We start from the raw sequence: 57,671 nt of genomic DNA on the forward strand, positions 1-57,671 counted from the left end.
CCGCAGACAATTTGCAAGGTTTCACTTCCGATATCAACTTGACAAATGCTTAATTTATCTGAATTTTCATGTTTAATTTTTTCCTTAACATAGCCTACAACAACTTTATCTGGAGCCTTTAAAGCGCCAACCCTATCAACTTCTATACCTATAGAGTTTAAAGTTTTAGCTATTTTATCTGAACTTATTTCTTCAAGTTCTAACCAATCATTCAACCAACTTTTAGTAATTATCATCTAAACTGCTCCAATAATCTCAAATCACCTTCAAATAAAGATCTTAAATCTGGAATTTGATGCAAAAGCATTGCAAAACGTTCTACTCCCAATCCAAAAGCATAACCACTTACATTTTCATAACCAACAAAATTATAAACATTAGGATCAACTATTCCACATCCTAAAACTTCAAGCCAACCTGTATGTTTGCAAACTCTACAACCCTTTCCTTTGCAAAATACACAAGAAATATCAACTTCAGCAGAAGGTTCTGTAAATGGGAAAAAACTTGGACGAAAACGAACTTTCACATCTCCAAACATATAACGCAAAAAATCTTCCAATACACTTTTTAAATTTGCAAAGCTAACCTTTTGCCCTTCTTCCACCACAAGGCCTTCAACTTGATGAAACATAGGAGTATGCGTAATATCAAAATCTCTTCTAAATACAGCACCAGGGGCTATCATCCTAATAGGAGGTTTTTGTGCAAGCATTGTCCGTATTTGCACTGGCGAAGTTTGTGTTCTTAAAAGCCTTTTATCATCAAAATAAAAGGTATCTTGCATATCTCTTGCGGGGTGAGATTTAGGTAAATTTAACGCTTCAAAATTATGAAAGTCATCTTCTATTAAAGGCCCTTTTTCTATGCTAAAATTCAAAGCTATAAAATATTCTATGATTTTATCCATGGTGCTCATAACAGGATGCAAGGCACCTGTTGTAATACTTTCATCAAAATAGTTAAAATTTAAAGCATCTTGTTTCATTCTTTCTTCTAAAGCAAGATTTTCCAAATCTTTAAATTTGGCTAAATAAGCCTCATTAAATATTTCTTTTTGTGCATTTAATTTAGCAGCAAATTCTTTTTTCGCCTCATCTTCTAACTCTTTAAGCTTTGTAAAGCCTTCTGTTAAAATACCTTTTTTTCCAAGAACGGAAATCCTAATGGCTTCCAAATCATTTAAATTCTCACATTTTTGAATCTGTTCTATAAAATTTTGCAATTTTCTTACCTTAAATAAAATATTTCAAGTTCTAATTCTATTAAAAACTATTTTAAATTCAGCATAAAAACCAAACTTTAAAGATATAATTGTATCAAACCAACAATAAAAAAGGATAAATAATGCAAGAAAAAACAATTTTTGAACTCATAGTTGAAGGTAAACTTCCATGCAATAAAGTGCTTGAAAGTGACGATTTTCTAGCATTTCATGATATTGCACCCAAAGCACCCATACATATACTTATAATCCCTAAAAAATATTTTAAAGACTTTCAAGAATTTGATCCTGAACTTATGGCCAAAATGACAAGTTTCATACAAGAATTAGCTGTTCTTTTAGGTGTAGATAAAAGTGGATATCGCTTGGTAACAAACTGTGGAAAAAATAGTGGACAAGAAGTTTTTCATTTGCATTTTCATATGCTTGGAGGTTTTGAACTGCCTAAGGAAAAAACAAAAAAAGAAAATCCTCAAGCTTTATTTTAGTTTAAATGGTAGAAAAACTACCATTTAAACTATTTTGTCAAAGGTAGCAACATTCTCTCATATAATTTTTGATAAATTTCATCACCGCATAACTTTTTAGCTAGTTCTAAACCAAAAAGAATTGCCGTAGCTGGACCTGCTGAAGTTATAACATTTTTATTTACAACTACAGCCTTGTTAACACGATTTCCATTAAGTCCAACTTCACAACTAGGATAACAAGCAAACTCGCCCTCTAAAACACCTGCTTCATTTAAAACTATAGGAGAAGCACAGATTGCGGCAACAATTTTATTTTTGCTATGAAGTTGTTTAATGATATTTAAAATAACATTTGAATTCTTAAGATTCATCATACCTTCAAAGCCACCCGCCAAAGCAATAGCATCTAAATTTTCTATATCAACATCCTCTATAGAACAATCTGCTTTTATACTAATGCTATTAGCACCTTTTACCAATAACTCACTGTTTAACGAAGCTATAACAACTTCCAAATCTGGATTTAATTCTTTTGCTCGTTTTAAAACATCCGCAATTCCTATAAATTCAGCTTCTTCAAAACCTTGAGCCAATGGAATTAATACTTTTTTACTCATTTTGTTCTCCTTTTTTATATTTTTTAAATCTTTCTTCTCTTTCTTTGTTTTTTTGCATCATTTGATGATTGAAACCTATAACCAAAACAATCATTAAAAACACAAAAATAACTATTAGAATGAAATCTAAAATTTCCATAAATACAACCTTATTTTTGGGAAATTCTAACACATTTTTTTAAATCTTTAGAGAAAATTCAAAGATATTTCTATAAAATCTTTTTTTAAATAATTTCTCTGAAAAGGTTTACAAATTGAATCAGAAAAATATAAGAATTTTTGTTTTTTTTGTTATTATTATTTTATGGGGCTATTTTTCTTTCCCAATAGAAATATTAAAAATTCAAGATCCTAGTGGAGTTGTAAGCTATGGCTATACAGAAAATGCAAAAGCTTATTTAAAAAGTTATCTTATTACACTTTTATTAACTGCTTGCGCTGTTATTATCGGAGTGATTATTGGTTTTAGTTTAACTATTTTACACTTCTCTAAATTTAAAACGCTTAATTTTATTATAGATGAATATATAGACATTATACGAGGAACACCAGTAATTTTACAATTGATGATTTTTGCTTTTGTAATTTTTACTTTTATAGATAACCTTTATGCAGCCATTCTTGCACTAGGACTTAATAGCTCAGCTTATATAGCAGAAATTGTAAGAAGTGGCATTAATAGTGTAGATAAGGGACAAATGGAAGCTGCAAGAGCAATGGGACTTGATTACAAAACTTCAATGAAAGAAATTATTCTTCCACAGGCTACTAAAAACATTCTACCTGCATTAGCTAATGAATTTATTTCTTTATTTAAGGAAACTTCTGTTGTAGGATTTATTAGTGTTATTGATATTACCATGCAAAGTCAAAGCTTGCAAGCCGTACTTTACAATCCAAAACCTATTATTTTCACTGGACTTGTTTATTATGTAAGTGTAAAAATTTTTAGCTATTTTGCAAAAAAACTTGAACTTAGGATGAATAAAAATGATTGAAGTTAAAAATTTACAAAAAAAATATGGAGAATTAGAAGTTTTAAAAAATATTAACACTACAATCTCAAAAGGCGATGTAATAGCTATCATAGGTCCAAGTGGAGGCGGAAAAAGTACATTTTTACGCTGCATCAATCGCTTAGAACTAGCTGATAGTGGGGAAATTTTAATCAATAAGCAAAACATACTTGATAAAGAAATTGATATTAATAAGATCAGGCAAAAAGTTAGCATGGTATTTCAGCATTTTAATCTTTTTGCTAATAAAAATGTTATGGAAAATTTATGTTTAACGCCCATTAAAACAGGAATTTTAAGTCAAGAAGAAGCCATAAAAAAAGCAAAATTACTTCTTGCTAAGGTGGGTTTAGCAGACAAAGAAAATATAATGCCCCATAAGCTTTCTGGCGGACAAAAACAACGCATAGCTATTGCTAGAAGCTTGATGATGAATCCTGATGTTATTTTATTTGATGAACCTACTTCAGCTCTAGATCCTGAAATGATAGGCGAGGTTCTAAGCATTATGAAAGATGTTGCAAAAGAAGGTTTAACTATGCTTGTAGTAACTCATGAAATGGGCTTTGCTAGAAATGTTGCCAATCGTATATTTTTTATGGATAAAGGAAAAATTGCTGTTGATGCAAGCCCTAAAGAAGTATTTGAAAATCCTAGCAATGAAAGATTGAGAGAATTTTTAAACAAGGTTTTAAATCATTAATTCATAAGCCACTAAGGCTTATGAATTTTAATCCCAACATTCAGCGTTTTTAATTCCAAGTTTGCTAGCATTAAATTTAGGATCTATACCAGATTTTTGTTGCGTATTAAAATCTTTTAAAACTTTATTTACTATACCACCTAAAAGCAATAAAGATATAATATTTGTCGTTGCCATGAAAGCCATAGTCAAATCAGCCAAATTCCAAGCAAGTTTTAAATTCATTTGCGAGCCTATAAAAATCATAGCCACAGCTGTAATTCTAAACAAATTCATTACAAATTTGGAATTTGTTAAATATTTAACATTAGCTTGAGCATAATAATAATTTCCTATTAAAGAAGTTATTGCAAAAAGAACAATAGCTATAGTAATAAAATGGATTCCAAAGCTACCGTAATACTCACGCATAGCTTCTTGAACTAAAGGCATTCCACCATCAATTTTACTTTCTCCAAGTCCTAAATATGCCATAGAAAAAAGAACTAAAAATCCAGAACTTGTACAAACAACAACATCAATTAAAACTGAAAAGGCTTGTATAACACCTTGTTTAGCTGGATGACTTGTCAAAGCTGCTGCAGCTGCATTAGGTGCCGAGCCCATACCCGCTTCATTTGAAAAAAGTCCTCTTTTAATCCCTATAACCAAAGCAGAACCAGCAAAACCACCAAAAATCGCTTTAAAATCAAAAGCACTTTGTAAAATCATATGAATCACAGAAGGAATTTTATCAAAATTCATTAAAACAGCAATCACGGCAAGTAAAACATAAGCTAAAGCCATAAAAGGAACAATTAAAGAACTAATTTTACCTATTTTAGTATGGTGAGAAAAAAACATCCATGCACCAAAAATAGTTAAAACAATACCAATAATCATTGGCCAAGAACTTGATGCAAAATCTACAGCAGCATTTGGATTAAACATATCATAATAAACTTTAAAAGACGAAGTCATTGTTTGACTTTGAAGTCCATTAAATCCATAAGCATAAGTAATAATAAGAATAAAAGCAAAAAAAGCTCCAAAAAAATGTGAGCCTAAGGCTTTTTTTATATAATAAGCTGGACCACCTTTAAACCCGCCTGTATCATCTTTTGATTTGTAAACTTGAGCTAAGGTACTTTCAGCAAATGCTGAGGCACCACCAAAAAATGCCATAACCCACATCCAAAATAAAGCACCAGCTCCACCTGTAGCCAATGCCAAAGAAATTCCAGCAATATTTCCTATACCAACTCTAGAAGCAGTTGAGATCATTAATGCTTGAAAAGGTGAAATATGTTCTTTAGCGTGTCCTTCGTTTTTTTCTGTAAGAATTTTAAATACAGAACTCAACATACGAAACTGAACAAAGCGAGTTAAAAAACTATAATAAAGCCCACAAACAATAAGTAAAACTACCATAATAATGTCTGTATTTGGGACAATCTTATTAGCTATAATATCAGACGCTTTATTGGCAAAATCTAGCATAATATCTAAATTCATCTAAACTCCTCAAAAAATAATCTAAATTTTACTTTAACATAATTTTTATAAAAAGGACTTTATGATTTTATTTGTTTTAAGCTATTGTGTAAATTTGAAACTTTTAAGAAGCAAAATTTCTAAAATTTTGTCTTAAAGCTTCATAAGAGATTATACCAACGCTTGTGGCTAAATTTAAACTTCTTCCATAAGATTTCATAGGTATAGTTATAGCATTTTCCCAATTTAATTGCATTAATTCCATAGGCAAACCATAACTCTCACTTCCAAAGAATAAGAAATCATTTTTTTGAAATTCTGCATCAAAATAAGCTTTTTGACTCTTAGTTGTTGCGAAAAAAAAGCGATTTTTATAAATCATATTTTCATTCAAAAATTCTTCAAGATTCTCCCAAATAATAGGCTCTAATTTATCCCAGTAATCAAGTCCTGCCCTTCTAACAGCCTTTTGTGAAATATCAAAAACAATTGGTTTAACAATATGAAGTTTAAAACCAGCATTAAAGCACATTCTACCTATACTACCTGTATTTTGCGGTATTCTAGGGTGAACTAAAACTATATTAAACATATTTATACTAGAACTCTTTGAATATTAGGATTTAATTTTACTAAAATTTCATAGTTAATAGTATGAAAAAAATCAGCCCAAATATCAGCATCTTTAAACACGCAAATTTCCTCACCAGAATTTTCACAAGAAAAACTATCCATTGACATCTTTCCAAGCATTGTTTTTCCATTTCCAAGCACCAACTCCCCTTTTCCATTGTAGCGGAAAAGACCATCAGCATAACCCAAATCATAAGTTGCTACTTCCATATCCTTTGCAGCAGTAAAAATGCCTCCATATCCTATGCTCTGTCCTTTTTGCAAAATCCTTTGACTTAATCTATGAGCATACAAACTTAAAACTCTTTTTAAATTTGAATCCCCATATCCAAATTGAACAAGCCCAACTCTACAATATTCATCTTCAGGAATTTTCCCTCTAAATAATGCTGCAGAATTATACGAATGAAATAATAAATTTGAAAAATATTTTTTTACTATCTTTTTGGCTTTTTGAAAATTTTCTTTTTGAACAAAAAAACTTCCATCCATTTCATCTGCACTAGCAAAATGTGTAAACATTCCAGTAAGTTTTAAATCACTACCTTGAATAAGATTTATAGCATACTCTAAATTTTCTACACAAATTCCATTGCGATGCATGCCTGTATCTATTTTTAGATGTATTTTTATATCTTGCTTGTAATTTTTTACTTGAGAAATGTCATTTAAAGCATAAATAAATCGAGAATTTTCATTACCATGAGGACGATGTGATAGTATTAATATATTCTCAAAAAATTCTTCGATTTCTCGAGCTTCTTCTTCACTCTTAACAGCAACAAAAGAAACTCCTAAATTTTTAGCTAATGGAGCTAAAAGCTTAGCTCCATGTCCATATGCATTATCTTTAAAAACACAAATTAATCTTTGAAAACTCCCTATTTTTTTAGCAATATGTCTTAAATTGTATTCATAAGCTTTTTGATCAATTTTTATTAAAGACATTTATTGCTCTGCTAAAATTTTCATTTTACCTTTACTATCTATCTTAACGTATAAAATTTTATCGCCTCTAAACTGATAGTTTTTAGTGTAATAATCCTCATAAAATGAAATTCTATATATAGTTTCATTTTCTAAATTCGGATAAGGGCTGATATTAATATCTGAAAATTTAATCTTTTTATCTTCTTTACGAGAAAAAATAGATTTTTTCATGGAAGCAAACTGTTCAAATTTCATTTTATCAAAACGTTTAAATTCTTGCTCATCATAAAAACTTAAATAGGCATTAGTGTCACTATTTGTCCAAGCTAGTTTCCATGTAAAAAGATCAGCCAATAAACTAGCGATTTGATCCTTTTTAGCTCTAATTTTTTCTTTTTCTTCTGTCATAACAAAAACTTTTTTATCTTGCACAACTTTTGCAAATTTCTCCAAATTATTATTAAATAAAGCAATACACCCTCTTGTTTTAAATTCATCAAGTCTAGAACCATCTAAAGGATAGCCATGGATCCAAATACCACCACCTGTTTTTCCTTGTACTTTATCAAGTAAATTTGGATAAGTTGTGGCAAAAGCAAAGGGACCATAATAAGGATCACCTGGATTAAACTTACGGCCTAACTCATAAAAACCTACTGGCGTTTTCAAATCTCCTTCTATTTTTTTATCACCCATTAATCCAGTTATTATTTCTTTTTGTTCAAAATCTTTTCTTATTTTTCCGTCCTCGTAAGAATAAACACGGAGAATTTTATCTGTTTTATTTGTAAGCACGATAGCAACATTATCATCATAGTATCCAAGTGAAATATTTTTATCTCCTATTTCACTTAACCAAAAATCCTTTTGAGTTAATTCTTTTTCAATCGCTACACCAACAGCATCTAATCCTTGATTAAGATAAATTTTAACAAGATCTGAGGCATGCAACATCAATGAAGAAAGTGCAATTAATAAAGCAAGTCGTTTTAACAATGTTTTTCCTTAGGTATTTCAAATTTTTTAAGTCAAAAATGTTTGTGATTATAATATTTTTTTTCTTAAAAAATATTAATTATATTAACAATGCAGCCTTATTTATGATATAATTTTTACAAATCATAAAGGCTTGTTTTAAAAGGTTGTCTATAATGATAAGAAATTTTTTTATAGGAATGTCTTTTTTAGGCATTTTGTTTTTAGCTTTTTATACATTATATGATAAAAAGAAAGAAAGTATATTTAGCTTAAATACATGCCAACCTCTAACTTGTGACTTAAATTTACAAGATTGTGTTTTTTCTTTTAATAAAAAAAATATTGAAGTTTCAGCCTACCCAAAACCTATAAAAATTTTCAATAAAACTACTATAAAAATTAAGAATTTTCCTCATTATTCTAATTTAAAGATTAAAATTTATAGTTTAAATTCCTATATAGGCGATATCATTCCTAAATTTAATATAGTTAATGGTGATATTCTTATAAATTTTATAGGTAGAAGCATTACCGATGATTCTAGATTTAGGGTTGAATTTTTAAACAATAATACTCCAACTGGTTTTTTCTTTGATTTTGATGTTACTATGCAAAAAATTTTCAAACAGGTAACACACATTGAAAAATTTTCAAAATTTTATATTCAAATAAAAATATTTTTTGATATAATGAACAAATATTTAATATTATAAAAATAAGGATACAATATGAAAAAAATTCTTCTCTTAGGTGCTCTTTTTGCTGTAAATCTTTGGGCTGTTAATGATATAGAGGTAAAAAATGCCTTTGTAAAACAAACTCCACCTCATGCGCAAAATAGTGCTATTTTTCTTACTATTTTTAATAATACTAATAAGGATATTGCTCTAATAAGTGCCAAAAGTGATATCAGTGAAGTCAGTGAACTGCATACACATATACATAAAGATGGAAAAATAATGATGCAAAAAATTCCTGAAATTATTATAAAAGCTCATTCAAGCACAGAGCTTAAATCTGGAGGTTACCATATAATGCTTTTAAAACTAAAAAAACCTATTATTAAAGACACGAAGGTAAATTTAGATTTAAAATTTAATAATCACAAAACCATAGAGTTAAAAAATATTGATTCTAAAGAATTTTAATTAATGAGAAAAATTATTTTTATCCTAGCTTTTGCTTTTGTTATTGCTATTTTATATATTATTTTTGATTTTTATGCAATAAAAGATTCTCAAAAAATAACAAAAACTGATTTTTCTACCCCATTGACTTGCGATCTTAATGTTAAAGACTGCACATATAGTTTTAACAATAAAAAAGTCTTAATTTCCCTAAATCCCAAACCCTTACAATCTTTAGATGTTACAAATCTAAAGATTGTAAATCTAGGAAATTATAACAACTTAGGAATTAAAATTTATGGATTAAATATGTATATGGGCGAAATTAAACCTAAAATACATCGATTAAATTCAACAGACTATGAAAGTAAAATAGTTCTTGCTGCTTGCGTTTTAGATACTATGCGTTTCAGGGTAGAATTTATGGATAATAATAAACCCATAGGGTTTTATTTTGATTTTGAGCTAAAAAAATGAAAAAAAATATTATTTTGTTTATAGTTATAGTTGCCATTATTTTAGGTGTAATATTTTTTATTAAAAATCATCAAAATTCTTATGATTTTATCTTGAAATCAGACTTAAAAGAGGAAACCACCCTAAAAGATTTTAAAGGAGATAAGCTTATTATCTATTTTGGATATACTTATTGCCCTGATGTTTGTCCGGCAACTCTTAGTTTAGTAGGCAAAGTCTTAAAGCAAATCAATAATCCTAAGGCTCACATTCTTTTTATTTCTTTAGATCCAAATAGAGATAATAACTTAAGCAATACAAACGAATGGTTACGATACTTTTACCCAAAAGCAGATGCCTTAATTGCAAAAGATGAAAAAACTCTTCAAAAAATAACAAAACAATATAATGTTCAATATCAAAAAATAGATCTAAATGATTCTTTTATGGGTTATTCTATAGCACATAGCAATATGCTTTATCTTATTGATGAAAAAGGTCATTTTTATAAAGAAATTAGCGATTTAAATCCACAAGAAATTTTAAGAGAACTTAGAATTTTTCTAAATTCTCAATAATTATACTTAAGCAAAAAGATCAGTTGAGAGGTATCTTTCAGCCGTATCGTTTAGCATAGTTAAAATTCTTTTATCTGGAAATTTCTTTGCTAGCATATTTGCAGCAAATACATTTGCTCCACTTGATATACCTACCATTAAGCCACTTTTGGCAAGTTCTTTGGCTGTATTTATAGCATCTTCATTACTTACTGTGATCACTTCATCTATAACTTCTTTATTTAAAATAGCAGGTATAAAATTCGCCCCTATTCCTTGTATTTTATGGCTTCCCGCTTCACCTTTGCTAAGCAATGGAGAATTTAGAGGCTCGACTCCAGCAATATACACTTTTTCTAATGTTTCTTTTAGTATTTCCCCAACTCCACTAATAGTACCGCCAGTTCCAAAACCAGCTACAAAAATATCAAGTTCATTATCCAAATCTCTTAAAATTTCTAAAGCCGTATTCTTACGATGCGCATTTTTATTTGAAATATTTTCAAATTGAGAAACCATAAAAGAATTTGGAGTATTTAATAATATTTCATTTGCTTTATCAACCGCTCCTTTCATTCCTAAATTTGCAGGAGTTAATTCTAACCTAGCGCCAAAGAGTGTTATCATTTTTCTTCTTTCTAAACTCATAGATTCGGGCATTACAGCAATAAATTTAAGTCCCAAATCTGCACAAATCATAGCCAAAGAAATTCCAGTATTTCCACTAGTTGCTTCAACTATTGTAGTATCTTGATTAATTTTTTTACTATCTAAAGCATCTTTAATCATTTCAAAAGCTGCTCTATCTTTTATAGAATGACTAGGATTTAAAAATTCACATTTAGCAAAAACATTGATACCAAATTTTTTCAAATGTATAATAGGAGTATTTCCTATAAGCTCACTTACTTTTTCATGTACTTTCATAATTTTAATATCCTTTTTTGTTTAATAATGATAGTTTTATAAAAGTTTAAAAAAATAAAGTAAATAAAAGATACAAAATATCTGAATTAATTAAGAAAGAAGGCTAGAATTTATCTAGCCGAAGTCTTATTTTTTCTTTTTGCTGCTTGCTTTTGCAACAGCTTCTTTAAGGTTTTTACCTACCTTAAATTTTGCAACTCTTGTAGCAGGAACTTTGATTGTTTTTCCTGTGCTTGGTACTCTAGCTTCTCTAGCAGCTCTTTCTTGAGTTGAAAAAGTACCAAAACCAATAAAACTGATGCTATCACCTTTAGCTAAAACATCAGTAATAGTAGAAATAACTGCATCAGTAGCAGTAGTAGCGTCTTTTTTTGTTAGCCCAGCTGTTTGAGCAACTAATGAAATGAAATCTGCTTTAGTCATAAAAGCTCCTTTGTTTTAATTGAAACGCCTAATTTTAGCATATTTAAAAAACAATATCAAGTAAAAAACAGCTTTTTTTAAGTTTTTTTCAAAAAACTTTATTATTTTTTCTTATATCTTTCAAATTCTCCACTATTATCAATTTCATTACCAATTTTCTCGTATAAATCATAATAAAATTTAACAAATTCTTTACACTTAGGCATAATAGGAAGAAAAATATTATCTTCAATTTCACAAAATCTACTTAAAAACTCTTTTGCATCAAGTCTTAAAGCATAGTGTTTTGCCAATTCATGATAATTTTTTAAAGTTAGCTCTTTAAATTTTTCATAATGCCCTAAATCAAAATTTATCTTCAAATTATTATTTTCAAAAATCAATACTTCGCTTTCAAAAAGCAAGCTAAGATGAATAAGTCCTTCTGTATAATAAGGTCTAACTTCATCAACCCTTTGCCAAGAAATAAGTCCAATAGCTCTTTTTATAAGTTCATGAAAAACAGGCATTATCAAGTCATCTTGTTCATGATAAAAGAAATTTATAAGTCCACCTGTAGTAGCTTTATATTCTTCTATATTTTTAAAAAAACCACTCTGATTCATTGTTTTTTCGGTATCATTAGCAATAAAAAATATATGACCAAATTCATGGCCTATAGTTGATACTTCATAAACCCTTTTCCAAATTTTTTCCTGATAAAATAAAATATTTCTTCCAAAATCCAAAAATTCTTTATCAAAAACCTCGCTAGAAATTTTCATAAAAGGCTTTGTTTTAGCATTTTCATATACAAAATTTATAAAGGCAAATATTTTTTTGCCCGCCTTAGAACTTACAAACTCATCATTTGGAACGACTTGAGCTGAGAATAAACCTTTAAGTTCAGCACCATAAAATATCATCGGAGTGCAAATATAAAGTTGAGTTTTTTCTATATTAGATAAAACTTCTTTTTCTAATTCACAATCTTCAAGTCCTATATTTTTATAAACATGTTCAAAACTTTCCTTAATTTCATTACCAAATTTCAAAACATCAAAATCATTTTCATCTTCTATTCTTATATCCCATTCTAATGCCACCGCATGAGTATAATTATCTTCATAATATTCTAAAGGATGTCCCACTTGTAAAGGTGATTTTACTTTCATCCAAGCAAATTCAGCTTCTTGCCAAGCTTTTATAACCCTATCTTCATCTTTTTCACAAAACGCTAATTTTAATTTTTCAAAATATTCTATATAAGCTTTTTCCTCTTCGCTGCTAGCAAATATTTTAAGCTGATCAATCATATTTTCAAAAGCAAATTCTAATTTTAAAATTTCATTCTCGAAAAATCTCGCATAAGGAACAAATTTCCATAAATTTCCTATTCTAACTAAAACACCATAGCTTCGCTCACAAATTTCTCCTTCTGGAGTTTTTTGATATAAATGATTTTTACGTAAAAATTCCATTGCATCATCTAAATTTGGAAATTGAGTAGATAAAATTTTATTATTTTTTTCTATAATTTCTTTAGTCCAAGAAATTTCAAAAATATTCATAATTAAACCTATATTATGCACTCCTTGTATTAAGGACTGATAAAAATTATTTAAAAGTTTTTTCTCTTTTATTTCATTAATTAAATTTTGATGTTCTTTTTCATAAAACTTTCTAACCTCTTCATAGAACTTATGTTTTAACTCTATAATCTTATCTTCCTTAAAGTTGTTTTTTTTCCACTCTTGAACTAAATTTTCTTCTTTTAAATCAATCAAACGCCTAAGTATGGCTAGCATAGTTGTTTTATCTTGTTTTAACTCACTTAAAGAAATCAAAGATCTAAAATACTCGCCCACATCTTCTTTGTCTAAAAACTCATATAACGCATTATTTCTTTCTTTGTATTTTCTAACCAATTTAGCTATTTCTTTAAAATTATTCATACTTTTATTCTCCTTTTTAACTTTTTTAATTATAATTCATTTTTTAAAATAAGGAGTAAAAATGAGAGATATGGGAGAACCAAAATTAAAAATTGTAGCTATGCCAAGTGACACAAATCCAGCGGGAAATATTTTTGGCGGATGGATACTTTCACAAATCGATTTAGCAGGAGCTATCGCAGCAAGAGAACTTTCTCCTGAACGCGTTGTAACCATCTCTATGGATAAAGTAGTTTTTAAAGAACCTGTTTTTATAGGCGATATAATTTCTTGTTACTCTAAAGTTGTAAATGTGGGCAACACTTCAATCAGCGTTGAAGTAGAAGTCACAGCTCAAAGAGTGGATTCTCAAGGTTGTACTTCTTGCATTAATGTAACTTCGGCTTTAGTAACTTATGTAAGTGTTACAAGAGATGGAAAGAAAAAGCCTATTAGTGAAGAACTTAAAAGAATTCATGGCTTTTTAAATGCTTAAAGCTTATTTTGTATGATAAAACTTTATCCTTTAAGCTTATCAGCATTTATTTAAACCGCCACTATTATATTTTTTATCTAGACATTCTTTGAAAAATTCCCCTCTGGTTTTTGGAATTTTTCCTGGATGTTTTTGTTTCATGTGTTCTAAATACTTATCATAACTAGAAAGTCCCACCAAGGGATGAAAAAACCTTTCGGCTTTTTCATAATAATACTTAAATTTTTTGAATTTCATCAATCTTAATATACTTAGTTTCTTTAAGAGGAAATTTAATTTTACCTAAGCAAATTCCTATACAAGAAATTATAACAAGCAAGGTAGCTATCATAAAGAACACACAAAGAATTGCATTAAGTAAATTTCCAACTTTATTTTGAGTGGCTATTGAAATTTCTTTTTTAATTGTAGAAATTTCTTTTTCATCTTTAGTATTATTTAATTTAAATTCTAAATCTTTAATTTTTTGACTTTGTATGCTAACGGCGGCTACATGACTTACCGCATTTGCTATTTTATTGCCTTCTTCATAAGGCATAATTTTTTGAATTCCTCCATACAGAGTTGCCACTAAGACAAATACCGCAGGTACTAAAGTAACCCAAGTATATCTTGCCTTGCCCATTTTTACAAGTATAGTTGTAGCAAGAAGCAAAGCCATACCCGCAAGCATTTGATTGCTCACGCCAAAAAGAGGCCAAAGCGTATAAATTCCTCCCTTAGGATCAATGGCACCTTGATAAAGAAAATATCCCCAACCTGCAACACTTAAAGCCGTAGCCAAAAGTCCAGCTGGATAATTATGAATATCTCCTAAAGGTTTATAAACATTACCCAATATATCTTGCACCATAAAACGACAAGCCCTTGTCCCAGCATCCACCGCTGTTAAAATAAATAAAGCTTCAAACAATATAGCAAAATGATACCAAAAAGCCATCAAATCCACGCCGCCAAAAAGTTCATGCAAGATCAAAGCTACACCTATAGCAAAAGTCGGGGCTCCCCCTGTTCTTGAAAGTATAGTATGCTCTCCTATATTTGTGGTTAAAGTAGTAATTTCTTCAGGAGTAATACTAAATCCCCAACTTGAAATAGTTTGTGCTACATTTACAACATCTGTTCCTATCAAAGCAGAGCTTGAATTTATAGCAAAATAAAGACCTGGATGTAAAATACAAGCACAAATTAAAGCCATAATCGCCACAGCACTCTCAGCAAGCATAGAGCCATATCCAACAGCCAAAGCATGAGTTTCGTTTTCAAGCATTTTAGGAGTAGTTCCACTAGAAATCAAAGCATGAAAACCACTGATCGCACCACAAGCAATGGTAATAAATAAAAATGGAAACACTCCACCTGCAAATACTGGACCTGTTCCATCAAAATACTGAGTATTTACTTTTGGCATTTGTAAATCAGGAGCAACCAAAACAATAGCTACAGCCATTACCACAATAACACCGATTTTCAAAAAAGTTGAAAGATAATCTCTTGGAGCAAGTAAAAACCACACAGGTAAAACAGAAGCAATAAAACCATAAGCCATCATAACAATTGCCAAAGTTGGAGCTTCTAAAGTAAATATTTTAGCCCAATAAGGATCAGCAGCTATAACGCTACCATAATGAATAGCCAAAATTAAAAGCACAAAACCTATTATAGAAGCCTCCCCTACTCTACCTGGACGGATAAAACGCATATAAATGCCCATAAATATTGCTATAGGAATAGTCATTGCGATAGTAAATAAACCCCATGGAGATTCTGCTAAAGCTTTTACAACCACCATAGCTAAAATGGCAATAATAATAAGCATAATGCCAAAAATCGCCACCATAGCAACTCCACCTGTAAATTTACCCATCTCATCCTTAATCATCTCGCCAAGACTTCTACCTTTTCTACGAGTAGATATAAAAAGAACAACAAAATCATGCACAGCACCCGCTAAAACTCCTCCTACTAAAATCCAAAGCATAGAAGGCAAATATCCCATTTGAGCGGCCAAGATAGGTCCTACTAATGGACCTGCTCCTGCAATAGCAGCAAAATGATGTCCAAATAATACAGCTTTATTTGTAGGCACAAAATCACGCCCATCATTTTCTACAAGTGCTGGTGTTGCACGATTTTTATCAAGTTCTAAAACCTTATAAGCTACAAAACGCCCATAAAATCTATATCCTATCATATAAATACATACAGCAGCAACCACCAAATAAATCGCTGATACACTTTCGCCATTTTGTAAAGCTAAATAACCAAAACAAATAGCGCCTAAAGTTGCAACAAACAACCATAAAATTTTAGTACTTAACTGAGTCATATTTCTCCTAAGAAAATAAAATATTTTCAAAGAATAGCAGATTTATAGATTAAATTGTATAGAAAGATGTTTAGTTTTTTCACATTTTTAAAAAAATATATGTTTTTTGTTTCTTTAAGTAGCATAAAAATGAAAAGCTTAAAAATAATCTTTAAGCTTTTTTAATCTAAATAAAGAGAGAATTTACACTTTCGTTATGATAAACACGACGTATTACTTCAGCAAAAACAGGTGTAACGCTTAATACTTTAATATTTGGTAATTGCTCTTTTAAAGGTATAGTATCTGTTACCACAAGCTCATCTAAAACTCCGCTTGCTATTCTCTCATAGGCTTTTCCACTTAAAACTGCATGAGTACAGCAAGCCATAACAGATTTTGCACCTTTTTCTTTTAAAGCTTCCGCGGCTTTAACTATAGTGCCAGCAGTATCAATAATATCATCCACTAAGATAACTTCTTTATCTTTTACATCTCCAATAATATTCATTACTTCACTTTCATTGGCTTTTTCACGACGCTTATCAACTATAACTATATCAAGTCCTAAATGCTTTGCAACACTCCTAGCTCTTGCAACACCCCCTATATCTGGACTTCCTATAATAGCATTTTTAAAATGTTTGGCTTTAATGTAATCATTAAAAACTATACTTCCATAAAGATTATCTACTGGAATATCAAAAAAACCCTGAATTTGTCCTGCATGCAAATCTATCGTAGCTACGCGATCAATCCCAGCTGCTTGAATCAAATTAGCCACAAGTTTAGCAGTAATTGGCACTCTAGGATTTGCTTTTCTATCTTGTCTCGCATAGCCAAAATATGGGATAATAGCCGTAATTGAATTTGCACTTGAGCGACGCAAAGCATCTGTAAGAATTAAAAGTTCCATTAAATTATCGTTTGTAGGAGCGCAAGTACTTTGAATAATAAAAACATCCTTTCCGCGTACACTCTCATCAATTTGAACGCTAATCTCTCCATCACTAAACCGCTTTACTCCAGCATCACTTAAAGGCAGGGAGAGATATTTAGAAACTTGTCTTGCAAATTCGACATTAGCTGAGCCTGAAAAAATTTTATAACCTCGCATAAAAAACCTTAATCAATAAAATTATGAATTAATACAAAAGATTTTAATAAAAAAAATGTTAAAAACTGCTGTAAATTTAAAAAGCTTATATAAAAATATAAGCTTTTTTAAGAAATGTAAGCTGTCTTTTTGGCATAATATCTTACCAACATAGAAAGTGAAAAACATATTATAAAATAAATTCCCGCAACAACACCTATCATCGCTAAAATTTCTTCAAAACTTGTTAGTTTTGCCAATATAGTTTTTGAATTATAAGTAAGTTCAGCTATACCTAAACCCGCTAAATAAGCTGTATCCTTTACAGTGGTTACAATTTGAGATAATAAAGCAGGTATTATTTTTCTAAAAGTTTGTGGTAAAATAATATAAAAAAGAGTAAAAAATTTACCAAAACCTTGAGAATAAGCTGCTTCAAACTGACCTTTTGGTATAGAATTTAATCCACCTCTAATAATTTCAGCCATAACCGAACTCGTATAAAGTGAAAATCCTATAGTACCCCAAAAAGCTTGAGGAAATTGTCCAAAAAATACAGGTAGAACAAAACAAGCTGCAAGCATCCATAATAATAAAGGAGTATTTCTAAAAATATCTATATAGCAAGCTGCTAAAAATTTACTTAATCTATCCCCATAATTTTTAGTTATAGCTAAAAAAGTTCCAAAAACAATCGAAATAATACAAGTTGCCAAGGCTATTTTTAATGTCAGAAATAAACCTTGCATTAAAAATTCAATATTTTGCGCATTAAAAACATTTTCCATTAACAACCCTTTATCTCGTTAAATGTGCTTTTTTTAATTTATTTTCATAAGCTTTTGCAAAATAAGCCAAAGGATAGCAAATTATAAAATATAAAACCGCTGCAAATATATAAGCTGGCGCATAATTTCCATAATCAGCTGCATAACTATCAGCAGAATGCATTAACTCAGCTCCACCTACAATAAGCAATACAGAGGTATTTTTAATTAAATTTACCATTTGATTTGTCATCGGTGGTAAAATAATTCTAATGGTTTGAGGTACTATAATATAACGCATTTGTTGAATATAAGTAAACCCTTGAGACGCAGAAGCTTCAAACTGACCTCTTGGCACAGCCAAAATTCCACTTCTAACCACCTCGCTTACATAAGCTCCGTGATACACCCCAACACCCAATACACCAATAGTAAATATATCAAGCCTTATACCTAAAACAGGCAAGGCATAAAACAAAAAGAAAATTTGTATTACCAAAGGAACATTTTGAAAAAGCTCTACGTAAATTCTAGTGTAGGCTCTGATAATTTTAAATCTACTTGTAGCCATAACTCCGCCTATAGTTCCAAAAATTGTAGCTATAAGCAAAGCAAGAATGCTTACTTCTAAAGTATAAATAAAACCATTAATAAAAGCATCTTTATTATCCAAAGCATCTAAAAATTTCCATACCGCAAAAGGGCTTATACTATTTTCATCATATAAACCCCAAGAAGTAAGAATTTGTCTTAAATGTTCAACAAAACCTACACTTTCATTCATATTATAAACCCCATTTTTTCGCTAAAGCATCAATTTCATTTTTATGTTCTTTTACAAAATCATCAACATATTTTGCAAAAGCTGGATCATCTTTTTTGATTACAATACCATAACTTTGTGGTTCAAAACTATCTGGCAAAATTTCACTTTTATCATCCACATAACCTAACAATATTGATTTGTCTACAGAAAACGCATCAACTCTTTTAGCATCTAAAGCAGCTTTTATACTTGGATAATCAGGAAATTCACTAAATTTAACATCAATGCCAATTTTTTTAGCAGCTTCACCTATAGCTTTTTTTGTAGTTGCAGCTTGAGCCACTCCAATATTTGCACCTTTCATATCAGCTAGAGATTTATAATTTTTTTCTTTTAAAACCAAAAGCCCTATAGCATCTTGATAATAAGGCTCTGAGAAATTATAAATTCTTTTTCTCTCTGGAGTAATAGTAAAAGTTGCTATCACTGCATCTACACTACCATTATCAAGCAAAGGGCCTCTTGTTTTAGCATTAACTGCAACTAGTTTTATTTTTTTATCATCACCTAATATACTTTTAGCTAGCAATTTGGCAACATCTACTTCGAAACCTTTAATTTCACCTGTTGCTTGATCAAGTAAAGCATAATGTGGAACATCATTTTTAACACCAACTATTAATTGTCCTTTAGATTTAATAGACTCAAGTTTACCTTCTGCTGCATTAGCATTACTAAATGCAACACAAGCACCTAGAGCAAAAACTGCCAACTTTAACAAAGATTTTCTAAAAACCATTTTTTCTCCTTTCAATTTTGGTTAATTTTTAAGAATTTTCCCTAAAAAGAGTCGCGCTCTTTCAGTTTTTGGATTTGAGAAAAATTCGCTAGGAATATTTTCTTCCACAATAGCACCATCTTCCATAAAAATAATCCTATCTGCTACTTCTTTTGCAAAACCCATTTCGTGTGTAACAACTACCATGGTAGTATTGCTTTGATGTGAAATTTCTTTCATTACATCTAAAACCTCTTGTATGGTTTCTGGATCAAGGGCTGAAGTAGGTTCATCAAATAAAATATAGGGTTTTTTAGTACAAAGTGATCTTGCTATAGCAACGCGTTGTTGTTGTCCACCTGAAAGGGTTGCTGGATAAACATTTGCTTTATCCAGCAAACCTACAACTTTTAAATACTTAAAAGCTGTTTCTTCAGCTTCTTTTTTAGATTTTTTTTGAAGTTTCATTGGAGCTAAGGTCAAATTTTGCAAAACCGTCATATGTGGATATAAATTAAAATGCTGAAAAACCATTGCACAATATTTTCGGCAAATTTCAATTTTATTTTTATGATTTAAAACAAGATTGTTAACTACGACCTCTCCTGAACTAACTTCTTCAAGCCCATTCATGCAACGGATAGTTGTACTTTTTCCACTTCCACTTGGACCTATAATAACAAGCTTCTCACCTTCTTTAACAGAAAGATTAATATTCTTTAGAACATGATGAGTTCCGTAGTATTTGTTTACATTTTTTAATTCAATCAAGTTTTTTCCTTTATTTTTAGCTAAATATAAAATTAATTGAAATTATTTTATCATTAAATAAAGAAAACTACTTCAAAATGTAACTTATTTTTACTAATAAATTTCCAAAGTGTAACTTTTAGTAATTTTTAGAATTTATACTTTTTCATAGTAAACACCTCTTGGAGAGAAAATCTTTTTAAAATAAATAGTCTCTGGAATTAAATCAGCATTGCCAACATAAAGCCTTCCTTTATCATTTAAAATTCTATGAAATCTCTCCATAAGTTTTAGTTTTGATTCATGATCAAAATAAATAATCATATTTCTAGAAGCTATAATATCAAATTTTCCCAATCTTGAAAATTTTTCTTCAAAAACATTGCAAAGTTCAAATTTACAAGTACAAAGCTCATTTTTATTAATAGTATAAAATTTATCTTCGCTTTCTAAAAAAAACCTTCTTTTTTCACTCTCGCTCAATCGCTGTAAAGTTCTTCCTTGATATTTTCCAAGTTTTGCTTTTTCAATCACACTTGAATTAATATCAACGCCTAAAATATACATATCTTTAATAAAATTCTGTGCAGCCAATAATGCCAAAGAATATACTTCTTCTCCACTTGAACAAGGGGCGCTTAGGATATTTACTCTCTTTTCTAAGCTTTTGGCATAATAAATTATTTCTTTCAATTGAGCCAATTCTCTTAAAAAATAAGTTTCACCTATGGTTACAAAATCTAAAGTTTCTTGTTTAAGTTGTCTATTGCTTTTTAATTTTCCCAAAAATTCGGAAAAATTTTTAGTATTAGTTCCTTCAAGAAATTTATTCAACTTTAAAGCTAGTATATTTTTTTTATCGGTTAAATCAATACCACTCATTTCGTTGATAATTTTTATAAATTCATTAAGTTCCAATTCGCTAGGAGTTATTTTTTTTTTCATGCAATTTTCCTTTTATTAATCCTGATCAATAAAATTTACAATTTCTTTTTTAATTTCTTTTAAGCTCATAGGTTTTAAATGCGGATTCATATCTTTTGCTCTTTTTGGCATACCATAAACGACGCTATCTGCTTCATTCTCACATAAACATCTAACTCCTGTTTTATAAAGCTCAAATAAACCTTTTGCGCCATCATCTCCCATGCCCGTTAAAATAATAGCAAGTATTTTATTTGTTTTTGCCAAAGAAACAGCGGAATGAAAAAGTAAATCCACACTCGGTTTAAAGCTTGAAGCCACATCTTGCCAAGCGGCTACAATATTTAAATTTCCAGATAAAATAGTATTTTTAGGGCAAATATAAATTTTATTGCTTAATATCTCTTTATCGTTCAATAAGCACACTTCACTAAAAGCTTCTTTATTAAATTGCCCCACAAAAGATGGAATAAAACTGGCACTCATGTGCTGAGCTATAATTACACAAGTATTTTTTACATCAATATCCTTTAAAAGAAATTTAAGCTGATTAGGACCACCTGTTGAAGATCCTATGAGTATGAGCTTCACTTTCTTCTCCTCTTAATTTATTGAAATTTTATTTTTCTTGTCACATGATTCTAACATATATAAAGAAAAATAAAGCTTATTTTTAAAACAAAGAAAAGCTGTTTTTATGATTTAATATGATAAGATTAGATTTTTATCTTATTTTATATAGTAATTTAGGAAACCAATGCTTAGGGAAAAAATTTATATTGCTAGTGATCATGCTGGTTTTGAATTAAAAGAAAAAATTTGCGTATTTTTAAAAGAAAAAAATATAATTTTTAACGATTTAGGAACAAACACTTGCGCAAGCTGCGATTATCCTGATTATGCGCATTTACTTGCCGAAAAAATAAACAAACGGAGCTTTGGCATTCTTATTTGTGGAAGTGGAATTGGAATTTCTATTGCAGCAAATCGTCATAAAAACATTCGTTGTGCATTATGCCACGAAAGCTTAAGTGCAGAACTTGCAAGAAGGCATAATGATGCCAATGTTTTGGCATTAGGCGGAAGATTAATTGGGGTTGAATTAGCTATAGATATTATAGAAAAATTCATTCAAACTCCTTTTGAAGAAGGGAGACATATGCAAAGAATTCAAAAAATTGAGGTAAAAATATAATGTTTACAAACTGGCTTGTTTTAACTATATTGATTTGTGCAACTATCTATCTTATTGTAATGTTGTTTTACTATAAAACTCTACTTAATAAAGAAAAAACATCAAAAGATTTTATCAAAAACAATCTTGATGATACTGAGATTGTCATTAGAAAACTACAAATTCAACTTCAAAGAAGCCTTGGAAATATAGATATACTCACAGAAGAGCTTAATAAAATCAAAGCAGACCTTACATCTTTAAGAACCAGAAATTCTCAATATCGCTTGGAAAATGACAAACTAAGACAAAGAATTAAAGAATTAGAAGCAAAAATCGAGGCATTATTATGATAAAACTAACACAAGAAGAAAAAAAATATCTGCTTGATAGCATTAGGATTATTCCTGATTTTCCAAAAAAAGGAATTATTTTTAGAGATATCACCACTCTACTAAATAACAAAGAAGCTTTAAATTTTCTACTTAGACATTTAAAAGAACGCTACAAAGATTACAATCTAGACTTCATAGCAGGAACAGAAAGCAGAGGATTTATCTTTGCATCTATGATTTGTGCAAAACTTAATCTTCCTTTTGTGCCTATTAGAAAACCTGGAAAACTCCCTTTTGAAACCTTTAGCTGCGAATACGATCTTGAATATGGCAGCGATAAAGTAGAACTTCATAAAGATGCATTTAAAAATATTCAAAATGCAAGAGTTTTACTTGTAGATGATTTAATAGCAACTGGCGGAACAGCTATAGCTTCATATGAACTCATTCAAAAAGCTGGAGCTAAATGTGTTGAAGCTTGTTTTTTAATGAATCTTAAAGATTTAAATGGAGCAAATAAACTTGAAAAACTTACTTCAGTTTATAGTGTTTTAGAAATTTAAAACTATAGAAAGGTACAAATGGAAGAATTTTTAAAAAATTTACTTTACCAATACAAAGATCTAGCTTATATTATTATTTTTTTATGGTGCATTTTAGAAGGAGAGTTAGCTTTAATTTTAGCAGGTATTTTTGCTCATCAAGGACATGTAAATTTAGGTTTTGTTATATTTATAGCAGGACTTGGTGGTTTTGTAGGCGATCAAATTTATTTCTATATAGGAAGATATAATAAACGCTACATACAAAAAAAATTAAAAACTCAAAGGCGTAAATTTGCAGTAGCACACCTACTTTTACAACGTTTTGGTTGGCCTATTATTTTTATACAACGCTATATGTATGGTTTTAGAACCATTATACCTATGAGTATAGGAATCACGCGTTATAGTGCAAAAAAATTTGCTATTATCAATCTTTTTAGTGCTTGGGTTTGGGCATCAATCACTATACTTTTAGCTTGGTATTTTGGAGAACAAATTTGGAAGATGGTGATTTGGGCTGAAGAACATTGGTATTATGCAGCCATTATTATTATAGCTTTTTTATCCCTTTTATTATTTGGTTTTAAACAAATGGAAAAAGCTATACTTAAAGATAAAAGGAAAAAATCATGAAATTTGAATTAAACGATAAAAAACTAGATGCTATAAAAGCAGACTTTGAACTTGTTTTTATACAGGATAAAAATTTAAAAATTTTTAACAAAGAAAAAGATTTTTTTAAACTTAATAATTACAAAGGCGAAGGTGCATTATTAGACTTAAACAATAAAAAGCTTTATTTAGAGCTTAAAAGTCTTGCTTATGAGGATATAAGATTAAGTCTTTGCACAGCATATAAAACTCTTGAGAAACTTAATATTAAAAGCGTAAAACTTCCTAGCATAATAGGAGATTGTGTAGTTAGAAGTTTTGCATCTTTAGTTGAAGGCGTACTTTTTGGAGCTTATAAATTTGACAAATATAAAAGCGAGAAAAAAACAAGTACTTTGGAAAAATTTATTATTTCAAGCGAAGAATTAAATGGTAAGAAATTTAATAAAGATGAAGCTAAGATAGGTTTAGAGCGTGGAGAAATTTTAGCTAATGCTACAAATTTTACTAAAAATATAGTCAATGAAATTCCTGAAATTTACACCCCTTTAAAAATGGCAGAAGATGCGCAAAATTTAGCTAAAGAAAATAAAAACATTATTTGTAAAATTTATGATGAAAAATTCTTAGCCAAAGAAAAAATGAATGCCTTTTTAGCGGTAAATCGCGCCTCGATACACCCACCACGCCTCATTCATCTAAGCTATAAAGCCAAAAATGCAAAAAAACGTGTTGTATTTGTTGGAAAAGGCTTAACTTACGATAGCGGTGGATTAAGCTTAAAACCAGCTGATTTTATGCTTACAATGAAAGCTGATAAAAGCGGTGCAGCAGCAGTAATGGGAATCATAAAAGCCGTAGCTAAACTTGCTTTAGATTTAGAAGTGCATTGCATTTTGGGCGCAACTGAAAATATGATAGGCGGCAATGCTTATAAGCCTGATGATGTGTTAATCAGTCGTGAAGGTGTAAGCATAGAGGTAAGAAATACAGATGCAGAAGGACGCTTGGTTTTAGCTGATTGTCTTTCTTTTGCACAGGATTTAAAACCTGATTTACTTATCGATATGGCAACTCTTACTGGAGCTTGTGTTGTAGGACTTGGAGAATTTACAAGTGCTATTATGGGAAATAATGAGGAATTGCAAAATGATTTTTATCTAAGCTCTAAAAAAAGCGGAGAATATACCACAATCTTACATTTCAACCCTTACTTAAGAGAACTTATAAAATCAAATATTGCCGATGTTAGTAATACTGCCTCTAGTCGCTACGGAGGTGCAATTACCGCAGGGTTATTTTTAGATAAATTTATTCGTAAAGAATATAAAGATAAATGGCTACATCTTGACATAGCAGGACCTGCTTATACAGAAAAATCTTGGGGATATTCTAGTTTTGGCGCAGGTGGAGCTGGAGTTAGAATGTGTGTTAATTATTTAATTCAAATTTTAAGGAAAGCTAAATGAGTTTAAGCGTAGGTATAGTAGGACTTCCAAATGTTGGCAAATCAACAACTTTTAATGCTTTAACTAAAGCACAAAATGCCCAAAGTGCAAACTATCCTTTCTGCACCATAGAGCCTAATAAAGCCATGGTTGAAGTTCCTGATTTAAGACTTAATGAACTTGCTAAAATAGTAAAACCTGAAAGAATTATGCATTCTTTAATAGAATTTGTAGATATCGCTGGACTTGTTAAAGGCGCAAGTAAAGGCGAAGGCTTGGGAAATAAATTTCTTTCAAATATACGTGAAACTGAGGTTATTTTGCATATAGTACGTTGTTTTGATGAAGAAAATATTACCCATGTTGAAGGTGGAGTTGATCCTTTACGTGATGTAGAAATTATCAATACAGAGCTTATTTTAGCAGATATTGAGCAACTGAGTAAAAAAATAGAAAAACTCACCAAAGAAGCCAAAGCCAATCAAAAGGGCGCCAAAGAAAGTCTCGAACTTGCAAATTCCTTACTTGATCATTTAAACAAAGGCTTAGCTGCAAGTTCTTATCCTGAAAAGGAAAGTGAAATTTATCAAGCCCTAATCAAGGAATTAAGACTGCTTTCTGCTAAAGAGGTGATTTATGGTGCAAATGTTGATGAAAATGGTATTAGTGAAGATAATGATTATGTAAAAGCTTTAAAAGAATATGCTAAAAAAAATGATCATGAAGTTATCAAGCTTTGTGCAAAAATCGAAGAAGAATTAGTAGGATTAAGCGATGAAGAAAGTCATGAATTTTTAAGCTCTCTAGGAGTTAACGAAAGCGGTCTTGATCAAATCATACGCACTGCTTTTGCTAAGCTTGGACTGATCAGTTATTTTACCGCTGGTGTAGTTGAAGTGCGTTCTTGGACAATCAAAAAAGGCTGGAAAGCACCAAAAGCAGCAAGCGTGATTCATAATGACTTTGAAAAAGGCTTTATAAAAGCTGAAGTTATTTCCTATGAAGACTATATCCAATACAAAGGCGAAAATGGCGCCAAAGAAGCAGGAAAGCTACGCCTTGAAGGAAAAGACTATATCGTTTTAGACGGCGATGTAATGCACTTTAGATTCAATGTTTAGGCAAAATAGCCTAAACAATATTTATAAATTTTGAATAAAACCTTCCAAAATTTGAATTTGCTTTTCTACGCTTGCAATAGAACTTGAGCCTTCACTTTGCTTAGAATTTAAAGAAAATTCAAAATTTAAAAGTTCCATAGCTTTTTCATCAAATACAGGATCTATTTTTGAAAGATCTTTAATTTCACTTATATCAATACCTTGTGCTTCAGCTTGTGCAACAACATTTCCCACTATAAAATGTGCTTTTCTAAAAGGAATATTTTTTTCACGCACCAAATAATCTGCCAAATCGGTAGCCAATAAATGACCTTTTTTACAAGCATTAAGCATATTTTCTTTATTAATTTGTATTTCTTTTAGCATTGCATTTAAGATGATTAAGCTATCTTTAGCGGTTTTTACACTATCAAAAATCCCTTCTTTATCTTCTTGCATATCTTTATTATAGGCTAAAGGTAAAGCTTTCATTATAGTTAAAAGAGAAATCAAATTTCCATAAACACGCCCTGTTTTTCCACGTATAAGCTCACAAACATCAGGATTTTTTTTCTGAGGCATAATAGAACTTCCTGTTGAAAAGCTATCACTTATAGTTATAAAAGAAAACTCCGAACTTGAAAATAAGATCATTTCTTCGCAAAGTCTTGATGTGTGTGTAAAAATAACTGCTATATCATAAAGCAAATCAAGAGCAAAATCCCTATCACTCACTCCATCCATAGCATTTAGCATAATATCTTTAAATCCTAAAATTTCAGCACTCAACTCACGATTGGTTCTATAGCTTGTTCCTGCACATGCACAAGATCCAAGTGGCGAAAAGTCTGCGAGTTCTAGGCTATTTTGCAAACGCTTAATATCTCGCATTAACATAAAAGCATAAGCTAAAATATAAAAAGAAAAACTCACAGGCTGAGCGTGCTGTAAATGTGTAAAACTTGGCATAATAGTTTTTTTATGCACTTTAGCATGTTCGAGCATGGTTTGAATCAATTCTTTTAAAAGCTTTATAAGTTCAATATGAGATTTTTTGACAAAAAGTTTAAAATCAGTAGCCACTTGATCATTTCTACTTCTTGCAGTATGAAGTCTTCCACCAATTTCACTACCTATAATCTCGCTTAAACGCTTTTCTACGGCCATATGAATATCTTCATCTTTGATATCAAAAACAAATTTACCTTGCTCTATTTCACTTCTAACCTGCTCTAAACCTTTTATAATAGCATCTAATTCTTCTTTTTTTAAAATACCACAACTTTCAAGCATTGTAGCGTGTGCTATAGAACCTTGTATATCTTCATTGAACAAAGTTTTATCTACATTTAAACTTGCATTAAATTCTTTTAAAAGCTCATCACTTGCATCACTAAAACGTCCTGACCACATTTCATTTTTCATTTAAATGCCTTAAATTTTTGGTCCAAATTTGCTAAATTCAATGCCTTCTTTGACATCTTCATAACGTTTAAAATTTTGTATAAACATATGTGCTAATTTATCTCTTGTTGCAATATAAGCATTTTTATCTAACCAAGTATTTATAGGATTTAAAAGTACACTTTCTACACCTTCTAAAGCTTTTGGAATAGCTAAATCAAACACTTCAAAATTTTCAAATTCGCATTTTGTAATACTTCCATCTAGAATAGCATTAATGCAAGCCCTAGTAGCCTTAATGCTCATTCTTTTACCCACACCGTAGCTTCCGCCACTCCAACCCGTATTAACAAGATAAACATTAACTTCATGTTTTTCAATCTTTTCACCAAGCAATCTCGCATAAACCGTTGGATGTAAAGGCATAAAAGGTTCTCCAAAACAAGCTGAAAAAGTTGCTTGAGGCTCTGTTATACCGCGCTCAGTTCCAGCTACTTTTGCTGTATAGCCACTTAAAAAATAATACATAGCCTGCTCTTTGCTTAGTTTGCTCACCGGGGGTAAAATTCCAAAAGCATCTGCACTTAAAAATATAATATTTTTTGGATGCCCTGCTTTTAGACTAGGCTCATGATTTTCAATATGCTCTATAGGATAAGAAACTCTCGTGTTTTCTGTTTTTGAGGCATCAGCATAATCAACACTCTTATCAGCTCTTAAAACTACATTTTCTAAAAGTGCATTTCTTTTAATAGCTCCATAAATTTCAGGCTCATGTTCAGGATCAAGATTGATTGTTTTTGCATAGCAACCGCCCTCAAAATTAAACACACCTTCATCATCCCACCCATGCTCATCATCACCTATGAGTCTTCTTTTTGGATCGGTTGAAAGCGTAGTTTTTCCTGTACCGCTAAGTCCAAAGAAAAGTGCCACATCGTCTTTTTCTCCGACATTTGCACTACAATGCATAGAAAGTTTATTTTCTAGTGGTAACCAATAATTCATCATAGAAAAAATACCTTTTTTCATTTCTCCACCATACCAAGTTCCACCAATAACCGCTATATTTTCTTCAACATTAAAGATCACAAAAACCTCTGAATTTAAACCATCTTGTTTGTAATCTTCATTGATGCATTTGCAAGCATTATAAACAATAAAATCTGCTTTAAAATTCTCAAGTTCCTCTTGACTTGGGCGAATAAACATATTTTTAACAAAATGCGCTTGCCATGCAATTTCAGTAACAAATCTTACTGCTTTGCGACTTTGCAAAGAAGCACCGCAAAAAACATCTTGAACATAAATTTTCTTTCCGCTTAATTCTTGCTTTGCTTTAGTTAAAAGTTTATCAAATAATTCTTTTGTAATAGGCTGATTTACCTTTCCCCAAGCTATATATTTACTAGATGGATCTTGTTTTACAAAATATTTATCTTTAGGACTTCTACCTGTAAAAATCCCTGTATCTACACAAAAAGTATCATTATCCGTGCTTAAACCTTCATTATTTGCTTTTTCATGAGCATTTAATTCATCATAACTTAAATTATGAAAAATTTCCTTTATATTATCCAAACCTAACTTATCAAATTTTTTCATTTTTCCCTCACTTTAATTCTTGTAAATAGCTAATACTTCGCCTTCATTAACAGTATCACCTATTTTAATACAAAGCTCTAAAATAATTCCATCTTTTGGGGCATTAACCTCAATCTCCATCTTCATTGCTTCTAAAACCATGATAGCTTGACCTGATTTTACTTCTTCGCCTTCGTTAACATAAATTTTAAAGACATTACCTGAAATACCTGCTAAAACTTCATTTTCAGCATCTACAGAACTTGTTGAATTTGAAGAAATAATATTTTTATTTTCTTCTACTTTTTTCACACTTTTAACATTAACATCTTTATCAAAGCCATAGCTTACTTCTACATGATATTTATTACCATTTACAGCTACGGTAAATTTGTTTTCATCTGCACTCATAGGTTTTGGCATACTGGCTAATTTGCGTATATTTACCTTTGCCTCTCCTTTTAAAAATGCTATACCTTTTTCTTTGCAAGCTGCTGCAACAAATATATTTTCTTCACTCGTTTCTATACCCTCTTTTTCAAGCAAGGTTTTGGTATAAGCTATACTTTTACTCTCATCTTTATCAGCTATATTTATAGCAAGCTCTGTAGTAGGTTCTAAATTAAGTTGTTTTGAAGCAAGCTCAATAATGTTTGCATCGGGTGCAACTGGAGTTTTTCCAAAATAACCAAGCACCATTTTTCCATAACCTTCTGCGATTTTTTTCCAAGACCCAAACATAACATTATTAAATGCTTGTTGAAAATAAAATTGAGAAACTGGAGTAACCGAAGTACCAAATCCACCTTTTTCTACAACTTCTCTCATAGCATGAATGACCTGTGGAAATTTATCTAAAATATTATTATCCCTCATCATTTGTGTATTTGCCGTTAAAGCTCCTCCTGGCATAGGAGAAAAAGGAATAAGTGGATTTACCATAGTAGCTTCAGGGGGTAAAAAATACTCTTTTAAACAATCTTTTAAAACTTCTTCGTATTTTAGAATTTTTTCTTCTTCAAGTCCACCTAAATCATAATCTTTACCTTTTAAGGCATGCATCATGGTTAAAATATCAGGCTGAGAAGTTCCACCACTTACAGGAGCTGCAGCCAAATCGATACCATCAACACCTGCTTCAAGTGCTGCAAGATAGCAGGCTATACTCACCCCTGCAGTTTCATGCGTATGAAGTCTAATATGCATATCTTGAGGTAAAATTTTTCTTGCCATTTTAATGGTTTCATAAATTTTATTTGGATTTGAAGTTCCACTTGCATCTTTAAAACAAATGCTGTGAAAAGGAATTTCTGCTGCTAAAATTTCTTTCAAAATTTTTTCATAAAAAGGCACATCATGAGCACCTTTGCAATTTGGCGGTAGATCCATTAAGGTAATAGCGATTTCATGTTTTAATCTATGTTTTGCTATACATTCACCACTAAATTTTAAATTATTTATATCATTAAGAGCATCAAAATTTCTTATCGTTGTGGTACCGTGTTTTGCAAAAAGTTTTGCATGCAAATCAATAAGCTCACTACTTCCAGTATCTAAAGTAACAGTATTAACCCCTCTTGCTAAAGTTTGAAGATTAGCATCTTTTCCTACAATAGCCCTAAATCTATCCATCATGGTAAAAGCATCTTCATTAAGATAAAAATACAAGCTTTGAAATCTAGCACCACCACCAAATTCAAAATGAGTAATACCCGCTTCTTTTGCTGCTTCTACTGCAGGAAAAAAATCATCCATTAAAACCCTAGCTCCATAAACAGACTGAAAACCGTCCCTAAAGCTTGTATCCATTACATCGATGAATTTTTTAGCCATTATTTTTCCTTAAAAAAATATTTTTTCATTATTATACAAAAATTTGATAACACATTACCAAAATTATTGCTATAGGCGATATAAAACGAATAAAAAACAACCAAATTAAGAAAATTTTTCGACTTATAAATTTAGAAAAAATTTTATAAATTTGTTTTTTATTCATAAAAAAACCTACAAATATAGAGCATACTATAGCACCAAGTGGAAGTAAAAAATTTGAAGTTAATTTATCTAATAAAGTAAAAAAATCTTTACCAAAAAAACTAAACATAGAAAAAAAATTTAAATTTAATGACAAGATACAACAAATTCCAAAAACAAAAACAAATAAACCTATTAAAAATAGAGCTTTAACACGAGAAATTTGATAGTTATTAATCATATAAAAAGTTAAAGGCTCTATCATTGAAACAGCTGAAGTAATACCAGCAAAAAAAAGTGCTAAGAAAAAACAAAATGCAAAAATATAGCCTAAAGCTCCAAGTTGATTAAACAAACTCATCAAGGATATAAAAACAATTCCTACTCCTTGAGTATGCGGATCGGCTCCAAATTCAAAGATAAAAGTAAAAACAATAAGTCCCATGATAAAAGAAATCAATAAATTAATCAAAACAATATACACTGAACTTTTTATAAAATTTGTTTTTTTATCCAAGGCCGATGAATATGTAACTATACAACCTATTCCCAAGCATAAGGTAAAAAATGCAAGCCCTAAAGCTTCGGCAATAGAGCTGAATTTAAAATGTAAAAAATCGGGATAAAATAAATAAGAAAAAGCATTTGCAAAACCTTGCTTAAATCCCATGCAATAAAACAACATAAAAACAAGCATTAAAAATAAGCTAGGCATTATAACAACGTTTAATTTTTCAATCCCTTTGATTAAACCTTTAGATACTATCAATAAAGTAAGAAAAAAAGATAAAGTGAAGAAAAAAACAGAACTTGTCAAATTTGTAGTAATTAAATTCTGAAAATTACTTGCTGCTTCATCTAAAGTTTTAGGAAGATAATAAAGACTCACTACAGTATATTTTAAAACCCATCCCATGATAACTAGATAAAAAGAGAGGACAAAAATACCACCTAACATAAAAACGCCGCCATATCGCCATCTATTGCCATATTTTATGGCAAGATTTGAATAAGCATTTGCAAGATCACTTTTACTTAAACGTCCCATAGCCACTTCAGCCAAAAAAATACTAAATCCTATAGTTAAAGTAAAAAACAAATATAAAAGCACAAAAACAAAACCACCATTTTCTGCGCTTAAAGTTGGAAATTTCCAAGCATTACCTAAACCAACGGCTCCACCAGCAACAGTCAATACAAAACCGATTTTTGAAAAATATGTTCTCATTATTTTTCAAACTCACTTTAAAAAAGCGGCTATCATAACTATAACAACAGCCAAAGGGGAAATAAATCTCAAAAACACATACCAAAGTTCAAAAAATATACCCCTCATATAAGGTTTAAATAAAATTTTTAAAGCTTCTTTTTTCATCACAAATCCCACAAAAATAGCTGCCAAAATTCCACCTAAAGGCATAATAACCTTGCTTGAAACACTATCAAGCAAATCAAAAAAACTCATTCCAAAAAATCCAAACTGAGTACTTTTTAAAGAAGATAAAATACACAACATTCCTAAAATATAAACAACAATTCCTATTAAAATCAAAGCTTTTTTACGGCTCATACCAAAAGTATTAATAAGGTAAAAAGTGAAAGGCTCTATCATTGAAACAGCTGAAGTAATACCAGCAAAGATTAAAGAAATAAAAAACGCTGCTCCAAAAATACAACCAATCACTCCAATTTTTTCAAATAAAGTAGCTAAGGAAATAAAAACAAGTCCTGGTCCTTGTTGATTAGGATTGTAACCAAATTCAAAGATAAAAGTAAAAACAACCAAACCCATTAATAAACCAACTAAAAGATTGATAAAAATAATATTTAAAGTACTGGTAATAAAATTAGTTTTATCAGGCAGACTAGCAGAATAAGTAATAATCGTTCCAACGCCCAAAGAAAGACTAAAAAAAGCAAGTCCTAAGGCTTCAAGAACATTTGAAGTGTTGATTTTGGAAAAATCAGGTACAAAAAGAAATTTAACCGCCATTATAAAACCATCTTTGCTAATAGCATAAACAAGCATCAAAATAAGTAAAATAAACAATGAAGGCATCATCCAAACATTTAACTTTTCAATCCCATTCTTAACACCTTTAGAAACAATATAAAAAACACATAAAAAAACCAAAGTAAAACAAATAAACTGACTTAAAAAATCCTCACTTATAAAAAATCCAAACTGTGCTTTACTTACTTCTAGATCCATAGGCAAATTTCCAGTGATACTTAAAAACACATATTTAACTATCCAGCCAATCACCAAGGTATAAAAAGAAACTATTAAAATCGCCCCCACCATAGTAAAACCAACATAAGACCAAGCTTTTTTATTTGAAGGTGCTAACTTTTCATAGGCATTAACCGGATCTTTTTCACTAATTTTTCCTATGCTAAGCTCAGCTAAAAATATCACAAAACCTACACCTAAAGTAAGAATTATATAAAGCAAGATAAAAGCAGATCCACCACTTTGACCTACTAGTGTTGGAAATTTCCAAGCATTACCCAAGCCCACCGCTGAACCTGCTACCGCTAAAATGAAACCTATTTTTGAAAATTTAGAACTCAATGTTGCAACCTTAACTTAAAAATTATTTTAAAATATTATTAAAGCAAAAAAACTTTTAAGCTTTATTGAAAACAATCAAATTTAAATCAAAAATGTGAATTTTTGTAAATTTCAATAAAAATAAAGATACCTTTGGTTATAATTCGGCTTTATTTTTAAGTCTTAAGTAGGGATACGCAAGCCGAACTGATTTAAAAATTGAAAAAAATTTTTTTATAGAAAGGTTAAGATAATGAAAAAAGTTCTTTTTTTATTATTAGCATGTGCAGCAGTAGCTTTTGCAGCTGAAATTAATGCTCCAGTAGAGCAAGAAGCTATTAATGTATGGATTAAAGCATTTTCAGTTCTTGCAGCAGGCCTAGGTCTTGGTGTTGCAGCACTTGGTGGTGCTATCGGTATGGGTAATACTGCAGCGGCAACAATTGCAGGAACAGCTAGAAACCCTGGTCTTGGGCCAAAATTAATGACAACTATGTTTATCGCTTTAGCGATGATCGAAGCACAAGTTATCTATGCTCTTGTTATCGCGCTAATAGCACTTTACGCAAATCCTTTTATAGTTTTACAATAAAACTTATTAAAGCCCTTTTTTGGGCTTTTTTCTATGCGGTTATGGTGGAATTGGTAGACACGCCATCTTGAGGGGGTGGTGCGCTCCGCGTGTGCGAGTTCAAATCTCGCTAACCGCACCATTATTTAAAATTATAATCATTCAACTTAAAATACTAACTATTCAAAATCAAATTTCAACTTACAATTTCTTAAAGTTACAAAAAATAAAAAATATTGGTTTTTTTAAAAAACTTAAAAAATATTAAGATTTTTTTTAAGTATAAAGAATATAATTCTATCCGTTTTCAAAAACCATCCCTTAAAAAGGATTACTCAATGTTTGTTTTTATACCATTATTTACAATTTTTATTTTACTTGCAGGCGGATATTTTGCCAAAAGAATTGGCGTTTTGAAGCAAAAACAAGCTAGGACTTTTTTAGATTTTGCTATTATTTTTGCTTTACCTTGTTTGATTTTCGATAAAGCATATCATTTAAATTTTGATTTTTCATTGATTATTTTTATTTTTATTGGATTGTTTAGCTGTATACTAGCAGCTTTTTTTGCTATTCTTATTGGAAAAGTTTTTCATTTTTCTAAAGTAACTTTAGTCAGTATGTTTTTGCTTTCTTGTTTTGGAAATACTATATTTGTGGGTATGCCTATTGTTGCTGGTATATTTAATGACCCACAATTTAGCGCTGAAGTTATATTTTACGATGCTTTAGCCACAACTTTACCTATATCACTTTTTGGACCTTTTATACTTTCTTTGGGAAATGGAGAAAAAGTCAGTTTGCTTGCTAATGTTAAAAAAATTCTTAGTTTTCCACCTTTTTTAGCTTTGCTTTTTGGTTTTTTGTGTAAATTGATTACTTTACCTGAATTTATTTTCTCTCCTATTCGTTTATTTGGTGCCTCTGCAACCCCTGTTGCACTTTTTGCTATAGGTTTAGGACTTGGCTTTATGGCGATTAAAACCTCTTACAAACCTACAATAGTTGTCATCTTTGCTAAAATGATTTTAGCTCCTTTATTTTTTGTATTTTGTTTAAAAATATTTAATTTGGAATTAAAAGATTCTACCATCGTTGCTATTATAGAAAGTGCAGCTCCTACTATGACTTTAGCAGGAGCTATGGTAATGAAAGCTAAACTAGATAGTAATTTAGCCGTAAGTGCTGTAGCCTTTGGAGTTCTTTTTGCTTTTGTTTCTATGCCAATTTTAATTTGGACTTTGTTATAAGCTCAAATTATATGGCTAAATTTTTAGCTAATTCTTTAACTTTTTTAAGATCAACTTTTCCTGAACCTAGGAGGGGAATTTTTTCTATTTGAAAATAATATCTAGGTTTAAAAAGTGTAGGTATATTAGAATTTTTTATAGCCTCACATACTCCTTCAAAAATTTCATTATTGCATTCTATGAGTAAAACAATTTGTTCCCCTTTTTTCTCATCTTCTAAAGATGTGGCACAAAATTTAACCACTTCAGTGTCTATAAATTTGGCAATTTCTTCTTCTATTGCACCCAAAGAAATCATCTCTCCGCCAATTTTTGCAAAGCGAGAATAACGATCGACAATATATAAAAAACCATCTTCATCCAAATGTCCCTTATCTCCCGTGTTGTACCATCTTATGCCATCAATTTCTTTAACCACTTCATCGGTTTTTTCTTTGTCATTAAGATAGCCTACCATAACTTGATGACCGCCTATAAGTATGAGTCCATCTTCATTTGTTTTTAAATTTTCATAATTATTTGGATTAACAATACGTACCGCAGTTCCAGGTAGAGGCATTCCTACGCTTCCTTCTTTATTGGCACGATGTATAAGCCAATAATCCACATCAAAATGATTTGGCAAATTTACACTCGCCACAGGCGTGGTTTCCGTAGCCCCGTAACCTTCAAAAATGCTTTTTTTAAACTTCATTTCAAAAGTAGTTCTTACTTCATTTTTTAGTTTTTCAGCGCCCGATACAACTATTCTTAAACTTTCAAACATTAAAGCATCAAGCTTTTTATTTCTTGCATAAATTCCTAAAAAGGTTGAAGTTCCACACATAATAGTGACATTATTTTTAGCAACAGCTTTGGCAACCCCTAAGGCATCGGTTGGATCTGAAAAAGTGATGCTTTTAATACCTTCAAGCAAAGGCAAAAATGTAGTTACGGTAAGTCCAAAAGCATGAAAAGGTGGTAAAGATGAGAGAATGACATCATTATTTCTTGTGCAAAGCACATCAGAAATTTGTGCTATATTGCTTAAAATATTACGGTTATTGAGCATAACACCTTTTGGAGAACCTTCACTTCCACTACTAAATAAAATAGCTGCGATGGCAAGATTGTTTTTTGAAGGAGTGAAGATGCTTTTGAGTATAAAACTAGGTATAATACTAACTGCTAGCATCATGCTAAAAATTTTAGTTTTTTGCATTTTAAAATCTTCTACAATATCTTCAAAATAAATTAAATGTATATTTGTATCGAAATTTAGGTTTATACCTTTATTTGCTAATTTTTCTAAAAAAGTTTTAGAAGTATAAATTTGTGAAATTTGCGCATTTTTTATAGCTGCTTTTAGAGCTTTTTCTCCAGCAGTGAAATTAAGATTTACTGCAATTTTTTCTGCGATTAAAACAGATAGATTGGTTAAAGAACTTGCAAAAGAAGCAGGTAGTAAAATTCCTATAGCTTCCTCTTTAGGAGCGTAACTTCCACGCTGAGGGTTAATGTTTAATTCTTTGGATTTTCTTTTAATAAAAAAATTAAGAAATAAACTAAGAGTCAACATTTTTCTATAAGAAATATCTCCAGCTAGTGTATCGATAATAGCTATTTGATTTAGATTTTTTTTAGCTGTATCTATCCAAGCTCTTGCTATAGTATGCATAGCTTCGCATTGTGATTTCCAAGCCATAAAAGAAAGTTCAAAAACTTTAGCTTTAACTTCATCTTTTTTAGAATGCAAAGGCATAGCTTTACCAAAAGCTATAGCAATTTTTCTTTTATTTAAAGTGCGGTTTCTTGCTGAAAATTCTTCATCACTTCTTGAAAAAGCGCTACCCCAAAGCCCTCTTATATAAAAAGGAATAATTTTTCCATCATCTTCACTTAAACATTCACAAGCTAATTCAAATCCTGCTTTAAATTCATTTAATTGCCCATGTCGCGAAAGTGTACCTTCGGGAAATAAGCAAACTAAATTACCTTCTTTAATATGCTTTGCTATCAGTTCTAAACTCGTCTTACTTCCTGTACTTGATACAGGAATAATACCAAATTTATCAAGAAAAATTTTAATATACCATTTAGAATAAATACTTCTTTCCATAACAAAATAAATTTTTCTTGGAATTGCCATTTGTACAACAGCCCAATCAATAAAAGAAATATGATTACCCAAAAGTAAAGCTCCACCTTTTTCTGGTATATTTTCAAAACCTTCCACAAGTAAACGGTATCGTTGTAAAAAAGCTATGCTTAAAAGTATACGCACTAAAGAAAAGGGGAGTTTTAAAAGTATGTAAAAACTTCCTATAAAGGTTACCAAAGCAATAAAATAAAACAAATAAATCACATTGATTTCAAATTTTACAAATAAAGTTGCCAAGAGCAAAAATCCCAACATGGCAATATTTTGAAAAAAATTATTTCCTGCAAGAATTTGTCCTAATTCATTTTCTTTAGCATGAAATTGGATTAAAGTATTTAAAGGAATGATAAAAAGGGCTCCGCAAAATCCAAAAAAGAAAAATAAAAAACTATAACTTAATAAACTTATAAAATAAGGCATTAAAAAAGCCATTAAAAACATACCCAATGCACCAAGTGGAATAAATCCAAGTTCTATATAATTTTTTGAAAATTTACCAGCTACTAAAGAGCCTAAAATCACTCCTATACCAGAAAAAGCGAGTGAAATTTGCACATAAAAAGTATTTTCTATGAAAAGTTCATTTTTAGCAAAGACAGGAAAGCTGACAAGATAAAGTTGAGATATAGCCCAAAAAAATGAAATTCCAATTATGCAAAGCCAAATAGTTTTATTTTTAAAAACAAGCTTAAGATTATTTATTAGAAGTTTTCCACGAATATAGTCTTTTTTATTAAAAACTAAATCTTTATTTGTTTGTTTGAGCTTAGGTAAACGCCACGCAAAAAATACTTCGATACAAGAAAATAAAATTAGCACAATTCCTAAAGGCGCTACTTCTTTTAAAATTTCATCTGTTTGATTATACATAGAACTATAAAGACTTTCAAAGCTTAAAGAAAATAAAGCCATTCCCGCTAAGATTGCCACAATGCTTACCGCATTAATTACACCATTACCCATAGCAAGAAAGTCTTTTCCCACGAGTTCTTTAATAAAACCGTATTTACTTGGTGAATAAATCGCTGCTTGTGCTCCCATTATAAAAGTAAAAATAAAAGCCATCCAAAAAGCACCGCTATAGTAACAAATGCAAATTATTAAAGTGAGTATAACATTGAAAATTGCTGAAATTTTCATTACAATATTTTTTGGATATTTATCCGCTAAAAAACCCGAAGGAGAAAGCATAAGAATAAAAGGAAGTAAAATCAAAGCATTAACTATAGCATTTAAAAATAACTGCTCACTTCCTTCATAGGCCTTATAAATAGTATTTTGAATAATAATTTTATGTCCCAAATCCACAAAAGCATTGATGAATGCTATAAGTAAAAAAGGAATTAATCCGTAAATTTTCAAAAAAGATTTTTTTTGCATTATTTAAACCTCGTCAATTAGCGCTTATTTTACAAAAGAATTTATCAGTTTTTAGGAAAATTATCTATATTATCTTTTAAAATAATTCCATCGATTTTTAATTTATAAAATTTTCTAAAATTCTCTAATTTATCAACAATCATTAAAACCCTACTATCAAAAACATAAAATTCTGCAACCTTACTAGCAAATTTTGCAAGTTTTTTATCATTACAAAGCAAAAACTTAGCTCCTAAAGCATTGGCTAAAAATATCTCATCTTTATTTTGAACTAAAATAGCAAATTCAAAATCATTTTGACTTAAATAAGAAATCAATTTTTCATCATAAACAATACAATAAACTTTATTATCTTTAACTTCTTCAACACTTTCAATAAAAGAAAAATCTAAATTTTTTAATAATTTATGTCCAATAATAAGCATTTTTTTCCTTAGCTCTATTTTTTATTATTTTGTAAATTATACTTATAAAATCGTTACCAAGCAAGATGGCGCAGCGGACGGGGCTCGAACCCGCGACCTCCGCCGTGACAGGGCGGCATTCTAACCAGCTGAACTACCGCTGCATCCAAAGTAAAGAAGTAGAGATTATAAAACCTATTTATGATTTTATAAAATGGTGGTCACTATAAGACTCGAACTTATGACATCCACCTTGTAAGGGTGGCGCTCTACCAACTGAGCTAAGCGACCTATGATTGGCGACCCCTAGAGGATTTGAACCTCTGTTTCCACACAGAGAGAGTGTTGTCCTGGGCCACTAGACGAAAGGGTCATAACCCTAACAATAAAAATGGTGTCCCGTGTTGGATTCGAACCAACGGCCCCCTCCTTAAAAGGGAGATGCTCTACCGGCTGAGCTAACGAGACAATATGGCGCAGCGGACGGGGCTCGAACCCGCGACCTCCGCCGTGACAGGGCGGCATTCTAACCAGCTGAACTACCGCTGCATCCAAAGTAAAGAAGTAGAGATTATAAAACCTATTTATGATTTTATAAAATGGTGGTCACTATAAGACTCGAACTTATGACATCCACCTTGTAAGGGTGGCGCTCTACCAACTGAGCTAAGCGACCTTTATAATGGTGTCCCGTGTTGGATTCGAACCAACGGCCCCCTCCTTAAAAGGGAGATGCTCTACCGGCTGAGCTAACGAGACATTTTCTGAAATAAAAATGTGATTATGCCAAAATTAGCTCTATTTGTCAAGCTTTTTTAAATCATTTTTGGCATTTTCTCTCCAAATAACGAGAAAATATACTTATAGGTAAAGTCAAAACAAGATATGTAATAGCCAAAATTACATAAGCTTCAAGAGTAGCAAAAGTATAAGAATTTATCTCTTGCGCACTTTGGGTTAATTCATTTACAGCAATAACGCTTAATAAGGAACTATCTTTAATTAAATTTGCAAATTGTCCACTCAGCGGTGCTAAAATATTTTTTAAAGCTTGGGGAAAAATTACATACGCAAAAACCTGCATCTCTTTTAACCCTAAAACCCTAGCGCTCTCAAGCTGAGATATAGAAATACTTAAAATTCCAGCTCTAAATATTTCAGCTAAGTAAGCAGCAGAAAAACATGATAAAATAATAACTCCAGCCACATATCGATTATCAAGTCCTAAATTATTTGCAATGATATAATATATCAATAATACCTGCACTAGTAAAGGGGTTCCTCTGACAAGCTCTATGTAAAATGTAGATAAAAATCTTAAAAAAACAATCGAACTTAAAGAAAAAGCACAAAAAACTCCACCCAAAATTATACTCAACAATAAAGAAAAAAAACTGATTATTAAAGTATTTAAAAAACCTTGAAGAAATTTTTCTTTATAGGTTGCAATTGCGCTAAAATCAAAATGATAAGCACTTATACTAAAACTACAATAACAAAACAATATTAAAAATAAAATCAAAAGAATTAAATTAGTGATTATTTTTGACTTTGATAGAGGTTTTAAAGGTTTAAAATTCTTATTTTTTTGAGTAAACAAAGACAATAAAAATCTCCAAAATTACAATTTATTCATTTCTTAAAGTATCTAAAATATTAATTTGAGTTGCTTTTTTTGCAGGATAAAAAGATGATAAAGCTATGATTATTAAAGCACCCACAATGGTTAAAGAAAAATCCATTAAAGATAAATCAAGTGGTAATTTACTGGTTCCATAAACATCAACAGGTAAAGTTACAATATCAAAATTTCCCAAAAGCCATAAAGCAAAAAATGCAAGTACCACACCCACTATCATACCACCACCACCAATAAGCATACCTAAGGCAAAAAAACTCTTTTTTACCTCATTTTTGCTTGCACCTAGAGCAAGTAAAAGTGCTATTTCACTGCGACGATTCATTACTATCATCAATAAAGAACTTACTATATTTAAACTTGCAACCAAAATAATAAGCATCAACACTATAAAAAGCGCTCTTTTTTCAAGTTCTAAGGCTGAAAAAAAATTTTTATTTTGCTCCCACCAACCCACCACAGCATAATCATCTTTTAAATAAGATTTAATTTTTTCAACATCCTTAAAAGCATTATCGCTATATACATGAATTCCATCATAATTTGGATTTTTAGGTATTCCAAGTACTTTTTTCAATGCATCAACATCTGTGTACATATAAGCTTTATCATAAAATGCAAGCCCTGAAGTAAAACGCGCTTTAACATCAAAACGTTTAGTTTGCGGTACTAAAGAAAATCCACTAGGATTAAGATTTGAAAAAATAAGTGAAAGTTTGTCATTTTTATGCAAACCAAATTCATCAGTAAGTGCTGATCCTACAAGTATATCAAAACCACTTAAATTCTCATCCTTTAAAGCTTTAGCAACCACTTCGTTTATTTTTTTTTCATCATTAAAATTAACGCCAAAAAGCACACCACCTTCAAAACGATTATCTCCCTTTACAACAACTTGAGTACTTAAATAAGGGCTAAATAACAAATTTGGAAATGTTTTTCTTAACTCATCTATAAATTCATCATTTACAGGAGCGTAGAATTTAGGCAAAATAGTAATAGGATAATTCATCACAAAAAAGCGTTTTTCAAATTCTTTATCAAAACCATTCATAATTGCCATAGCTACAAGCAAAACGCAAAGTCCTACACAAACTCCTAAAAAGGCCAAAAGCATAGAAAGATTGATAAAGGGTTGCTCTTTATCAAATCTTAAATACTTAAAAAGTAAATATTTTAAAACGCTTTTATTCAAGCTAAAATTCCTTGCTTAGGACCACTTTTTCCATGGCATTCTTTAAATTTTTTTCCACTTCCGCAAGGACAAGGAGCATTGCGTGGAACTTTTTTAAATTCAGCTTCGCCAAGATTATCTTCGCTTGCGCCCATTTCTACTGAGCTTTGAAGTAGCTTTTCATTTTCTTCATTGGCTTTATTTTCTAAATTTTGCGCCTCTTCTTGATTAAATTGCACGCTAAAAAGTAGTTTAATACTATCAAATTTAATACGATTGACCAACTCCAAGAAAAGATTATAACTTTCTTTCTTATATTCCACAAGAGGATCTTTTTGATTGTATCCACGAAGTCCTATTCCTGTTTTTAAAATATCCATTTGATACAAATGCTCTCTCCAAGCATTATCCAAAACTTGCAAATATAAAATACGCTCTATATTACGCAATTCTTTAATCTCAAGTCTTAACATCTTTTCATTATAAGAATTTTCAAGAATTTGACTTAGCTTATCTTGCATTTCAATGACGCTTAAATTCTCAAAATCTTTTTCACTAATCTGAGTTGAACATTCATACAAAATTTTTGCTTTCAAATTTTCAAAATTTACATTAGAACCGCTTTCGTCAAGCATATAATCATTCATTACATTTGCGCTATATTCAGCGATATTTTGAGAAATTTTAGCTCTAATATCATAGTTTTCATCTAAAAGCTCATTACGATAACGATAAATAGTTTTTCTTTGTTCATTTGCTACATCATCGTATTCTAACAAATGCTTTCTGCTTTCAAAATGCAAGCTTTCAACTTTTTTTTGCGCATTTTCAACCGCTCTTGTAACGATTCTTGATTCTATGCTTTCGCCCTCTTCTATGCCCAAGCGATCCATAATACTTTTAATACGATCCCCACCAAAAATTCTTAAAAGATTATCTTCTAAACTTAGATAAAAACGACTTATTCCAGGATCACCCTGCCTTCCTGCACGACCACGAAGTTGATTATCAATACGGCGGCTTTCATGTCTTTCTGTACCGATGATATAAAGCCCACCCAAAGCCCTAATCTCATCATCGATTTTTATATCTACACCACGACCTGCCATATTTGTAGCGATAGTTACAGCACCTTTTTTACCTGCATCTTGGATAATCAAAGCTTCTTGCTCGTGATTTTTAGCATTTAAAACATGATGAGGGATTTTCTCTTTTACAAGCATATTGTGAAAAACTTCACTGCGCTCTATACTTGCGGTTCCTACAAGTACAGGCTGACCTTTAGCATTGGCTTTTTTAATCTCTTCAATTACAGCTTTGAATTTTTCATTTTGAGTTTTATAGATAAGATCATCTTTATCTTGTCTTTTAATAGGAATATTTGTCGGTATAGAAATAACATCTAAACTATAAATTTGAGAAAATTCAGTCGCTTCTGTTTGTGCAGTTCCTGTCATACCTGCAAGTTTATTGTACATTCTAAAATAATTTTGAAAAGTAATATCTGCTAGAGTTTGGCTTTCTTCTTGAATTTTTACATTTTCTTTAGCTTCTAAAGCTTGATGCAATCCTTCGCTAAAACGACGTCCTTCGCTTAAACGCCCTGTAAATTCGTCAACGATGATAACTTCATTATTTCTTAAAACATAATGCACATCTTTTTCAAAAAGATTATGTGCTTTTAAGGCTTGATCAAGCTGATGAGCTAAGATAGCATTATCAAGACTGTATAAATTTTCTACGCCAAAAAGTTTTTCAGCCTTAGCAATACCTGCTTCTGTAATTAAAATATTACGATTTTTCTCATCTACTACAAAATCACCCTCAGGTTTTGCAGGGGGTAAAACTGCTTCACCTTTTTGCATTTGTTTAGCTACTTCATTGGCTTTAATATAACCATCTAAAGTACGATTTGTAGGACCACTGATGATAAGCGGAGTTCTTGCCTCATCAATTAAAATACTATCTACTTCATCTACGATAACAAAATTATGCTCTCTTTGAACTTTTTCAGCTTTTGAAAATTTCATATTATCACGCAAATAATCAAAACCAAACTCATTATTGGTTCCATAAGTAATATCACAATCATAAGCTTGCTTGTGTTCTATATCACTATTTTGAGAAGAAAGCACCACGCCAACACTAAAACCTAAAAAATTATAAATCGCACTCATTTGCTCAGCATCTCTTTTGGCTAGATAATCATTTACTGTAACGACATGTACGCCTTTGCCACTCATGGCATTTAAAACAACAGGTAAGGTTGCTACAAGAGTTTTACCTTCTCCTGTTTTCATTTCTGCGATTTTTCCATCGTGCAAAACCATACCACCGATTAACTGCACATCAAAATGACGCATATTTAAAGTTCTCTTACCTGTCTCTCTGACTATAGCAAAAACATCATTTAAAACATCATTTTCGTTTTTTTCTCCGCTTAAAATTTGCTCTTTAAATTTTGCAAATTCGGCTTTTAATTCATCATCGCTTAAATTTTGATAGTTGCCTTCTAAAGCATTGATTTGTGCTACACGCTTGAAATATTTCTTAACTTCACGATCATTTTTTGTGCCAAACACGGCTTTTAAAGTATTTAAAAACATTTTTAAACCTTTATAAATTTTTCAAACTATCATTATAACGATTATTTAATTAAAATTAGCTAGAATGACATAAAAAATATATTTTTTTAAGGAAAATAAATGAAAAAAACATTCTTGATATTTTTTATTTTTATAGGACAACTTTTTGCCCTTGATCTTAATTTTAATACCTTTTCAAGCAATTTTACCCAAATAGTGAAATCCAAAAACTCTACACTTTCTTATTCTGGGCATTTTATACTGAGCAAAAATCAAGCATATTGGAGTTATGATACTCCTAGTAAAAAAGAGATTTATATCAACAAAAATCAAGTAACCATAGTAGAGCACGATCTAGAACAAGTCATTTTCTCTCATCTTGATAACATTCCAAATCTTAATGAAATTTTCAAAAAAGCAAGTCTTATAGATAAGGATAAACTTGCAGCAAAATATGATAATATAAACTATACAATTAAGCTTAATGAAGAGCAAATTCAAAGCATATCCTATAAAGATGAATTTGAAAATGATGTTATAATCAATCTAAATAATCAAATTAAAAATCCAAAAATCAACTCCGATATTTTCAAGGCAAAAATTCCGCAAAATTATGATATAGTTCGCTAATTTTGCGTTGAATTTTCATCAAGCTTTATATCATAGCCTGTTTGTGGCAAATGATAAGGCTTGCTTGCGTTATTTTCTTTGAATATTTGTGGAGGATTGGCGATTAAATCTCTTTTAATTTTTTCTTCTATATCTGGAGTCATTTTAGGTGTATTTAAATTATCTATATTGATTTCTCCATTGTCATTTTTATTTTCTTCATCTGGATCTTTGAAAAGCTGTTCAACTTGCTTGACTTCTAAATTTGGAACACTAGGAGTTGGGATCTTTTCAACACTAGGAACTTGAGTTTTAGGAACTTCTAAGTTTTCAAGTGCTTTTTTTACCTCGCTACCCATACCCTTCTCTTTAGCCTCAGTACTTTCTAAAAAGCGTTTAAACTCCTCTAAATCAAATTTTTCCACTCCGCTTAAAGATATGATATATATATCATCTAATTCAATCTTATACTTCTTATCTAAAAATTTTTCTAAAGTTTTTTTGAAATTATTTTTTCCAATTTCTGTAAAAATATCTTCGTAAAAAAACCCTGAAATTACCGTATTTACAGCATCAATTAACTTATTTTCATTTTCTTTTAAATTATTCCCATCAAATTCCAAAGAAATTTCAACTTTTTTAAGAACATTTGCTCCACTTTTAGAATACAAATCTGTTCTTATTTTATCTATTTCAAGATTTTGAGCATTTAAACTCAAAACCAAAAAAACACTTAAAAATATTTTTTTCATTTAATGCCTTTAAATGATTTGTTCTTGTATTTCGAGATCTAAAAAATTATGTTTTTTATAAAATTCAATCACATTAGAATCTATTTTTAAAATATTAGCAAAATAAAATCCAAAATTTATCTTTTTTGTAGAATAAATTTTTAAAGTATTTGGGTTTGTAGCGCGAGAAAGAGCGACATAAAGCTGTCCATTTTCAAAAATATGATCAATATCACACACTAATTTTTCAATACTCATACCTTGTGATTTGTGTATAGTAATAGCATAAGCTAATTTAATAGGAAACTGTGTAACACTTGCGAGAATATTAACAACAAAATCTTTACCTGATTGCTCAAGTTCTTCCATGAAAAAAGTATAAGGTTCAAGTAAAATTTTCATCCCATTATTTTTAATAATGCTAATATAAATTTTCTCCTCTTCATAAAGAATATCTTCTATAATGCCTTGCTCTCCATTATAATAATTCTTATCCCAATTATTTACACAAAAAATAATACGAGCGCCTATTTTAATATTTAATTCTTCCAATATATTTAAGCTTCTAATCCAAGAATCAAGCTCTTCATCTTTTATTCTCTTATCTTCTTTTTTAACCTGAGCCTTAAAGCATACAAGCGGGGTATCAAGTTTGCTTAATTTTTCTTGATTGATATTGTTTACTTTTTTATTGATACCACAAAGCAAAGTATAATCATCTTCTAAATTTTCTAATTCTTTATAATCAATTCGCAAAGATTCAAAAAAGCTTAAAATTTTTTCATCTAAAAAACCTTGTCTAATCAAAGATAAATGGTTATAAAATTCCATATTTTGCGTTCTTTTAGGTTGAGAAAGTTTAATATTCTTAAAATTTAAATCTTGCCAAAAAAATGAAGAAAAAACATAATAAGAATGGTTAAATAAAGTTTCTTTTTTTTCTTTAATTACTGGAGGCAGTTGAAAAAAATCTCCAACAACTAAAATTTTTCCATTAAATTGAGAATTTTTAAGTCTAAAGCCTATCATTTCAAAAACATTTGCGCTAACCATGGAAATTTCATCGATAATAATAAGCTCAATCGTTTTTAAAAGCTCTTTAAGTTTTGTTAATTTTTCTTTTTGTTTTTGATTGCGATCCAATGCACTTAATTTCATCATATCATCACAATACCCTAAACAAAAAAAGCTGTGTAAAGTAACACCGCCTATATTAAACGCCGATAGAGCACTAGAACCAAGAGCTATGGCTAATTTTTTTTGTTTTCTATAAGATTTGATAAGCTCATTTGTCAAAAAGCTTTTACCAACTCCAGCGCCACCACTTAAAAAAACATTATCATAAGCTAAAATTTTTTCTAGTTTATCAAGCATTATATTTCCTTAGCTTTAATTATAACTATTTTTTCTAAAAGGTTGATTATGAAATCTTGTTTATATTTTACTTTTATAGTGCTATTTTTAACAGCTTGTTCAACAAAAAATTTAACTTCACTCCATCATGAAAATTTAGAACAAAAAAATGAAAATAAACATTATGCAAAACTTGAATACGAACAAAATGTAAGCATTTTGCCACAATTTACTTACGATATTAATTTTGATGCAAAACGATATAAAAAATATTTCTTTAACCCTTGGCATGGTTCATTTAAAAACTACAAAGGACAAAATATTTTTTGGTCCTTTCCTTTATATTTAAATTCAAAAAATACTTATTATTTTTTCAATAAACAAATTATTCCGCTTTCATGGTTTAAAAATGCTATAAATAACGCAAATATCCAAGAATTTGGCAAACTTAATCAAAAAGCTTTGATTATCCAAAATACAATCATTAAAAATCTTCCAACCCAAAGAGCTATCTTAAAAAATCCTTTTTTTGAAAATGAAGGAATTCCTTTTGACTATGCAAGCGATGGCATTTTAAATACTGGATCCCCTGTCTTAATTTCACATTTTAGTAAAGATAAGCGTTATGCTTTTGTTTTAGGTGAAGCTGGATTTGGATTTGTTGAAAGTAAAAATTTGGAATTTTTCTCAAACGATAGAGCGAAAATCTATGAAAATCTCAACTTTATCACACCACTAAAAGAAAAATTTGCTATCTATAGCGAGGATGGTAAATTTTTCTTTGAAAGTAGAATTGGTGCTATCTATCCTTACTACAAAGAAGATAAAAACTATTTTTATGGAAAAATAGGTTCTAAAAAATATAAAATTTCTAAAAAAGATGTATCTAAATTTCCTTTACAATTCAATGATAAAAATTTAAAAAATCAACTTTCACAAGTTTTAAATTTGCCTTATGGCTGGGGCGGTTATAATTTTGAAAGAGATTGTTCTTTACTAACTCGTGATATCTTTTCAGCTTTTGGACTTTATCTACCAAGAAATTCAGCTGCACAAAAAAATTCTTTTAATCATTTTGATATAAGCACTCTTAGCAATTCTCAAAAAAAAGATTTTTTAAACCGCTTTGGAAAAGCTTATTTAAGCTTACTTTATTTACCTGGACATATTATGCTTTATGCAGGACAAATTACAGATAATAATATTGCCATACATAATATATGGGGCTTAAGAAAAGATGCAACCCAAAGACTTCTCATAAGTTCTAGCGTCATCACTTCTTTAGAAATAGGAAAAAATGAAATTTTAGAAGATAATTTGCTTTTATCAAGACTTAAAGAAATAAGTTTTATAAATTTAAATGAACAAGAAAAAGAGCAAATAAAAAGCTATCTTGAAAATATACAAAACAAATAAGATTTATTGATTTAATCAATAAATCTTTTAGTTAAATCTGCAAAATATTCTATGCGTCTATCTCGCAAAAAAGGCCACCAACGACGCACATTTTCACTTCTTTTTTTATCTATTTCTATGATTTTTACACATTCGTTTTGAGAATCTAAAAGACAAAGTTCTTCACCTTGAGGGCCAAAAACAAAAGAATTTCCCCAAAATCTAATGCCCTCTTCTATCCCGCTTACATCTTTTTCAAAACCTACTCTATTGATAGCTACTACATATAAACCATTAGCTATAGCATGTCCTTTTTGTACGCCAAGCCAAGCATTGAGCTGTCTTTGTTTTTCTTCATCTTTATCCTTATCAAACCAACCAATTGCCGTGGGATAAATAAGAATCTCAGCTCCTTTTAAAGCCATAATTCTTGCTGCTTCAGGATACCACTGATCCCAACAAATAAGCACTCCAAGCTTACCTAAACTTGTATTTATAGGTTCAAAACCCAAATCTCCAGGAGTAAAATAAAATTTTTCATAAAAACAAGGATCATCGGGTATGTGCATTTTGCGATATTTGCCTGCTATAGAACCATCTTTTTCAAAAACCACTGCAGTATTATGATAAAGTCCGGCACTTCGTTTTTCAAACAATGAAGCAATAAGCACTATTTGATTTTTTCTAGCTATATTTGCCCAAAATTTCACATCTTTTTCATAATCATTAGCATAGTCAAAAAAATCCACATTTTCACTTTGACAAAAATACTCACTTTGATGAAGTTCTCCCAAGCAAACAAGCTCAGCTCCTTGTTTAGAGGCTTCTTCTATAAATTCGCAAGTTTTTTTTATAGTTTGTTCTTTATTTAAATGAAATTTTTGTTGTATTAAAGCGATTTTCATTGTCTTTGCCTTTCTTGTTCTGCATCATCATAAGGATCTAAATGAATTTGTATATCCCATTTTTCATTTTCAAACATCTTACGCACGCCTTCTTCTATTTCATCTGAAATTTTATGCGCATTTAAAAGCGAAATTATAGGGCAAAAAACCAAATGCACGCTTAAATAATTACAACTTGGAGTTTTACGCGTCTTTAATTCATGATAGGAAATTATTTCAGGATTATTAGAAATCAAAGTACAAATTTTATCCACTTGTTCCTTAGGTAAAGCCTCATCCATTAAAAAAGCTAAAGCTTTTTTAATGATTTTAAAAGCAGAAAATGCCGTATAAAGACTGATCACTATCCCAAAAATAGCATCAATAATATGTAAATTTGTAAAATAAATCAAAACCAAAGCCCCTAAAGTACAAGCATTGGTTAAGCAATCTGTTTTGTAATGCAAAGCATCACTTTCTATAATCAAACTTTTGGTTTTTTTAGCTACATAATTTAAAAAAAGTACAAGAAAAAAAGTCATAATTAAAGCAAAAATCATCACATAGATGCTTGAATTTAAATCTTTAATTTCTTCTTTATAATAAATCTTTAAAATACTCTCATAAAAAATAAAAATCCCCACGCCAACTATAAAAACACCTTCTAACAAACCCATTAAAGCTTCAATTTTAGAAAAACCAAAATTATAATTTTCATTCGCCTTTTGTGAGCTTTTTTTAAGAGCCAAAAAATTAAAAGCAGAAATAGCAAAATCCATTAAAGAATCAATCGCACTTGAAAGTACTGCAACAGAACCACTTGTTAAGCCTACTATAAATTTAACCAAGGCTAAAACAATGGCACATAAACTTGCTACAAGAGTTGCTTTTTTTTGCAAACTCATCTTAAACCTTTGAAACGATTTTGACAAGAACAATGCAAAGAACCGTTTTGTCGTAAAAACACTCTTGCATCTACTCCTATAATTTTATGACTAGGTAAAGCTTTAGAAAGTCTTTTAGCTATGATTTCATCATTTTTATCCTTATAAAAAGGCACAATTAAAGCATTATTTATAAAAACAAAATTCGCATAAGTTGCGCCCAATCTTCTTCCTTCATAGTATAAAGGATTAGGTATAGGAAGTTCTACTAAATCAAAGCCTGTTTTTTTAAGCTCTTCTTTCATTTTTTGCAAAGGCAAATAATGTTCATCCTCTTCATCTTCACAAATACAATGTGCTATGGTATTTTTATCTATAAATCTTGCTAAGGTATCGATATGATGATCTGTATCATCACCTTTTATGAAACCATTTTCTAGCCAAATAATTTGCTTTAAACCAAAAATTTCTTTTAATTTTATATCAATTTGAGTTTTGTTTAGATGAGAATTTCTATTTTCATTTAAAAGACAATGAGAGCTTGTAAGCATCACACCCTCTCCATTAAAGTCAATACTTCCTCCTTCTAAAATAAAATCAACCTTTTTAAGTTCCTCTTTAAATTTTTCTTTAAAAAGCTTAGAATTTACAGCATTATCAAGCTCACTTTGAAATTTATTTCCCCAAGCATTAAAAGTAAAATCAAGAGCCTTTAAACGACCATTTTCTATTATATCTATAGCTCCAAAATCACGTATCCAAGTATCATTGGTATCACATTTAAAATACTCTACATTTTTTATATCTTTAAAATTTTCAAAATCACTCTGTTTAGGAGCTATAAGTAAAACTTTTTGAAATTCACTCACTGCTTTTACAAATTCTTTATAACTTTGCAAAATTTCCTCTAAATAGGGATTCCAATCGCTTTTTTCATGGGGTAAAGAAAGCATGAGGTATTCTTGCTCACTCCATTCAGGAATTGATTTTATCATTTAACTACCTTTTTTGATAATAAAATTATAATTGTATCATTTTTTAGACTTTTGTCAAATTTAAGAAGATTACCTCGATATTTCGAGGCTTTAGGGTATTATTTAAAAAAGATCTTCATTTCATCATTACTTAAAACAAGTTTTCCATTTTCATTTGAAATTTTAAAAATTCCTTTGAAATTTGAAAGGAAAGAATTTTCAAAATCCATTACATCCATTGGATGACAAAGCATTTGAGTTGAAGCTACGCGATCACCTTCGATTTGCAAAGTATCCGCCTTAGTTTGGTAAGAACCAAAAAAACGATTACACCCTGAATAACCATAAAATTTATTATTTTCAAAACTAATATTTGGACTTTCCTCTGCGTTTTTTGGATCAAAAGTTTTACCATTAACTATAATTTTTTCTATTTTGAAAAGCTGATTTTGTACAAGTTCATTATTACCTTTAGAAGTAGATGAAGTAACAGAAGTACTAGCACAACCTGCAAAAAAAGTTGCAGCTAAAGCAATTTGAAGCGTTTTTTTCATTTTATTCCTTTAAATTTAAAATTGGTTAAGTTCGCTTTCGAGATTATGACACACTATTTTTAACTCATCTACAACTTGAAGTAGAATTTTAGAAATTTCTTCATTCTTTTCACTTACTTCAACATTTTCTTGCATACGAGAAAGTAAATTTTATATATTCTCTTGGGAAATTTTTATTTTTAGTACATTGAGTTACCAAAGCCCTAGCATCTTCGTTACATAATTTAACCTCATTAGCATCATCAACCAATAAAGCGGTGTCATCATTTAAAGCTTGTATACTTTGAGTATTTTTCTTTAATTCTGCGTTAACCTCATTAATACTTTGCAAAAGCTCTTTTGTAATTTGAGCTACATTTCCCAAAAATTCTTCACTGTTCTGAGCCAACTGCCTATCATCCTCAGCAATTACAGAAAAACCTAGTCCAAATGCACCAGCCCTAGCTACTTCTATGTCAGCATTTAGGGATGGTAATTTTGTTTTATCTGCGATCTTATCCATCATTTGAGTTGCTTTTTGTATATTACCTGCTTGATTAACCATGTTTTCAACTTTTTTAGCCAATTCATTTTCATTTTGGGATACTATTGATACTTTATTAGCAACATTAAACAAAGATTTAAGCATTTGCTCTAATAATAAAAAGGATTTTTCATTGGCACTATTTGCCTTATTTGACAAACTAGCAAGTTCTCTAAGTTCATTGCCAACATTTGCACCAAGTTTAAAACTTTGATCTATTTGCTTATGACTTTGTGAACTGATATCACTTAAAAAATAGCATTTGAATTTAAAAGATTGCTTTGTTTTTCTACATTTTTTAAATTATGACTTGCACTGCTAACTGCCTTGTGAGTTTTTTCGATAAATTGATTGATATATCCACAAGCTAAAGCAATTTCATCTTGACCTTTAACTGAAATACGAGCTTTTAAAATTGCCGCTTCCTTGAGCTAATTCTTTAGCATGATTTAAAAGCTCTAAAACGGGCTTTCCAACAACAACTTTAAGCATTAAAAGAACCACCACAAAGGGTAAAAATCAAAGCAATAGTAAATATTATAATATAAGATTGACCGGTTTTGCTTATATCTTTTTAAACACCTTCTAAAGAATGTGATATATCCATAACCCCAATCACACTTCCTGTATTAGCATTTCATGACAAGTAACACAACTTTCATCTGCAATCAAAGGGCGTATCAATCTTAAATACACAACACCATTTATATTTTCTTCCAAAGCTTGAATTTTAGGATTTGAAAATTGTTCTATAATACGCTTATCATTTGAAATTTGAGGGGCTTTCATCTCAAAAAGATCTATAGTATCTTTTGAAGGATAAATTTTAATATCACTAATACCCTCTATACTTTTTACATCTTCAATGGCTTCTTTAATTTTTTCAGGATCTCCTAAATTCATAGCCATTCTCATTGTTTGAAAAACAGAAGTACTTACGGTATTTAAATTTGCCCTGCTCATTTTATTGGCAGTATTTTTAAAATCCAAATTTAAAATCACTTGCATTACAATGAAACTTATAAGCAACACCACAAAAATTGCAGCAGAAACCTTAAATCCTATAGTTTTAAACATCATAGTTTCCTAAAAATAAAATTTTTCGGAAATATTTTACACATAATTTATTTAATTTTTATTGAATTATGTGTAAAAAACATAACATTCCATTAAACTTAATGTAAGAAATGTCTTACTCCTGTAAAATAAAGCGCCATACCATACTCATCAGCCGCCTTTACCACTTCATCATCTCTTATACTTCCGCCTGGTTCTACTATAGCTTTAACCCCTACTTTACTTGCTTCATCTATGCTATCTCTAAAAGGAAAAAAGGCTTCACTTGCTAAAACGCAACCTTGCAAATCAAGCCCCATTTCTTTAGCTTTAGCGATTGCTACCTTTGCTGCATCGATTCTGCTTGTCATACCCATGCCTATAGCCACCATAGCGCCATTTTTTACATAAACAACATTGTTTGATTTGGTAAATGCTGCTATTTTCATGGCGATTTCAAGATCTTTTAATTCTTCCTTACTTGCCTCTCTTTGACTCATAAGCTTTGCATTTTTAAACTCATCTTCGCCAACTTCATCGCTGTTTTGATATACAAAACCCCCATCAATATGTTTAAAATCATATTTATCAAAACTGCGGATTAAAAACGAGCTTTCTTGAGTGAAAATTTTAATGCGTTTTTTACCTTCAAACACAGCTAAAGCTTTTTCATCTACATTGGCTGCGATGATTACTTCTACATAAATTTCATTGATTTTATTTGCTAAAGCCTCATCAAGAGTTCCATTGATTGCAACCACTCCTCCATAAGCACTAACGCTATCGCATTTTAAAGCATGTATATAGCTTTGTACTAAATTTTCTTTTATAGCAAAACCGCAAGGATTTCCATGTTTTACTATAGCAATAGCTGGAGCTTTATCGAAACTACTAGCCAAATTTAAAGCTGCGTTAATATCGGTTAGATTATTAAAACTTGCTTCGCCTTTAAGGGCTTTGAAATTTGCACTAAAAAAGGCATCAAACTCGTATAAAGCCCCTTTTTGATGTGGATTTTCTCCATATTTTGTATCAAATACTTTTTGTCCTACTATAAATTTACTCGCTCCAAAACCTCCGTTAAAGCGTTCATTCATATAATTTGCAATATAAGCATCATAATTTGCCGTATGCTCATAAGCTTTTATCATCAAATTTAAACGAAAATTCTCATCAATTTGACCTTTTTTTAAAGTCTCGATGACTTTTTCATAATCAAGCGGATCACAAAGTACCATCACATCTTTATAGTTCTTTGCTGCACTTCTTATCATCGCAGGCCCACCTATATCGATATTTTCTATAATTTCATCAAAATCATCACTCATGATAGTGGTTTTTTTAAAAGGATATAAATTCACACAAACTAGATCAATTCCTAAAATTTCATTTTCTTTTGCTTGTTTGATATGATTTTCATTGCTTCTTTTGTGTAAAATTCCACCATGAATCTTAGGGTGTAAAGTCTTTACACGCCCTTCAAAAAGCTCAGGACTTTTTGTAAAATCACTCACTTCCATAACTTTTATTCCATTTTCTTTTAAAAACTTAAAAGTCCCACCTGTTGAAAGAATCTCAAAGCCTAAATTTTCAAGCTCTTTGCCAAATTCTACTATACCTTCTTTATCACTCACACTAAGCAATGCTCTCATTTTTACCTTTCTAAATGTTTTTTAACTTTTTCGTAAGCTTCGTTGATTTTTTGAAATTTCCCTACACCGATTTTAAGCTCTTCTTCACTAACATTGTTTGCATTTAAAATATCAGGATGATATTTTTTTGCTAAATTGCGGTATTGTTTTTTTACCGCATTTAAATCTGCATTATTTGGAAGTTCTAAAATAGTAAAAGCTTCATCAAGACTTAATTCTTTTTTAGAACTTTTTAAATTTGAAAGACTTGCTATAAAAGCGTCTAATTCGCTTTTTGCTATATCAAAGGCTTTAGCGATTTGCTCTAAAATTTCACGCTTTTTAGCATTAAAATCTGCATCGATTAAAGCCATAAAAACAAGCACACGCAAAACATTAAAACGCTCATTTTTAGGTAAAGGTACTTCTTTTAAAAAATCTTTTGCCACGTAAAAAGCATCGCTTAAATTTTCTTTATGTTCATTAAAACTTGCTTTTAAAAAAGCTCTTTCTTTTTCATCTTTGGCATTTGCATCTAAAAGATCTTTGATCATTTCAGCTTCATTTTCACTTACTCTGCCATCGCTTTTTGCAATTTTTGCCAAAAGTGCGATAACATAGTAATTCATACGCCTTTTAAACTCATCCATTCTTTCTTCCATAACCCCACGAGCAAAACCCTTAGCAAAGCCTTTGGCTCCTCTTGTAGCTGAGTTTAAAAAATCCTGTTTTCCCCAAGTTTTATAATACCAGTAAAACACCAAAACAACGAGTATAATTAAAACTAAAGTCATTGGATTTGCTCTTTAAAACTTTCAAAATAAAGCTTATCAAGTTCAGCCTTGCTTAACTCAATGCTATCAAGTTTAAAATGTTTTTGGCTAGTACTCACACCTAATTTATAAGCTTTTACTCCAAATTCTTTAGCTAAATTTAAAAAAGCTTCTTCATTTTCTTTACTAAGCCCTACTATAGCACGACTTGCACTCTCATCAAAAATCATTTTTTCATCATCAAAACCACTTGTTAAATTTGCACCTACACTAGAAATAGCAAACATTTTTGCCAAAGTCATAGCAATACCCCCTATTCCTACGCTATTGGCACACTCAAGTAAAGAATTTTGATTGGCTTTATAAAGCAAATCCCAAAGTGCAATTTCAGCTTTATAATCAAGCTCTTTAAGACTTCCTGATACTTTTTTATCTTGGATTTTCATTACCATAGATCCACCAAATTCCCCTAAACTTTCACCCAAAAGATAAACACTTAAATTTTCTTTTTCAAAACTAGCTTTTAAGGTTTTATTTGCATCTTCTAAAACCCCTACGCTTACTATAGTAGGACTTGGATAAATACTTACGCCTTCAGTTTCATTATAAAGTGAAACATTGCCGCTTACTACTGGGGTATTTAACTCTTTACAAGCTTCTTTAATGCCTTCGCAACCTTGTGCAAATTGCCACATCACTTCAGGATTTTGCGGATTTCCATAATTTAAACAATCACTTATTGCCAAAGGCTTAGCCCCCGTGCAAGCAACTTTTCTTCCTGCTGAAGCTACTGCTAAAGCTGCTCCTATTTTAGGATTTACATAATTTAAGCGTGAGTTACATTCTATAGCCATAGCCACACTTGCACCATTTTCTTTGATACGAATGGCACTAGCACCTAATCTTCCATCAGCTTTTATAGTATTGGTTTGCACACTTGAATCAAATTGATCATAAATAAAAGCTTTGTTGTTAATATTTTCATTTTGAAGCATTTGTATAAAAAGCTCTTGAATGCTTAATTTTAACTCAAATTTATAATCTTTAATTTCACTTAAATATTTTGGCTCACTTATAGGACGACTTAAAATCGGC

The 57,671-nt window shown here is 30.3% G+C and carries 57 protein-coding genes, 8 tRNA genes and 2 pseudogenes (2 of these 67 only partly in view); 19 read left to right on the forward strand and 48 right to left on the reverse strand.

What is annotated here, in order from left to right; all coding sequences use genetic code 11:
* Together pheT and pheS are read right to left on the reverse strand one after the other, a co-directional pair.
* Positions 1–236 carry the 5' end (the start) of a phenylalanine--tRNA ligase subunit beta gene (gene pheT, locus FBF06_RS04910; protein ID WP_002868133.1) on the reverse strand. The gene continues 2,086 nt to the left of window position 1, outside the view, so the window shows 236 of its 2,322 coding nt (coding positions 1–236); the start codon lies at positions 234–236; its stop codon lies off the left edge, out of view.
* On the reverse strand, positions 233–1,225 hold the full coding sequence (gene pheS, locus FBF06_RS04915; RefSeq protein ID WP_002852567.1) for a phenylalanine--tRNA ligase subunit alpha: 993 nt from the start codon (positions 1,223–1,225) through the stop codon (positions 233–235). The genes pheT and pheS overlap by 4 nt, the downstream gene beginning before the upstream one ends.
* A gap of 122 nt (positions 1,226–1,347) precedes the next feature.
* On the opposite strand from pheS, the gene FBF06_RS04920 reads away from it, so the two are divergent.
* The gene (locus tag FBF06_RS04920; RefSeq protein ID WP_002852408.1) at positions 1,348–1,713 is read left to right on the forward strand and encodes a histidine triad nucleotide-binding protein; all 366 of its coding nucleotides are present in this window, start codon (positions 1,348–1,350) and stop codon (positions 1,711–1,713) included.
* 29 nt (positions 1,714–1,742) lie between these two features.
* On the opposite strand, the gene FBF06_RS04925 is transcribed toward FBF06_RS04920, so the two are convergent.
* Positions 1,743–2,312: a DJ-1 family glyoxalase III gene (locus FBF06_RS04925; RefSeq protein WP_002860536.1), complete on the reverse strand. Its 570-nt coding sequence runs from the start codon at positions 2,310–2,312 to the stop codon at positions 1,743–1,745.
* Positions 2,305–2,484: a hypothetical protein gene (locus FBF06_RS04930; RefSeq protein ID WP_010891894.1), complete on the reverse strand. Its 180-nt coding sequence runs from the start codon at positions 2,482–2,484 to the stop codon at positions 2,305–2,307. Before FBF06_RS04930 ends, FBF06_RS04925 begins: the two co-directional genes overlap by 8 nt.
* Before the next feature lie 82 nt (positions 2,485–2,566).
* Between FBF06_RS04930 and FBF06_RS04935 the strand changes: the two genes are divergently transcribed.
* Together FBF06_RS04935 and FBF06_RS04940 are read left to right on the forward strand one after the other, a co-directional pair.
* On the forward strand, positions 2,567–3,310 hold the full coding sequence (locus FBF06_RS04935) for an amino acid ABC transporter permease (RefSeq protein ID WP_052796001.1): 744 nt from the start codon (positions 2,567–2,569) through the stop codon (positions 3,308–3,310).
* Positions 3,303–4,031, forward strand: a complete 729-nt coding sequence (locus tag FBF06_RS04940; RefSeq protein WP_002858785.1) for an amino acid ABC transporter ATP-binding protein — start codon at positions 3,303–3,305, stop codon at positions 4,029–4,031. The genes FBF06_RS04935 and FBF06_RS04940 overlap by 8 nt, the downstream gene beginning before the upstream one ends.
* A 27-nt stretch (positions 4,032–4,058) precedes the next feature.
* Here FBF06_RS04940 and FBF06_RS04945 read toward each other — a convergent pair whose 3' ends face one another.
* The 4 genes from FBF06_RS04945 to FBF06_RS04960 all read right to left on the reverse strand — a co-directional run bounded on the left by FBF06_RS04945 (position 4,059) and on the right by FBF06_RS04960 (position 8,063).
* Positions 4,059–5,525, reverse strand: a complete 1,467-nt coding sequence (locus tag FBF06_RS04945) for a sodium:alanine symporter family protein (RefSeq protein WP_052797708.1) — start codon at positions 5,523–5,525, stop codon at positions 4,059–4,061.
* A 103-nt stretch (positions 5,526–5,628) separates the two neighbouring features.
* Positions 5,629–6,096 carry a tRNA (cytidine(34)-2'-O)-methyltransferase gene (locus tag FBF06_RS04950; RefSeq protein ID WP_002852450.1) on the reverse strand — a complete coding sequence of 156 codons (468 nt, stop codon included), beginning with the start codon at positions 6,094–6,096 and terminating at the stop codon, positions 5,629–5,631.
* A 2-nt stretch (positions 6,097–6,098) separates the two neighbouring features.
* Positions 6,099–7,085: an alanine racemase gene (locus tag FBF06_RS04955; RefSeq protein WP_052795999.1), complete on the reverse strand. Its 987-nt coding sequence runs from the start codon at positions 7,083–7,085 to the stop codon at positions 6,099–6,101.
* Entirely contained in the window at positions 7,086–8,063 is a 978-nt protein-coding gene (locus tag FBF06_RS04960) for a murein L,D-transpeptidase family protein (protein WP_052795998.1), read from the reverse strand.
* A gap of 155 nt (positions 8,064–8,218) precedes the next feature.
* On the opposite strand from FBF06_RS04960, the pseudogene FBF06_RS04965 reads away from it, so the two are divergent.
* The 4 genes and pseudogenes from FBF06_RS04965 to FBF06_RS04980 all read left to right on the forward strand — a co-directional run bounded on the left by FBF06_RS04965 (position 8,219) and on the right by FBF06_RS04980 (position 10,206).
* Positions 8,219–8,688 (forward strand): annotated as a pseudogene (locus FBF06_RS04965) (hypothetical protein).
* 85 nt (positions 8,689–8,773) lie between these two features.
* Complete coding sequence (locus FBF06_RS04970; RefSeq protein WP_052795997.1) at positions 8,774–9,193, forward strand: copper chaperone PCu(A)C; 420 nt, start codon at positions 8,774–8,776, stop codon at positions 9,191–9,193.
* A gap of 3 nt (positions 9,194–9,196) precedes the next feature.
* Positions 9,197–9,649, forward strand: a complete 453-nt coding sequence (locus FBF06_RS04975; protein ID WP_052795996.1) for a hypothetical protein — start codon at positions 9,197–9,199, stop codon at positions 9,647–9,649.
* Positions 9,646–10,206, forward strand: a complete 561-nt coding sequence (locus FBF06_RS04980; protein WP_052795995.1) for an SCO family protein — start codon at positions 9,646–9,648, stop codon at positions 10,204–10,206. The genes FBF06_RS04975 and FBF06_RS04980 overlap by 4 nt, the downstream gene beginning before the upstream one ends.
* Positions 10,207–10,212: 6 nt before the next feature.
* Here the strand turns inward: FBF06_RS04980 and cysM are convergent, their stop codons facing one another.
* The 3 genes from cysM to ciaB all read right to left on the reverse strand — a co-directional run bounded on the left by cysM (position 10,213) and on the right by ciaB (position 13,469).
* Positions 10,213–11,112, reverse strand: a complete 900-nt coding sequence (cysM, locus tag FBF06_RS04985) for a cysteine synthase B (protein WP_052795994.1) — start codon at positions 11,110–11,112, stop codon at positions 10,213–10,215.
* A gap of 126 nt (positions 11,113–11,238) precedes the next feature.
* Positions 11,239–11,535: an HU family DNA-binding protein gene (locus FBF06_RS04990; RefSeq protein WP_052778548.1), complete on the reverse strand. Its 297-nt coding sequence runs from the start codon at positions 11,533–11,535 to the stop codon at positions 11,239–11,241.
* Between the two features lie 101 nt (positions 11,536–11,636).
* Entirely contained in the window at positions 11,637–13,469 is a 1,833-nt protein-coding gene (gene ciaB / locus FBF06_RS04995) for an invasion protein CiaB (RefSeq protein WP_002868125.1), read from the reverse strand.
* 61 nt (positions 13,470–13,530) lie between these two features.
* Between ciaB and FBF06_RS05000 the strand changes: the two genes are divergently transcribed.
* The gene (locus FBF06_RS05000; protein ID WP_002853544.1) at positions 13,531–13,944 is read left to right on the forward strand and encodes an acyl-CoA thioesterase; all 414 of its coding nucleotides are present in this window, start codon (positions 13,531–13,533) and stop codon (positions 13,942–13,944) included.
* A 39-nt stretch (positions 13,945–13,983) separates the two neighbouring features.
* On the opposite strand, the gene kcuS is transcribed toward FBF06_RS05000, so the two are convergent.
* The 9 genes from kcuS to FBF06_RS05045 all read right to left on the reverse strand — a co-directional run bounded on the left by kcuS (position 13,984) and on the right by FBF06_RS05045 (position 21,924).
* Positions 13,984–14,181 (reverse strand): KCU-star family selenoprotein, encoded by a 198-nt coding sequence (gene kcuS / locus FBF06_RS05005; protein WP_002902355.1) that lies wholly within the window; start codon positions 14,179–14,181, stop codon positions 13,984–13,986.
* Entirely contained in the window at positions 14,162–16,273 is a 2,112-nt protein-coding gene (locus FBF06_RS05010) for a carbon starvation CstA family protein (RefSeq protein ID WP_002902357.1), read from the reverse strand. Before FBF06_RS05010 ends, kcuS begins: the two co-directional genes overlap by 20 nt.
* 166 nt (positions 16,274–16,439) lie before the next feature.
* Positions 16,440–17,369: a ribose-phosphate pyrophosphokinase gene (locus FBF06_RS05015; RefSeq protein ID WP_002853293.1), complete on the reverse strand. Its 930-nt coding sequence runs from the start codon at positions 17,367–17,369 to the stop codon at positions 16,440–16,442.
* 107 nt (positions 17,370–17,476) lie between these two features.
* Positions 17,477–18,136, reverse strand: a complete 660-nt coding sequence (locus tag FBF06_RS05020) for an amino acid ABC transporter permease (protein ID WP_002853290.1) — start codon at positions 18,134–18,136, stop codon at positions 17,477–17,479.
* A 10-nt stretch (positions 18,137–18,146) separates the two neighbouring features.
* Positions 18,147–18,899 (reverse strand): amino acid ABC transporter permease, encoded by a 753-nt coding sequence (locus tag FBF06_RS05025; protein ID WP_002857960.1) that lies wholly within the window; start codon positions 18,897–18,899, stop codon positions 18,147–18,149.
* Position 18,900: 1 nt separating this feature from the next.
* Entirely contained in the window at positions 18,901–19,680 is a 780-nt protein-coding gene (peb1A, locus tag FBF06_RS05030) for a bifunctional adhesin/ABC transporter aspartate/glutamate-binding protein PEB1a (RefSeq protein ID WP_052795993.1), read from the reverse strand.
* Between the two features lie 21 nt (positions 19,681–19,701).
* A complete protein-coding gene (locus FBF06_RS05035) occupies positions 19,702–20,430 on the reverse strand; it encodes an amino acid ABC transporter ATP-binding protein (protein ID WP_002853259.1) in 729 nt (242 codons plus the stop codon).
* 135 nt (positions 20,431–20,565) lie between these two features.
* Positions 20,566–21,354 (reverse strand): CheR family methyltransferase, encoded by a 789-nt coding sequence (locus FBF06_RS05040; RefSeq protein WP_168977560.1) that lies wholly within the window; start codon positions 21,352–21,354, stop codon positions 20,566–20,568.
* Positions 21,355–21,369: 15 nt separating this feature from the next.
* Positions 21,370–21,924 (reverse strand): chemotaxis protein CheB, encoded by a 555-nt coding sequence (locus tag FBF06_RS05045; protein ID WP_168977561.1) that lies wholly within the window; start codon positions 21,922–21,924, stop codon positions 21,370–21,372.
* A 166-nt stretch (positions 21,925–22,090) separates the two neighbouring features.
* On the opposite strand from FBF06_RS05045, the gene rpiB reads away from it, so the two are divergent.
* From rpiB to ychF, 6 genes are read left to right on the forward strand one after another with little or no spacing between them, the layout of a single operon-like run.
* Entirely contained in the window at positions 22,091–22,528 is a 438-nt protein-coding gene (gene rpiB, locus FBF06_RS05050; RefSeq protein ID WP_002853308.1) for a ribose 5-phosphate isomerase B, read from the forward strand.
* Positions 22,528–22,860, forward strand: a complete 333-nt coding sequence (locus FBF06_RS05055; protein ID WP_002853247.1) for a membrane protein — start codon at positions 22,528–22,530, stop codon at positions 22,858–22,860. Before rpiB ends, FBF06_RS05055 begins: the two co-directional genes overlap by 1 nt.
* Positions 22,857–23,405: an adenine phosphoribosyltransferase gene (gene apt / locus FBF06_RS05060; protein WP_002859569.1), complete on the forward strand. Its 549-nt coding sequence runs from the start codon at positions 22,857–22,859 to the stop codon at positions 23,403–23,405. The genes FBF06_RS05055 and apt overlap by 4 nt, the downstream gene beginning before the upstream one ends.
* Before the next feature lie 18 nt (positions 23,406–23,423).
* Complete coding sequence (locus FBF06_RS05065; RefSeq protein ID WP_052795992.1) at positions 23,424–24,020, forward strand: DedA family protein; 597 nt, start codon at positions 23,424–23,426, stop codon at positions 24,018–24,020.
* On the forward strand, positions 24,017–25,468 hold the full coding sequence (locus tag FBF06_RS05070; protein ID WP_052795991.1) for a leucyl aminopeptidase: 1,452 nt from the start codon (positions 24,017–24,019) through the stop codon (positions 25,466–25,468). The genes FBF06_RS05065 and FBF06_RS05070 overlap by 4 nt, the downstream gene beginning before the upstream one ends.
* On the forward strand, positions 25,465–26,568 hold the full coding sequence (ychF, locus tag FBF06_RS05075; RefSeq protein ID WP_002853275.1) for a redox-regulated ATPase YchF: 1,104 nt from the start codon (positions 25,465–25,467) through the stop codon (positions 26,566–26,568). Before FBF06_RS05070 ends, ychF begins: the two co-directional genes overlap by 4 nt.
* Positions 26,569–26,589: 21 nt before the next feature.
* On the opposite strand, the gene argH is transcribed toward ychF, so the two are convergent.
* The 5 genes from argH to FBF06_RS05100 are packed head-to-tail and all read right to left on the reverse strand — an operon-like array spanning position 26,590 to position 34,087.
* A complete protein-coding gene (gene argH / locus FBF06_RS05080) occupies positions 26,590–27,972 on the reverse strand; it encodes an argininosuccinate lyase (RefSeq protein WP_052795989.1) in 1,383 nt (460 codons plus the stop codon).
* A 9-nt stretch (positions 27,973–27,981) separates the two neighbouring features.
* Positions 27,982–29,556, reverse strand: a complete 1,575-nt coding sequence (gene pckA / locus FBF06_RS05085; protein WP_002853265.1) for a phosphoenolpyruvate carboxykinase (ATP) — start codon at positions 29,554–29,556, stop codon at positions 27,982–27,984.
* A 12-nt stretch (positions 29,557–29,568) separates the two neighbouring features.
* Positions 29,569–31,368, reverse strand: coding sequence for a biotin/lipoyl-containing protein (locus FBF06_RS05090; protein ID WP_014516769.1), 1,800 nt, complete (start codon positions 31,366–31,368; stop codon positions 29,569–29,571).
* A 31-nt stretch (positions 31,369–31,399) separates the two neighbouring features.
* Complete coding sequence (locus FBF06_RS05095) at positions 31,400–32,740, reverse strand: sodium-dependent transporter (protein WP_002853313.1); 1,341 nt, start codon at positions 32,738–32,740, stop codon at positions 31,400–31,402.
* Positions 32,741–32,752: 12 nt separating this feature from the next.
* Positions 32,753–34,087 carry a sodium-dependent transporter gene (locus tag FBF06_RS05100; protein ID WP_002858451.1) on the reverse strand — a complete coding sequence of 445 codons (1,335 nt, stop codon included), beginning with the start codon at positions 34,085–34,087 and terminating at the stop codon, positions 32,753–32,755.
* A 232-nt stretch (positions 34,088–34,319) separates the two neighbouring features.
* Here FBF06_RS05100 and FBF06_RS05105 point away from each other — a divergent pair, with 232 nt between their 5' ends.
* The 3 genes from FBF06_RS05105 (at position 34,320) to FBF06_RS05115 (ending at position 35,887) form a co-directional block, all read left to right on the forward strand.
* On the forward strand, positions 34,320–34,658 hold the full coding sequence (locus FBF06_RS05105; protein ID WP_002860554.1) for a F0F1 ATP synthase subunit C: 339 nt from the start codon (positions 34,320–34,322) through the stop codon (positions 34,656–34,658).
* A 35-nt stretch (positions 34,659–34,693) separates the two neighbouring features.
* A tRNA-Leu gene (locus tag FBF06_RS05110) sits at positions 34,694–34,779 on the forward strand.
* Positions 34,780–34,975: 196 nt separating this feature from the next.
* Positions 34,976–35,887, forward strand: a complete 912-nt coding sequence (locus FBF06_RS05115; RefSeq protein ID WP_002853271.1) for an AEC family transporter — start codon at positions 34,976–34,978, stop codon at positions 35,885–35,887.
* Between the two features lie 7 nt (positions 35,888–35,894).
* Here FBF06_RS05115 and FBF06_RS05120 read toward each other — a convergent pair whose 3' ends face one another.
* The 12 genes from FBF06_RS05120 to secA all read right to left on the reverse strand — a co-directional run bounded on the left by FBF06_RS05120 (position 35,895) and on the right by secA (position 45,230).
* Positions 35,895–39,407 (reverse strand): acyl-[ACP]--phospholipid O-acyltransferase, encoded by a 3,513-nt coding sequence (locus FBF06_RS05120; protein ID WP_052800227.1) that lies wholly within the window; start codon positions 39,405–39,407, stop codon positions 35,895–35,897.
* Between the two features lie 44 nt (positions 39,408–39,451).
* Complete coding sequence (locus tag FBF06_RS05125) at positions 39,452–39,832, reverse strand: hypothetical protein (RefSeq protein WP_002870239.1); 381 nt, start codon at positions 39,830–39,832, stop codon at positions 39,452–39,454.
* A gap of 66 nt (positions 39,833–39,898) precedes the next feature.
* A tRNA-Asp gene (locus FBF06_RS05130) sits at positions 39,899–39,975 on the reverse strand.
* A gap of 51 nt (positions 39,976–40,026) precedes the next feature.
* Positions 40,027–40,102: transfer RNA gene (locus FBF06_RS05135), tRNA-Val, on the reverse strand.
* Positions 40,103–40,108: 6 nt separating this feature from the next.
* Positions 40,109–40,184: transfer RNA gene (locus FBF06_RS05140), tRNA-Arg, on the reverse strand.
* A gap of 19 nt (positions 40,185–40,203) precedes the next feature.
* Positions 40,204–40,279: transfer RNA gene (locus FBF06_RS05145), tRNA-Lys, on the reverse strand.
* A 4-nt stretch (positions 40,280–40,283) separates the two neighbouring features.
* Positions 40,284–40,360 (reverse strand) — tRNA-Asp (locus tag FBF06_RS05150).
* 51 nt (positions 40,361–40,411) lie between these two features.
* Positions 40,412–40,487 (reverse strand) — tRNA-Val (locus FBF06_RS05155).
* A 7-nt stretch (positions 40,488–40,494) separates the two neighbouring features.
* Positions 40,495–40,570 (reverse strand) — tRNA-Lys (locus FBF06_RS05160).
* A gap of 61 nt (positions 40,571–40,631) precedes the next feature.
* Positions 40,632–41,417 carry an amino acid ABC transporter permease gene (locus FBF06_RS05165; RefSeq protein ID WP_168977562.1) on the reverse strand — a complete coding sequence of 262 codons (786 nt, stop codon included), beginning with the start codon at positions 41,415–41,417 and terminating at the stop codon, positions 40,632–40,634.
* 22 nt (positions 41,418–41,439) lie between these two features.
* Positions 41,440–42,645, reverse strand: coding sequence for an ABC transporter permease (locus FBF06_RS05170; protein ID WP_002853329.1), 1,206 nt, complete (start codon positions 42,643–42,645; stop codon positions 41,440–41,442).
* Positions 42,642–45,230, reverse strand: a complete 2,589-nt coding sequence (secA, locus tag FBF06_RS05175; RefSeq protein ID WP_002875435.1) for a preprotein translocase subunit SecA — start codon at positions 45,228–45,230, stop codon at positions 42,642–42,644. Before secA ends, FBF06_RS05170 begins: the two co-directional genes overlap by 4 nt.
* Positions 45,231–45,329: 99 nt before the next feature.
* Between secA and lolA the strand changes: the two genes are divergently transcribed.
* Entirely contained in the window at positions 45,330–45,839 is a 510-nt protein-coding gene (gene lolA, locus FBF06_RS05180) for a LolA-like outer membrane lipoprotein chaperone (protein WP_002885213.1), read from the forward strand.
* Here the strand turns inward: lolA and FBF06_RS05185 are convergent.
* Together FBF06_RS05185 and pif1 are read right to left on the reverse strand one after the other, a co-directional pair.
* On the reverse strand, positions 45,836–46,570 hold the full coding sequence (locus FBF06_RS05185) for a hypothetical protein (protein WP_002885211.1): 735 nt from the start codon (positions 46,568–46,570) through the stop codon (positions 45,836–45,838). The genes lolA and FBF06_RS05185 overlap by 4 nt on opposite strands.
* A 9-nt stretch (positions 46,571–46,579) precedes the next feature.
* Entirely contained in the window at positions 46,580–47,923 is a 1,344-nt protein-coding gene (gene pif1 / locus FBF06_RS05190; RefSeq protein ID WP_002860705.1) for an ATP-dependent DNA helicase Pif1, read from the reverse strand.
* Positions 47,924–47,971: 48 nt separating this feature from the next.
* On the opposite strand from pif1, the gene FBF06_RS05195 reads away from it, so the two are divergent.
* Positions 47,972–49,318, forward strand: coding sequence for an SH3 domain-containing C40 family peptidase (locus FBF06_RS05195; protein WP_168977563.1), 1,347 nt, complete (start codon positions 47,972–47,974; stop codon positions 49,316–49,318).
* A gap of 11 nt (positions 49,319–49,329) precedes the next feature.
* On the opposite strand, the gene FBF06_RS05200 is transcribed toward FBF06_RS05195, so the two are convergent.
* The 9 genes and pseudogenes from FBF06_RS05200 to purL form a co-directional block, all read right to left on the reverse strand.
* Complete coding sequence (locus FBF06_RS05200) at positions 49,330–50,202, reverse strand: N-carbamoylputrescine amidohydrolase (RefSeq protein ID WP_002859227.1); 873 nt, start codon at positions 50,200–50,202, stop codon at positions 49,330–49,332.
* A complete protein-coding gene (locus FBF06_RS05205; protein ID WP_002853697.1) occupies positions 50,199–51,086 on the reverse strand; it encodes a cation diffusion facilitator family transporter in 888 nt (295 codons plus the stop codon). The genes FBF06_RS05200 and FBF06_RS05205 overlap by 4 nt, the downstream gene beginning before the upstream one ends.
* Positions 51,083–52,060, reverse strand: coding sequence for an agmatine deiminase family protein (locus FBF06_RS05210; protein ID WP_002859225.1), 978 nt, complete (start codon positions 52,058–52,060; stop codon positions 51,083–51,085). The genes FBF06_RS05205 and FBF06_RS05210 overlap by 4 nt, the downstream gene beginning before the upstream one ends.
* Positions 52,061–52,158: 98 nt before the next feature.
* Positions 52,159–52,593: an META domain-containing protein gene (locus tag FBF06_RS05215; RefSeq protein WP_002860707.1), complete on the reverse strand. Its 435-nt coding sequence runs from the start codon at positions 52,591–52,593 to the stop codon at positions 52,159–52,161.
* A 15-nt stretch (positions 52,594–52,608) separates the two neighbouring features.
* Positions 52,609–53,275: pseudogene (locus tag FBF06_RS10095) on the reverse strand (methyl-accepting chemotaxis protein).
* 456 nt (positions 53,276–53,731) lie between these two features.
* On the reverse strand, positions 53,732–54,193 hold the full coding sequence (locus FBF06_RS10100; protein WP_002895881.1) for a membrane protein: 462 nt from the start codon (positions 54,191–54,193) through the stop codon (positions 53,732–53,734).
* A gap of 98 nt (positions 54,194–54,291) precedes the next feature.
* Positions 54,292–55,824 carry a bifunctional phosphoribosylaminoimidazolecarboxamide formyltransferase/IMP cyclohydrolase gene (gene purH, locus FBF06_RS05235; protein ID WP_002900032.1) on the reverse strand — a complete coding sequence of 511 codons (1,533 nt, stop codon included), beginning with the start codon at positions 55,822–55,824 and terminating at the stop codon, positions 54,292–54,294.
* A gap of 2 nt (positions 55,825–55,826) precedes the next feature.
* Positions 55,827–56,597, reverse strand: a complete 771-nt coding sequence (locus FBF06_RS05240) for a DnaJ domain-containing protein (RefSeq protein WP_002885199.1) — start codon at positions 56,595–56,597, stop codon at positions 55,827–55,829.
* Positions 56,594–57,671, reverse strand: partial view of a phosphoribosylformylglycinamidine synthase subunit PurL gene (gene purL / locus FBF06_RS05245; RefSeq protein WP_002900033.1) — the 3' end only. The gene runs 1,109 nt beyond the window's last position; 1,078 of the gene's 2,187 nt are visible here — the last part of the coding sequence; the start codon falls outside the window, past its right edge; the stop codon is at positions 56,594–56,596. The genes FBF06_RS05240 and purL overlap by 4 nt, the downstream gene beginning before the upstream one ends.

Source organism: Campylobacter sp. CFSAN093227 (genome assembly GCF_012897855.1).
GTDB classification, from domain to species: domain Bacteria; phylum Campylobacterota; class Campylobacteria; order Campylobacterales; family Campylobacteraceae; genus Campylobacter_D; species Campylobacter_D jejuni.

What these genes read in the sequence shown, in the direction of transcription:
- FBF06_RS04920 (WP_002852408.1), top strand. Translation starts at nt 1,348, where the DNA reads ATGCAAGAAAAAACAATTTTTGAACTCATAGTTGAAGGTAAACTTCCA.
- FBF06_RS04925 (WP_002860536.1), bottom strand. Translation starts at nt 2,312, where the DNA reads ATGAGTAAAAAAGTATTAATTCCATTGGCTCAAGGTTTTGAAGAAGCT.
- FBF06_RS04940 (WP_002858785.1), top strand. Translation starts at nt 3,303, where the DNA reads ATGATTGAAGTTAAAAATTTACAAAAAAAATATGGAGAATTAGAAGTT.
- FBF06_RS04945 (WP_052797708.1), bottom strand. Translation starts at nt 5,525, where the DNA reads ATGAATTTAGATATTATGCTAGATTTTGCCAATAAAGCGTCTGATATT.
- FBF06_RS04950 (WP_002852450.1), bottom strand. Translation starts at nt 6,096, where the DNA reads ATGTTTAATATAGTTTTAGTTCACCCTAGAATACCGCAAAATACAGGT.
- FBF06_RS04955 (WP_052795999.1), bottom strand. Translation starts at nt 7,085, where the DNA reads ATGTCTTTAATAAAAATTGATCAAAAAGCTTATGAATACAATTTAAGA.
- FBF06_RS04970 (WP_052795997.1), top strand. Translation starts at nt 8,774, where the DNA reads ATGAAAAAAATTCTTCTCTTAGGTGCTCTTTTTGCTGTAAATCTTTGG.
- FBF06_RS04975 (WP_052795996.1), top strand. Translation starts at nt 9,197, where the DNA reads ATGAGAAAAATTATTTTTATCCTAGCTTTTGCTTTTGTTATTGCTATT.
- FBF06_RS04980 (WP_052795995.1), top strand. Translation starts at nt 9,646, where the DNA reads ATGAAAAAAAATATTATTTTGTTTATAGTTATAGTTGCCATTATTTTA.
- cysM (WP_052795994.1), bottom strand. Translation starts at nt 11,112, where the DNA reads ATGAAAGTACATGAAAAAGTAAGTGAGCTTATAGGAAATACTCCTATT.
- FBF06_RS04990 (WP_052778548.1), bottom strand. Translation starts at nt 11,535, where the DNA reads ATGACTAAAGCAGATTTCATTTCATTAGTTGCTCAAACAGCTGGGCTA.
- ciaB (WP_002868125.1), bottom strand. Translation starts at nt 13,469, where the DNA reads ATGAATAATTTTAAAGAAATAGCTAAATTGGTTAGAAAATACAAAGAA.
- FBF06_RS05000 (WP_002853544.1), top strand. Translation starts at nt 13,531, where the DNA reads ATGAGAGATATGGGAGAACCAAAATTAAAAATTGTAGCTATGCCAAGT.
- kcuS (WP_002902355.1), bottom strand. Translation starts at nt 14,181, where the DNA reads ATGAAATTCAAAAAATTTAAGTATTATTATGAAAAAGCCGAAAGGTTT.
- FBF06_RS05010 (WP_002902357.1), bottom strand. Translation starts at nt 16,273, where the DNA reads ATGACTCAGTTAAGTACTAAAATTTTATGGTTGTTTGTTGCAACTTTA.
- FBF06_RS05015 (WP_002853293.1), bottom strand. Translation starts at nt 17,369, where the DNA reads ATGCGAGGTTATAAAATTTTTTCAGGCTCAGCTAATGTCGAATTTGCA.
- FBF06_RS05020 (WP_002853290.1), bottom strand. Translation starts at nt 18,136, where the DNA reads ATGGAAAATGTTTTTAATGCGCAAAATATTGAATTTTTAATGCAAGGT.
- FBF06_RS05025 (WP_002857960.1), bottom strand. Translation starts at nt 18,899, where the DNA reads ATGAATGAAAGTGTAGGTTTTGTTGAACATTTAAGACAAATTCTTACT.
- peb1A (WP_052795993.1), bottom strand. Translation starts at nt 19,680, where the DNA reads ATGGTTTTTAGAAAATCTTTGTTAAAGTTGGCAGTTTTTGCTCTAGGT.
- FBF06_RS05040 (WP_168977560.1), bottom strand. Translation starts at nt 21,354, where the DNA reads ATGAAAAAAAAAATAACTCCTAGCGAATTGGAACTTAATGAATTTATA.
- rpiB (WP_002853308.1), top strand. Translation starts at nt 22,091, where the DNA reads ATGCTTAGGGAAAAAATTTATATTGCTAGTGATCATGCTGGTTTTGAA.
- FBF06_RS05055 (WP_002853247.1), top strand. Translation starts at nt 22,528, where the DNA reads ATGTTTACAAACTGGCTTGTTTTAACTATATTGATTTGTGCAACTATC.
- apt (WP_002859569.1), top strand. Translation starts at nt 22,857, where the DNA reads ATGATAAAACTAACACAAGAAGAAAAAAAATATCTGCTTGATAGCATT.
- FBF06_RS05065 (WP_052795992.1), top strand. Translation starts at nt 23,424, where the DNA reads ATGGAAGAATTTTTAAAAAATTTACTTTACCAATACAAAGATCTAGCT.
- FBF06_RS05070 (WP_052795991.1), top strand. Translation starts at nt 24,017, where the DNA reads ATGAAATTTGAATTAAACGATAAAAAACTAGATGCTATAAAAGCAGAC.
- ychF (WP_002853275.1), top strand. Translation starts at nt 25,465, where the DNA reads ATGAGTTTAAGCGTAGGTATAGTAGGACTTCCAAATGTTGGCAAATCA.
- argH (WP_052795989.1), bottom strand. Translation starts at nt 27,972, where the DNA reads ATGAAAAATGAAATGTGGTCAGGACGTTTTAGTGATGCAAGTGATGAG.
- pckA (WP_002853265.1), bottom strand. Translation starts at nt 29,556, where the DNA reads ATGAAAAAATTTGATAAGTTAGGTTTGGATAATATAAAGGAAATTTTT.
- FBF06_RS05090 (WP_014516769.1), bottom strand. Translation starts at nt 31,368, where the DNA reads ATGGCTAAAAAATTCATCGATGTAATGGATACAAGCTTTAGGGACGGT.
- FBF06_RS05095 (WP_002853313.1), bottom strand. Translation starts at nt 32,740, where the DNA reads ATGAGAACATATTTTTCAAAAATCGGTTTTGTATTGACTGTTGCTGGT.
- FBF06_RS05105 (WP_002860554.1), top strand. Translation starts at nt 34,320, where the DNA reads ATGAAAAAAGTTCTTTTTTTATTATTAGCATGTGCAGCAGTAGCTTTT.
- FBF06_RS05115 (WP_002853271.1), top strand. Translation starts at nt 34,976, where the DNA reads ATGTTTGTTTTTATACCATTATTTACAATTTTTATTTTACTTGCAGGC.
- FBF06_RS05120 (WP_052800227.1), bottom strand. Translation starts at nt 39,407, where the DNA reads ATGCAAAAAAAATCTTTTTTGAAAATTTACGGATTAATTCCTTTTTTA.
- FBF06_RS05125 (WP_002870239.1), bottom strand. Translation starts at nt 39,832, where the DNA reads ATGCTTATTATTGGACATAAATTATTAAAAAATTTAGATTTTTCTTTT.
- secA (WP_002875435.1), bottom strand. Translation starts at nt 45,230, where the DNA reads ATGTTTTTAAATACTTTAAAAGCCGTGTTTGGCACAAAAAATGATCGT.
- lolA (WP_002885213.1), top strand. Translation starts at nt 45,330, where the DNA reads ATGAAAAAAACATTCTTGATATTTTTTATTTTTATAGGACAACTTTTT.
- FBF06_RS05185 (WP_002885211.1), bottom strand. Translation starts at nt 46,570, where the DNA reads ATGAAAAAAATATTTTTAAGTGTTTTTTTGGTTTTGAGTTTAAATGCT.
- pif1 (WP_002860705.1), bottom strand. Translation starts at nt 47,923, where the DNA reads ATGCTTGATAAACTAGAAAAAATTTTAGCTTATGATAATGTTTTTTTA.
- FBF06_RS05195 (WP_168977563.1), top strand. Translation starts at nt 47,972, where the DNA reads ATGAAATCTTGTTTATATTTTACTTTTATAGTGCTATTTTTAACAGCT.
- FBF06_RS05200 (WP_002859227.1), bottom strand. Translation starts at nt 50,202, where the DNA reads ATGAAAATCGCTTTAATACAACAAAAATTTCATTTAAATAAAGAACAA.
- FBF06_RS05205 (WP_002853697.1), bottom strand. Translation starts at nt 51,086, where the DNA reads ATGAGTTTGCAAAAAAAAGCAACTCTTGTAGCAAGTTTATGTGCCATT.
- FBF06_RS05210 (WP_002859225.1), bottom strand. Translation starts at nt 52,060, where the DNA reads ATGATAAAATCAATTCCTGAATGGAGTGAGCAAGAATACCTCATGCTT.
- FBF06_RS05215 (WP_002860707.1), bottom strand. Translation starts at nt 52,593, where the DNA reads ATGAAAAAAACGCTTCAAATTGCTTTAGCTGCAACTTTTTTTGCAGGT.
- FBF06_RS10100 (WP_002895881.1), bottom strand. Translation starts at nt 54,193, where the DNA reads ATGTTTAAAACTATAGGATTTAAGGTTTCTGCTGCAATTTTTGTGGTG.
- purH (WP_002900032.1), bottom strand. Translation starts at nt 55,824, where the DNA reads ATGAGAGCATTGCTTAGTGTGAGTGATAAAGAAGGTATAGTAGAATTT.
- FBF06_RS05240 (WP_002885199.1), bottom strand. Translation starts at nt 56,597, where the DNA reads ATGACTTTAGTTTTAATTATACTCGTTGTTTTGGTGTTTTACTGGTAT.